General features: G+C 73.5%; 57 protein-coding genes, 1 tRNA gene and 3 pseudogenes (1 of these 61 running past the window's edge). 31 read left to right on the top strand and 30 right to left on the bottom strand.

Going from position 1 to position 55,202, the window contains the following annotated elements; all coding sequences use genetic code 11:
• The first annotated feature begins 280 nt into the window (after positions 1-280).
• From K7G61_RS27725 to K7G61_RS27735, 3 genes are all read left to right on the top strand, one after another.
• Positions 281-763, top strand: a complete 483-nt coding sequence (locus tag K7G61_RS27725) for a phage holin family protein (RefSeq protein WP_225849742.1) — start codon at positions 281-283, stop codon at positions 761-763.
• A 170-nt stretch (positions 764-933) separates the two neighbouring features.
• A complete protein-coding gene (locus tag K7G61_RS27730; protein ID WP_225849743.1) occupies positions 934-1,887 on the top strand; it encodes an alpha/beta fold hydrolase in 954 nt (317 codons plus the stop codon).
• Between the two features lie 120 nt (positions 1,888-2,007).
• Complete coding sequence (locus K7G61_RS27735; protein ID WP_225849744.1) at positions 2,008-2,190, top strand: hypothetical protein; 183 nt, start codon at positions 2,008-2,010, stop codon at positions 2,188-2,190.
• A 37-nt stretch (positions 2,191-2,227) separates the two neighbouring features.
• Here K7G61_RS27735 and K7G61_RS27740 read toward each other — a convergent pair whose 3' ends face one another.
• The 3 genes from K7G61_RS27740 to nth form a co-directional block, all read right to left on the bottom strand.
• Entirely contained in the window at positions 2,228-3,427 is a 1,200-nt protein-coding gene (locus K7G61_RS27740; RefSeq protein ID WP_225849745.1) for a MarP family serine protease, read from the bottom strand.
• Positions 3,428-3,601: 174 nt separating this feature from the next.
• Positions 3,602-4,348 carry a CoA pyrophosphatase gene (locus K7G61_RS27745; protein WP_225849746.1) on the bottom strand — a complete coding sequence of 249 codons (747 nt, stop codon included), beginning with the start codon at positions 4,346-4,348 and terminating at the stop codon, positions 3,602-3,604.
• 172 nt (positions 4,349-4,520) lie between these two features.
• On the bottom strand, positions 4,521-5,372 hold the full coding sequence (gene nth / locus K7G61_RS27750; RefSeq protein WP_374204260.1) for an endonuclease III: 852 nt from the start codon (positions 5,370-5,372) through the stop codon (positions 4,521-4,523).
• A gap of 176 nt (positions 5,373-5,548) precedes the next feature.
• Between nth and K7G61_RS27755 the strand changes: the two genes are divergently transcribed.
• The gene (locus K7G61_RS27755) at positions 5,549-6,223 is read left to right on the top strand and encodes a Crp/Fnr family transcriptional regulator (RefSeq protein WP_225849747.1); all 675 of its coding nucleotides are present in this window, start codon (positions 5,549-5,551) and stop codon (positions 6,221-6,223) included.
• A gap of 100 nt (positions 6,224-6,323) precedes the next feature.
• Here the strand turns inward: K7G61_RS27755 and K7G61_RS27760 are convergent, their stop codons facing one another.
• The 11 genes from K7G61_RS27760 to K7G61_RS27810 all read right to left on the bottom strand — a co-directional run bounded on the left by K7G61_RS27760 (position 6,324) and on the right by K7G61_RS27810 (position 16,984).
• Complete coding sequence (locus K7G61_RS27760) at positions 6,324-7,376, bottom strand: S9 family peptidase (RefSeq protein ID WP_225849748.1); 1,053 nt, start codon at positions 7,374-7,376, stop codon at positions 6,324-6,326.
• Between the two features lie 3 nt (positions 7,377-7,379).
• Positions 7,380-8,690, bottom strand: coding sequence for a kynureninase (gene kynU / locus K7G61_RS27765; RefSeq protein WP_225849749.1), 1,311 nt, complete (start codon positions 8,688-8,690; stop codon positions 7,380-7,382).
• Complete coding sequence (locus K7G61_RS27770; RefSeq protein WP_225849750.1) at positions 8,683-9,519, bottom strand: tryptophan 2,3-dioxygenase family protein; 837 nt, start codon at positions 9,517-9,519, stop codon at positions 8,683-8,685. The genes kynU and K7G61_RS27770 overlap by 8 nt, the downstream gene beginning before the upstream one ends.
• Positions 9,520-9,677: 158 nt before the next feature.
• The gene (locus tag K7G61_RS27775; RefSeq protein ID WP_225849751.1) at positions 9,678-10,469 is read right to left on the bottom strand and encodes a DUF3152 domain-containing protein; all 792 of its coding nucleotides are present in this window, start codon (positions 10,467-10,469) and stop codon (positions 9,678-9,680) included.
• 489 nt (positions 10,470-10,958) lie between these two features.
• Positions 10,959-11,372, bottom strand: coding sequence for a DUF3151 domain-containing protein (locus tag K7G61_RS27780; protein WP_225849752.1), 414 nt, complete (start codon positions 11,370-11,372; stop codon positions 10,959-10,961).
• Positions 11,373-11,632: 260 nt separating this feature from the next.
• Positions 11,633-12,655 (bottom strand): class II fructose-bisphosphate aldolase, encoded by a 1,023-nt coding sequence (fbaA, locus tag K7G61_RS27785; protein WP_225849753.1) that lies wholly within the window; start codon positions 12,653-12,655, stop codon positions 11,633-11,635.
• Between the two features lie 193 nt (positions 12,656-12,848).
• Positions 12,849-13,391 (bottom strand): orotate phosphoribosyltransferase, encoded by a 543-nt coding sequence (gene pyrE / locus K7G61_RS27790; protein WP_225849754.1) that lies wholly within the window; start codon positions 13,389-13,391, stop codon positions 12,849-12,851.
• Positions 13,392-13,593: 202 nt separating this feature from the next.
• A complete protein-coding gene (locus tag K7G61_RS27795; protein WP_225849755.1) occupies positions 13,594-14,391 on the bottom strand; it encodes an aldose 1-epimerase in 798 nt (265 codons plus the stop codon).
• 19 nt (positions 14,392-14,410) lie between these two features.
• On the bottom strand, positions 14,411-15,418 hold the full coding sequence (locus K7G61_RS27800) for a CoxG family protein (RefSeq protein WP_225849756.1): 1,008 nt from the start codon (positions 15,416-15,418) through the stop codon (positions 14,411-14,413).
• Between the two features lie 139 nt (positions 15,419-15,557).
• Entirely contained in the window at positions 15,558-16,535 is a 978-nt protein-coding gene (locus tag K7G61_RS27805) for an aldo/keto reductase (protein WP_225849757.1), read from the bottom strand.
• A 224-nt stretch (positions 16,536-16,759) separates the two neighbouring features.
• Positions 16,760-16,984, bottom strand: a complete 225-nt coding sequence (locus K7G61_RS27810; protein ID WP_225849758.1) for a hypothetical protein — start codon at positions 16,982-16,984, stop codon at positions 16,760-16,762.
• A gap of 38 nt (positions 16,985-17,022) precedes the next feature.
• Between K7G61_RS27810 and K7G61_RS27815 the strand changes: the two genes are divergently transcribed.
• Both K7G61_RS27815 and K7G61_RS27820 read left to right on the top strand, forming a co-directional pair.
• The gene (locus tag K7G61_RS27815) at positions 17,023-17,445 is read left to right on the top strand and encodes a molybdopterin-binding protein (RefSeq protein ID WP_225849759.1); all 423 of its coding nucleotides are present in this window, start codon (positions 17,023-17,025) and stop codon (positions 17,443-17,445) included.
• A gap of 118 nt (positions 17,446-17,563) precedes the next feature.
• Positions 17,564-18,085, top strand: a complete 522-nt coding sequence (locus K7G61_RS27820) for a MarR family winged helix-turn-helix transcriptional regulator (protein WP_225849760.1) — start codon at positions 17,564-17,566, stop codon at positions 18,083-18,085.
• Between the two features lie 77 nt (positions 18,086-18,162).
• Here K7G61_RS27820 and K7G61_RS27825 read toward each other — a convergent pair whose 3' ends face one another.
• The 5 genes from K7G61_RS27825 to K7G61_RS27845 all read right to left on the bottom strand — a co-directional run bounded on the left by K7G61_RS27825 (position 18,163) and on the right by K7G61_RS27845 (position 21,316).
• A complete protein-coding gene (locus K7G61_RS27825; protein ID WP_225849761.1) occupies positions 18,163-18,570 on the bottom strand; it encodes a rodlin in 408 nt (135 codons plus the stop codon).
• A gap of 141 nt (positions 18,571-18,711) precedes the next feature.
• A complete protein-coding gene (locus tag K7G61_RS27830) occupies positions 18,712-19,056 on the bottom strand; it encodes a hypothetical protein (protein WP_225849762.1) in 345 nt (114 codons plus the stop codon).
• A 121-nt stretch (positions 19,057-19,177) separates the two neighbouring features.
• Positions 19,178-20,227: a chaplin gene (locus K7G61_RS37075; protein ID WP_225849763.1), complete on the bottom strand. Its 1,050-nt coding sequence runs from the start codon at positions 20,225-20,227 to the stop codon at positions 19,178-19,180.
• Positions 20,228-20,359: 132 nt separating this feature from the next.
• The gene (locus tag K7G61_RS27840) at positions 20,360-20,605 is read right to left on the bottom strand and encodes a chaplin (RefSeq protein ID WP_225849764.1); all 246 of its coding nucleotides are present in this window, start codon (positions 20,603-20,605) and stop codon (positions 20,360-20,362) included.
• 300 nt (positions 20,606-20,905) lie between these two features.
• Positions 20,906-21,316 carry a rodlin gene (locus K7G61_RS27845; RefSeq protein ID WP_225849826.1) on the bottom strand — a complete coding sequence of 137 codons (411 nt, stop codon included), beginning with the start codon at positions 21,314-21,316 and terminating at the stop codon, positions 20,906-20,908.
• Positions 21,317-21,535: 219 nt separating this feature from the next.
• Here K7G61_RS27845 and K7G61_RS27850 point away from each other — a divergent pair, with 219 nt between their 5' ends.
• The 8 genes and pseudogenes from K7G61_RS27850 (at position 21,536) to K7G61_RS37385 (ending at position 32,265) form a co-directional block, all read left to right on the top strand.
• Positions 21,536-23,164 (top strand): glycosyltransferase, encoded by a 1,629-nt coding sequence (locus tag K7G61_RS27850; protein WP_374204262.1) that lies wholly within the window; start codon positions 21,536-21,538, stop codon positions 23,162-23,164.
• Positions 23,161-24,894 carry an exopolysaccharide biosynthesis polyprenyl glycosylphosphotransferase gene (locus K7G61_RS27855; protein WP_225849765.1) on the top strand — a complete coding sequence of 578 codons (1,734 nt, stop codon included), beginning with the start codon at positions 23,161-23,163 and terminating at the stop codon, positions 24,892-24,894. The genes K7G61_RS27850 and K7G61_RS27855 overlap by 4 nt, the downstream gene beginning before the upstream one ends.
• Positions 24,894-26,285 (top strand): O-antigen ligase, encoded by a 1,392-nt coding sequence (locus tag K7G61_RS27860; RefSeq protein WP_225849766.1) that lies wholly within the window; start codon positions 24,894-24,896, stop codon positions 26,283-26,285. Before K7G61_RS27855 ends, K7G61_RS27860 begins: the two co-directional genes overlap by 1 nt.
• 5 nt (positions 26,286-26,290) lie before the next feature.
• Positions 26,291-28,093, top strand: coding sequence for a lipid II flippase MurJ (locus K7G61_RS27865; protein WP_374204263.1), 1,803 nt, complete (start codon positions 26,291-26,293; stop codon positions 28,091-28,093).
• Positions 28,090-28,884, top strand: coding sequence for a polysaccharide deacetylase family protein (locus K7G61_RS27870; protein WP_225849767.1), 795 nt, complete (start codon positions 28,090-28,092; stop codon positions 28,882-28,884). Before K7G61_RS27865 ends, K7G61_RS27870 begins: the two co-directional genes overlap by 4 nt.
• Positions 28,881-29,816: pseudogene (locus K7G61_RS27875) on the top strand (glycosyltransferase); the annotation flags it as partial. The gene K7G61_RS27870 and the pseudogene K7G61_RS27875, both read left to right, overlap by 4 nt.
• 443 nt (positions 29,817-30,259) lie before the next feature.
• On the top strand, positions 30,260-30,937 hold the full coding sequence (locus K7G61_RS27880; protein WP_225849769.1) for a lipopolysaccharide biosynthesis protein: 678 nt from the start codon (positions 30,260-30,262) through the stop codon (positions 30,935-30,937).
• Positions 30,938-30,942: 5 nt separating this feature from the next.
• On the top strand, positions 30,943-32,265 hold the full coding sequence (locus K7G61_RS37385) for a GNAT family N-acetyltransferase (RefSeq protein ID WP_374204267.1): 1,323 nt from the start codon (positions 30,943-30,945) through the stop codon (positions 32,263-32,265).
• On the opposite strand, the pseudogene K7G61_RS27890 reads toward K7G61_RS37385, so the two are convergent.
• Positions 32,180-33,160 (bottom strand): annotated as a pseudogene (locus K7G61_RS27890) (glycoside hydrolase family 26 protein); the annotation flags it as partial. The gene K7G61_RS37385 and the pseudogene K7G61_RS27890 sit on opposite strands and share 86 nt — an antisense overlap.
• Before the next feature lie 381 nt (positions 33,161-33,541).
• Between K7G61_RS27890 and K7G61_RS27895 the strand changes: the two are divergent.
• The gene (locus tag K7G61_RS27895; RefSeq protein ID WP_225849771.1) at positions 33,542-33,952 is read left to right on the top strand and encodes a tyrosinase cofactor; all 411 of its coding nucleotides are present in this window, start codon (positions 33,542-33,544) and stop codon (positions 33,950-33,952) included.
• Positions 33,953-34,055: 103 nt separating this feature from the next.
• The gene (locus K7G61_RS27900; RefSeq protein WP_225849772.1) at positions 34,056-34,925 is read left to right on the top strand and encodes a tyrosinase family protein; all 870 of its coding nucleotides are present in this window, start codon (positions 34,056-34,058) and stop codon (positions 34,923-34,925) included.
• A 146-nt stretch (positions 34,926-35,071) separates the two neighbouring features.
• Here the strand turns inward: K7G61_RS27900 and K7G61_RS27905 are convergent, their stop codons facing one another.
• Together K7G61_RS27905 and K7G61_RS27910 are read right to left on the bottom strand one after the other, a co-directional pair.
• Entirely contained in the window at positions 35,072-35,332 is a 261-nt protein-coding gene (locus K7G61_RS27905) for a chaplin (RefSeq protein WP_225849773.1), read from the bottom strand.
• A 196-nt stretch (positions 35,333-35,528) separates the two neighbouring features.
• Entirely contained in the window at positions 35,529-36,593 is a 1,065-nt protein-coding gene (locus tag K7G61_RS27910; RefSeq protein ID WP_225849774.1) for a hypothetical protein, read from the bottom strand.
• A 295-nt stretch (positions 36,594-36,888) separates the two neighbouring features.
• Here K7G61_RS27910 and K7G61_RS27915 point away from each other — a divergent pair, with 295 nt between their 5' ends.
• Positions 36,889-37,392: a DUF5949 family protein gene (locus K7G61_RS27915; protein WP_225849775.1), complete on the top strand. Its 504-nt coding sequence runs from the start codon at positions 36,889-36,891 to the stop codon at positions 37,390-37,392.
• Positions 37,393-37,603: 211 nt separating this feature from the next.
• Here K7G61_RS27915 and K7G61_RS27920 read toward each other — a convergent pair whose 3' ends face one another.
• Positions 37,604-37,870, bottom strand: a complete 267-nt coding sequence (locus K7G61_RS27920; protein WP_225849776.1) for a hypothetical protein — start codon at positions 37,868-37,870, stop codon at positions 37,604-37,606.
• Positions 37,871-38,311: 441 nt separating this feature from the next.
• On the opposite strand from K7G61_RS27920, the gene K7G61_RS27925 reads away from it, so the two are divergent.
• Positions 38,312-39,403, top strand: coding sequence for a hypothetical protein (locus tag K7G61_RS27925; protein ID WP_225849777.1), 1,092 nt, complete (start codon positions 38,312-38,314; stop codon positions 39,401-39,403).
• Here the strand turns inward: K7G61_RS27925 and K7G61_RS27930 are convergent.
• The 3 genes from K7G61_RS27930 to K7G61_RS27940 are packed head-to-tail and all read right to left on the bottom strand — an operon-like array spanning position 39,391 to position 42,276.
• Complete coding sequence (locus K7G61_RS27930; RefSeq protein ID WP_225849778.1) at positions 39,391-40,026, bottom strand: hypothetical protein; 636 nt, start codon at positions 40,024-40,026, stop codon at positions 39,391-39,393. The genes K7G61_RS27925 and K7G61_RS27930 overlap by 13 nt on opposite strands.
• The gene (locus K7G61_RS27935) at positions 40,016-40,489 is read right to left on the bottom strand and encodes a DUF1992 domain-containing protein (RefSeq protein WP_225849779.1); all 474 of its coding nucleotides are present in this window, start codon (positions 40,487-40,489) and stop codon (positions 40,016-40,018) included. The genes K7G61_RS27930 and K7G61_RS27935 overlap by 11 nt, the downstream gene beginning before the upstream one ends.
• 53 nt (positions 40,490-40,542) lie before the next feature.
• Complete coding sequence (locus K7G61_RS27940; RefSeq protein WP_225849780.1) at positions 40,543-42,276, bottom strand: SpoIIE family protein phosphatase; 1,734 nt, start codon at positions 42,274-42,276, stop codon at positions 40,543-40,545.
• Positions 42,277-42,681: 405 nt separating this feature from the next.
• Here K7G61_RS27940 and K7G61_RS27945 point away from each other — a divergent pair, with 405 nt between their 5' ends.
• Together K7G61_RS27945 and K7G61_RS27950 are read left to right on the top strand one after the other, a co-directional pair.
• Positions 42,682-42,978 carry a type II toxin-antitoxin system VapB family antitoxin gene (locus K7G61_RS27945; RefSeq protein WP_093712089.1) on the top strand — a complete coding sequence of 99 codons (297 nt, stop codon included), beginning with the start codon at positions 42,682-42,684 and terminating at the stop codon, positions 42,976-42,978.
• Between the two features lie 21 nt (positions 42,979-42,999).
• Entirely contained in the window at positions 43,000-43,668 is a 669-nt protein-coding gene (locus K7G61_RS27950; protein WP_225849781.1) for a LytR C-terminal domain-containing protein, read from the top strand.
• A 117-nt stretch (positions 43,669-43,785) separates the two neighbouring features.
• On the opposite strand, the gene upp is transcribed toward K7G61_RS27950, so the two are convergent.
• A complete protein-coding gene (gene upp, locus K7G61_RS27955; protein ID WP_225849782.1) occupies positions 43,786-44,421 on the bottom strand; it encodes a uracil phosphoribosyltransferase in 636 nt (211 codons plus the stop codon).
• Between the two features lie 515 nt (positions 44,422-44,936).
• Between upp and K7G61_RS27960 the strand changes: the two genes are divergently transcribed.
• From K7G61_RS27960 to K7G61_RS27985, 6 genes are all read left to right on the top strand, one after another.
• Positions 44,937-45,473 carry a hypothetical protein gene (locus K7G61_RS27960; protein WP_225849783.1) on the top strand — a complete coding sequence of 179 codons (537 nt, stop codon included), beginning with the start codon at positions 44,937-44,939 and terminating at the stop codon, positions 45,471-45,473.
• Positions 45,474-45,553: 80 nt separating this feature from the next.
• A complete protein-coding gene (locus K7G61_RS27965; RefSeq protein ID WP_225849784.1) occupies positions 45,554-46,153 on the top strand; it encodes a nucleoside deaminase in 600 nt (199 codons plus the stop codon).
• Positions 46,154-46,163: 10 nt separating this feature from the next.
• Positions 46,164-46,250 (top strand) — tRNA-Ser (locus K7G61_RS27970).
• Positions 46,251-46,581: 331 nt separating this feature from the next.
• On the top strand, positions 46,582-46,746 hold the full coding sequence (locus tag K7G61_RS27975; RefSeq protein ID WP_225849785.1) for a hypothetical protein: 165 nt from the start codon (positions 46,582-46,584) through the stop codon (positions 46,744-46,746).
• Between the two features lie 156 nt (positions 46,747-46,902).
• Positions 46,903-47,754 carry an RNA polymerase sigma factor SigF gene (locus K7G61_RS27980; RefSeq protein ID WP_225849786.1) on the top strand — a complete coding sequence of 284 codons (852 nt, stop codon included), beginning with the start codon at positions 46,903-46,905 and terminating at the stop codon, positions 47,752-47,754.
• Positions 47,755-47,919: 165 nt separating this feature from the next.
• Positions 47,920-48,765 (top strand): RNA polymerase sigma factor SigF, encoded by an 846-nt coding sequence (locus K7G61_RS27985; RefSeq protein ID WP_225849787.1) that lies wholly within the window; start codon positions 47,920-47,922, stop codon positions 48,763-48,765.
• A 64-nt stretch (positions 48,766-48,829) separates the two neighbouring features.
• Here the strand turns inward: K7G61_RS27985 and K7G61_RS27990 are convergent, their stop codons facing one another.
• Positions 48,830-49,039, bottom strand: a complete 210-nt coding sequence (locus tag K7G61_RS27990) for a hypothetical protein (protein WP_225849788.1) — start codon at positions 49,037-49,039, stop codon at positions 48,830-48,832.
• Between the two features lie 710 nt (positions 49,040-49,749).
• Here K7G61_RS27990 and K7G61_RS27995 point away from each other — a divergent pair.
• Positions 49,750-50,145 (top strand): annotated as a pseudogene (locus K7G61_RS27995) (chloride channel protein); the annotation flags it as partial.
• A gap of 216 nt (positions 50,146-50,361) precedes the next feature.
• On the top strand, positions 50,362-51,660 hold the full coding sequence (locus K7G61_RS28000; RefSeq protein ID WP_225849789.1) for an extracellular solute-binding protein: 1,299 nt from the start codon (positions 50,362-50,364) through the stop codon (positions 51,658-51,660).
• 115 nt (positions 51,661-51,775) lie between these two features.
• Here the strand turns inward: K7G61_RS28000 and K7G61_RS28005 are convergent, their stop codons facing one another.
• On the bottom strand, positions 51,776-53,185 hold the full coding sequence (locus tag K7G61_RS28005; RefSeq protein ID WP_225849790.1) for a DUF2252 domain-containing protein: 1,410 nt from the start codon (positions 53,183-53,185) through the stop codon (positions 51,776-51,778).
• The gene (locus K7G61_RS28010; RefSeq protein ID WP_225849829.1) at positions 53,175-53,555 is read right to left on the bottom strand and encodes a hypothetical protein; all 381 of its coding nucleotides are present in this window, start codon (positions 53,553-53,555) and stop codon (positions 53,175-53,177) included. Before K7G61_RS28010 ends, K7G61_RS28005 begins: the two co-directional genes overlap by 11 nt.
• Before the next feature lie 333 nt (positions 53,556-53,888).
• Between K7G61_RS28010 and K7G61_RS28015 the strand changes: the two genes are divergently transcribed.
• The 3 genes from K7G61_RS28015 to K7G61_RS28025 form a co-directional block, all read left to right on the top strand.
• Complete coding sequence (locus tag K7G61_RS28015; RefSeq protein ID WP_225849791.1) at positions 53,889-54,317, top strand: SHOCT domain-containing protein; 429 nt, start codon at positions 53,889-53,891, stop codon at positions 54,315-54,317.
• A 136-nt stretch (positions 54,318-54,453) separates the two neighbouring features.
• Positions 54,454-55,143 carry a GntR family transcriptional regulator gene (locus tag K7G61_RS28020; protein WP_225849792.1) on the top strand — a complete coding sequence of 230 codons (690 nt, stop codon included), beginning with the start codon at positions 54,454-54,456 and terminating at the stop codon, positions 55,141-55,143.
• Positions 55,140-55,202, top strand: the 5' end (the start) of a protein-coding gene (locus K7G61_RS28025; RefSeq protein ID WP_225849793.1) for a nitrate/nitrite transporter. Its footprint extends 1,299 nt past the window's final position; the window shows 63 of its 1,362 coding nt (coding positions 1-63); the start codon lies at positions 55,140-55,142; its stop codon lies beyond the right edge, outside the window. Before K7G61_RS28020 ends, K7G61_RS28025 begins: the two co-directional genes overlap by 4 nt.

A 55,202-nucleotide genomic window follows, 5' to 3' on the forward strand; every position in this document is an offset into this window, starting at 1 on the left:
GGTAAGGAGTGAGAGGTGAGGGGCGCCGGCCGGTGGCGGTTTCCACGGGGCGCCCCTTCCCCGAACGGGTGAGCATGACAGCGCGTCAGCACCTCGCGGCCGTGTTCACCGGGTCCGCCGAACGCCGCGGGCTTGCCCGAGTCGCCCGAGCCGCCCGGGGCGGCGGCGAGGGTACCGCCCGGTAAGGCATGATCGGGGTGACCGATTCGACCACCCTGACCCATTCATTCGACGTGACCCGACTTCACTCGACGTCACACGACGCGACGACGGAGGACCGATGAGCCCAGACCACAACGGTGACGGACGCAGCCTGGGCCAGCTGTTCGCCTCCGCCACGGCGGATCTGTCCGCCCTGGTGCACGACGAGATCGCCCTTGCGAAAGCGGAGCTGCGGCAGGACGCCAAGCGTGCGGCGGTCGGCAGCGGCGCCTTCGTGGCCGCACTCGCGCTGGCCGTCTTCGCCGTACCCATGTTCAGTTTCGCCTGTGCGTACGGCATTCACGCGCTCGGCGTGACCCTGGGCTGGTCGTTCGCCATCGTGTGCGGCGCCTACGTGTTCCTCGCGGTCGTCGTCGGCATGGTCGGGTACACGCGCTTCAAGAAGGTGAAGAAGCCGGAACGCTCCATCGCCTCGGCCAGGCAGACCGCCGCCGTACTGCAGAAGGCCAAGCCGCACCCGCGTGAGCTCGAACCCAAGGACTCGCGGCCGGCGGTAACGGCCTCGTCGTCCACCGCCTCGGGAACGGGTTCGGGGTCCTGACCGGGTTCGGGTCGTGACGAGGCTCGGGTCGTGACGGGGTTCGAGTAGGAGTCGGGGCCGGGGCCGTAGCCCGGCCCTGGGGGTGACCGTTCCCGAGCCGAACGCGACCGAAAAGTGGCTGATCCGGCCCGGGTCCGGCGACCGGCGCGAAGATGTGACACGCTCGGGGCATGAACCTCCCCGCCGGGTCGCACAGCCCTGCCCCTGCCGGCAAGGGCACATCCGTCGCACGGCTCGAAGGCCCGTGGACGCACCGGGACGTGGCCGCGAACGGCGCCCGTTTCCACATCGCGGAGATGGGCGACGGCCCCCTGGTTCTCCTGCTGCACGGCTTCCCGCAGTTCTGGTGGACCTGGCGCCACCAGCTGACGGCGCTCGCCGACGCGGGGTTCCGCGCGGTGGCCATGGACCTGCGCGGGGTCGGCGGCAGCGACCGTACGCCCCGGGGCTACGACCCCGGCAACCTCGCCCTCGACGTCACCGGCGTCATCCGTTCCCTGGGCGAGCCGGACGCCGCGCTGGTCGGGCACGACCTGGGCGGCTACCTGGCCTGGACGGCTGCGGCGATGCGGCCGAAGCTCGTACGGCGACTGGCGGTGTGTTCGATGCCGCACCCGCGCCGCTGGCGCAGCACGATGCTCACCGATCTGCGGCAGAGCAAATCGGGCGGCTACATCTGGGGCTTCCAGCGGCCCTGGCTGCCCGAGCGGCAACTCGTCGCGGACGACGCGGCGCTGGTCGGCAAGCTCATCCACGAGTGGTCCGGGCCGCGACTGCCCGACGAGGAGGACGTGGCCGTCTACCGGCGGGCGATGCAGATCCCGTCCACGGCCCACTGCTCCCTCGAACCGTTCCGGTGGATGGTGCGCTCGATGGCCCGGCCGGACGGTCTGCAGTTCAACCGCCGGATGAAGCGGCCGGTGCGCGTGCCCACCCTGCAGATGCACGGTTCGCTCGACCCGGCCGTACGCACCCGCAGCGTGGCGGGCAGCGGCGAGTTCGTCGAGGCCCCGTACCGCTGGCGGCTTTTCGACGGTCTGGGCCACTTCCCGCACGAGGAGGATCCGGTGGCGTTCTCGACCGAGCTGATCAACTGGCTCAAGGACCCCGAACCCGACCGCTGAGCCCGGCCCGCGCAGGCGCTCGTACGACGATCGCATGAAGCGTCAAATTGCCGGACGCATAGGCCAATCGGACGACACGAAGGCGATTACCGACCACGCGGTCAGGGCACGTTGGTCGGTATGGGTTGGACGCACGACTACCGTGACGTATCGCGCAATCGACGCGCTGCCTCCACCCGCGAGGGTCAGGTGGCGCAGACGGCACTGCCCGCGCAAGTGCTGGACAGCCGGTTGGGAATTCCGCGCATCCTGAGCCGCCGGGCTCGATGGATGGGTGCCCGATTGCGCCATGTGAGGGACTGAGTAACCGACTGACCGGGGCGTCCGGGGCGCCGCCGCGTCAGAGCGCGCATCCCTGGCTGTCCACCCTCTGGTCCGCTCCGGCCCCGGCCGACACGTCCGGGCGCACCTCGGCGGCGGTCAGCGCGTATCCGGTGTTCGCGTCGTCCAGCGACTTGGCGAAGACGACGCCCGCCACCCGCCCGTCGCGGGTGAGCAGCGGGCCGCCGGAGTTGCCCTGGCGGACGGTCGCGTACAGGGAGTACACGTCGCGGTGGACCGTGCCGCGGTGGTAGATGTCGGGCCCGTTGGCCTCGATCTCGCCGCGGATGCGGGCCGCGCGGACGTCGAAGGAGCCGTTCTCGGGGAAGCCCGCCACGATGGCGTCGTCCCGGGAGCGCGCGTTGCCGGTGATGAAGTGCAGCGGGGGCGCGTCGAGGCCGGGCACGTCCAGGATCGCGATGTCGCGCTGCCAGTCGTAGACGACGACGCGGGCGTCGTGGAGCCTGCCCTTGCCGCCGACCTGCACGGTCGGCTCGGAGACTCCGCCGACGACGTGGGCGTTCGTCATCACCTTGTCCTTGGCGAACACGAAGCCCGAGCCCTCCAGGACCTTTCCGCAGCTCGGCGCGGTGCCGACGACCTTGACGATGCTGCGCCGGGCGTTGCTGACCACGGCGCTGCGGACGAGCGCGGGGTCGGGCGGCGGCACCGAGGTGATGGGCTCCGAGCCGAAGGGGCCGAAGACCTGGGGCAGTCCGTTCTGGGCGAGAGCGTTGCTGAAGTCGTTGAACCAGGTGTCGGCCTGCGCGGGCACCACCCGGGACACCCCGAGCAGCACCTTGGACGAGCGCACCTCGCGCCCTATGGTCGGCAGGGTGGTGGTGGCCAGGGCGCTGCCGATCAGCCAGGCCACGAGCAGCATCGCCATGACATTGACGAGCGCGCCGCCGCTCGCGTCCAGGGCCCGGGCGGGCGACCAGGTGATGTGGGTACGCAGCTTGTTGCCGAGGTGCGTGGTGAACGCCTGGCCGAACGACGCGCACACGATGACGATCGCCACCGCCGACATCACGGCCACCGAACCGGGAGTCGCCGAGTTCGTCGCCTTGTCCCAGAGCGGCGGCAGGAGGTAGATCGCGGCGAGGCCGCCGCCGATGAAGCCGATCACGGACATGACGCCGACGACGAAACCCTGCCGGTAGCCGACCACGGCGAACCAGACAGCGGCGAGGATGAGCAGGAAGTCCAGCGCGTTCACGGAGAACACGGTCTCATGGCCGCTTGTGTGCACCGCACCGTCCAGGCCCGCCCAACGGCGCGCGCACGGCGGAACGGGGGCGCACGGCGGAACGCTGCGCGCCGCGCACGGCACCCGCCCGCCGCTCACGACCCGCCCGCGGCCCACGGCACCCGCCGCCGCAGGCCCCGCCCCTTACGCCAGCGGCACCGTGCGGTCCTGGTCCCAGGGTCGCTCCCAGCCCGCGTAGTGCACGATCTTGTCGATCAGGCCGGCCGTGAAGCCCCAGACCAGGGCGCCCTCGACCAGGAAGGCGGGGCCGCGGAAGCCGCTGGGATGGATCAGGGTGGCGCGGTTGGCGGGGTCGGTCAGGTCGCTCAGCGGCACCCGGAAGACCCGGGCGGTCTCGGCCGGGTCCACCACGCCGACCGGACTCGGCTCGCGCCACCACCCGAGCACGGGCGTGACGACGAAACCGCTCACCGGGATGTAGAGCCGCGGCAGCACACCGAAGATCTGCACCCCGGCCGGATCCAGACCGGTCTCCTCCCGCGCCTCGCGCAAGGCGGCCCGCAGCGGCCCGTCGCCGTCCGGGTCACCGTCCTCGGGGTCCAGGGCGCCGCCCGGGAAGGACGGCTGCCCGGCGTGCGAACGCAAAGCCGCCGAGCGCTCGATCAGCAGCAGCTCAGGGCCTCGTTCGCCCTCCCCGAACAGGATGAGCACCGCCGACGGGCGGCCCTCCCCGTCGGGCGGCAGAAACCGGCTGAGCTGCTCCGGCCGCACGCTGTCGGCCAGAACGGCCACCGGCTCCAGCCACGCGGGCACCCCGTCCGCGCGCACCGGGACCGTGTCCGCTCCCGTACCGCCAAGGGCCGGACCGCCGCCTCCCCGCACCTGGCCGGCCGCCTCCGCCCCTGCGCCCGGCCCGCTCCCGCGCGTCATGAAGCCGCCAGCCCGGTCACATCCGCCGCCACGCCGTCCGTCCCCATGCCGTTCAGCTTAGATCCAGCCCCCCGTCCCGCACGGGCGATCTTCTGCGGCTGTGGAAAACTCCCGCCGGCATCCGAGGAGGCGTCCCGGAGGGAGAGGGAAGGGTACGAGCCCCCGTGGCCGTTCAGGAGGCGCTGAGCGGCGGCGCGGGCTGCCCGGGGTAGTCCGGCGGCGGCTTGAGGCGCTGGCCTGGGAAACCGCCCTTCTCGTACTTCAGCAGCTTCTGCGCCTTGTCCGGGTCCATCTCGCCCACGCCGACCGAGGGGCACAGGTGGGCGATGGGGCAGACACCGCAGGCCGGCTTGCGGGCATGGCACATGCGGCGGCCGTGGAAGACCAGGTGGTGCGAGAGCATCGTCCAGTCGGACTTGGGGAACAGCCGGGCGACGTCCTGCTCGACCTTCTCCGGGTCCTCCGAGGTGGTCCACTGGAAACGGCGGGCGAGCCGTCCGAAGTGGGTGTCGACGGTGATGCCGGGCACCCCGAAGGCGTTGCCGAGCACGACGTTGGCCGTCTTGCGGCCGACGCCCGGCAGCTTGACCAGGTCCTCCAGGCGCCCCGGCACCTCACCGCCGAAGTCGTCGCGCAGCGCGGCGGACAGGCCGAGCACCGACCTGGCCTTGGCGCGGAAGAAACCGGTCGGCCGCAGGATCTGCTCCAGCTCGGACGGATCCGCGGCGGCCATGTCCTCGGGCGTCGGGTACTTCGCGAACAGCGCCGGTGTCGTCTGGTTGACGCGCAGGTCGGTGGTCTGGGCGGACAGCACCGTGGCGATCAGGAGTTGGAAGGGGTTCTCGTAGTCCAGCTCCGGGTGCGCGTACGGATACACCTCGGCGAGCGCGCGGTTGATCCTGCGGGCGCGCCGTACCAGGCTCACCGGAGGAGCTTGTTCGCTCACAGCGGAATCGGGAGTGGCGGCCACTCGTTTGGGCGCCTTGGCCGCCCGTTTCTTCTGCACGCTCGGCGTCTCTGACACCCGCCCAGCCTATGCCCGGACCGCGACGTCCGCCCTCGCGCACGTGAAGCGGACGGCCCAATCGGACCCCCGGAGCACGATCGCGGGCAACATAAGACATCCTTGTGATTGATCGCACTGTTTGAGACGTCATGCATCATGGGGAAAACCCGGCGATGTCGACAAGGAGAGAGCTCGTGGACGACGTTCTGCGCCGTGCCCCGCTTTTCGCGGCGCTCGACGACGAGCAGGCCGCTGAACTGCGCGCCTCCATGACGGAGGTCACGCTCGCGCGTGGCGACTCGCTGTTCCACGAGGGCGACCCCGGGGACCGGCTCTACGTCGTCACGGAGGGCAAGGTCAAACTGCACCGCACCTCACCGGACGGCCGCGAGAACATGCTGGCCGTGGTCGGACCCGGCGAGCTGATCGGGGAGCTGTCGCTCTTCGACCCGGGCCCGCGCACCGCGACGGCCACCGCCCTGACCGAGGTCAAGCTGCTGGGCCTGGGCCACGGCGACCTCCAGCCCTGGCTCAACGTGCGTCCGGAGGTCTCCGGCGCCCTGCTGCGCGCCGTCGCGCGCCGCCTGCGCCGTACCAACGACGTGATGTCCGACCTGGTCTTCTCGGACGTGCCCGGCCGGGTCGCCAAGGCCCTGCTGGACCTGTCCCGCCGCTTCGGCGTGCAGTCCGAGGAGGGCATCCACGTGGTGCACGACCTCACCCAGGAGGAGCTGGCCCAGCTGGTCGGCGCGTCCCGGGAGACCGTCAACAAGGCGCTCGCGGACTTCGCCGGCCGCGGCTGGCTGCGGCTGGAGGCCCGTGCGGTGATCCTCCTGGACGTCGAGCGGCTGGCCAAGCGGAGCCGCTGACTCCGCCGGTCCGGCCCCCGCGGGTCACACCCGCCGGGCTCTTGCCCGCGCCCCCGCGCGTGCCCACAGGCCCCCCGCCGCCGGCGGGGGGCCTTCGACGTCACCAGGCCAGTTGGGCGATCTCGTCCACCACGGCCGTGACCGCCGCGGCCGCCGGGTCGATCAGCGGGAAGTGGCCCGTGGCGGACAGCCAAGCCACCGTCGGCTCCTCGCCGGCCGCGGCTGCCGCGCGTGCGAAAGCCTCGCTGACCTGCGGCGGGACCTCATTGTCAGTGGTGCCGTGCACGATTGTCGTGGCGATTCCGGTGGGGAGCAGCGCGGCCGGGTCGGCGTGGGGCAGGCGTGCTTCGAGGTGATCGGGGCCGCCGAGCAGGTCGAGCACCGCGCCGGAGCAGACGCGCAGCCGGACGGACAAGGCGAGGTCGGCTATCGGGGCGAGGGCCACGACGCCGCGGAACGGAGGGGGTGAAGGGCGGTGCCAGGGGGATTCGGGGAGCAGCACATGGCGCGCGGCCGCCCACAGGGCGAGGTGGCCGCCCGCGCTGTGGCCGGTGACGACGGTCCGGCCGGGGTCCGCCACATCCCGGCCGAGCGCCCGTACGGCCAGGTCGGGCAGCGCGTCGAGGGCGGAGGCCACGTCGTCGAAGGTGTCGGGCCAGCGCCCGGCGGGCGGAAGGGCCGGCGAAGAGGCCTCAGCGGTTTCAGGGGCTTCTGCGGCTTCAGCGGCGTCAGCGGCCTCCTGCCGGGCGGAAGGCCCCCTTCCGGTGACTCTCGGCGCCGCGGCGGACCGGGGTGGTTCCTGGGCGTCCTGGAGCGCGCCGCGGCGGTATTCCACGGACGCCACCGCGAAGCCCTGCGCCGCCAGGTGGGCGGCGAGCGGGGAGACGTGAGCGCGGTCGTGCACGGACCGCCAGGCACCACCGTGCAGGAGGGCCACCAGGGGAGCCGGACGGCCGGACACGGCCTGGCGGCGCGGCCGGTAGAAGTCCACGACCTGGTCGGGGTGGCTGCCGTACGCCTCGGTGGCGTCCGGCGGCACCGGGGCGTGGCCGAACGCCGAGGCCTCCTCGGCCGCCGCCCGCCCGCCGGGCGCCTCGGTGCCGGGGGCGGCCTCGGGTCCCGCGGTGGACGTGCGGGCGTCGGCAGCGGTCATCGGTTACGGGGTCCCTTCCGTCGGGTGGGTCTCGCCGGTCGCCTCGCCGAGTACGTCCGCCAGGACGCGCGCGGCGCGCAGCGCGTCGGCGAACCGTGTGTAGAGCGGGGTGAAGCCGAACCGCAGCACATCCGGCCTGCGGAAGTCGCCCACCACGCCGCGGGCGGTCAGTTCGCGCATCACGCCGGCGGCGCCGGCGCAGCGCAGCGACACCTGGCTGCCGCGAGCGGCGTGGGCGGCCGGGGTGACGGACTGCAGGCGTCCCGCCGGGACGAGCGCGGCCACGCACTCCAGGAAGAAGTCGGTGAGTGCCAGGCTCTTGGCACGCACGTCGGCGATCGACACGCCGTCCCATACGTCGAGGGCCGCGTCGAGGGCGAGCAGCGAGAGCATCTCGGGAGTGCCGACCCGCCCGCGGACCGCGCCCTCCCCGGGCGCGTAGCCGGGAGCCATGCCGAAGGGATCGGCGTGGGAGTTCCATCCGGGCAGGGGCGAGTCGAACCGGGCCTGCAGCCCGCGGCGCACGTAGAGGTACGCGGGCGCGCCGGGCCCGCCGTTGAGGTACTTGTACGTGCAGCCGACCGCGAGGTCCACGCCGTCCGCGTCGAGGCTGACGGGCAGGGCGCCGGCGCTGTGGCACAGGTCCCACACGGCGAGCGCGCCGGCCGCGTGCAGCGCCGAGGTGATCCCGGGCAGGTCGTGCAGCCTCCCCGTGCGGTAGTCCACGTGGTTGACCAGGGCGGCAGCGGTCCGGGGCCCGGCCGCGGCGGCCGTCTCCCCGGCGGCCACGGGCCGTACGGTGCGGCCGGTGAGCCGGGCCGCGGACTCGGCGATGTAACCGTCGGTGGGGAAGGTGGCCGCGTCGACCAGGATCTCGGTGCGATCCTCCGGGGCCATGCGCACGGCCGCGACGAGGGCCTTGAAGACGTTCACGCTGGTCGAGTCGCCCACCACGACCTGGCCCGGTCCGGCGCCCACCAGCGGGGCGATCCGGTCGCCGATCCGCTCCGGCGCCGTCCACCAGCCACTCTCCTCCCAGGAGCGGATGCGCAGGTGGCCCCACTCCCGGGTGATCACGTCGGTGAGCCGCGGCAGCACCCCGGTGGACAAGGCGCCCAGCGAGTTGCCGTCGAGGTAGACGGTGTCGTCGTCCAGCACGAACCTGTCGCGCACCGGAGCCAGCGGGTCCCCGGCGTCCAGCGTGGCGGCCCGGCGGGCCAGTCGTTCCCCGGCCGGGGCGGGAGTGGCGCCGACGGGGGTGGCCTGGGCAGGGGTGGCGCGGGCAGGGGTGGCGCGGGATATCGGCTCAGACATGGCTGCGGGCCGTCCACAGCTCGGGGAAGACGCTCTTGGAGGCGCGTTTCTCCAGCCAGGCCACCCCCGCGGAGCCGCCGGTGCCGGGCTTGGCGCCCATCGCGCGCCGGGTCGCCACCAGGTGGTCGTTGCGCCAGCGCCAGACGAGTTCGGCGACGTCGGTGAGCATCTCACCGAGGCGGATCAGGTCCGAGTCCTGGTCCGGGTCGGCGTAGACCTGCTGCCAGACGGCCTCGACACCGGGGTGCGGCTCGTACTTCAGGGCGGGGTCGCGGTCGAGCACCTCGGCGGGGATCGCGAGGCCCCGGCGGGCCAGCAGCCGCAGCACCTCGTCGTACAGGCTGGGTTCGGTGAGCGCCTTCTCCAGTTCGGCGTGGGCGCCGGGGGTGCCCCTGTGCGGCACGAGCATGGAGGCGGACTTCTCGCCGAGCAGGAACTCCAGCCGCCGGTACATGGCGGACTGGAAGCCCGAGCCCTCGCCGAGGGCCGAGCGGTAGGCGTTGAACTGAGCGGGGGTGAGGTGCGCGATCGGTTTCCAGGAGGCGTTGAGCGACTCCAGTTCAGGCAGGCTGCGGCGCAGCGCGGCCATGGCCGTGGGCAGGTCGTCCTGCCGCAGCGCCCGTGCGGCGGTGGTCCACTCGTGGACGATCAGCGTGAACCACAGCTCCATGACCTGGGTGGTGACCAGGAAGGCCATCTCGCCGGGATCGTCGGACAGCGGGTGCTGCAAGTGGGTGAGGACGGACGCCTGCACGTAGTCCTCGTAAGGGGTCGTGCCCTCGAACGCGAGGTTCGGGGTCGCCGCCTCGCCGGTCGGGTGGTGGGACATGCATTACCTCCTGGTGCGCGCCCGGGGTCACCGGGCTGTGCCGCGATCATCTGCCGGGGCGGGGGGATCCGGCAAGGGCAGCAGGAGGCGACGCCGGGCGCGGGCGGTCACGGGGAGCGGCCGAGTCCGTGCGCGCGGCGGGTGGCCCCGGAGAGGGCTCAGGAGACGGGCGGGCCCTGGATGTAGCGGCCACGGCGGTCATACGGCCAGGCGTTGGCGACGCAACCGTGCAGCCCCTTGATCTGCTGCATCATCACCGGGGCGAGCTTGCCCCGACCGGGGCAGCCCTCGTGGCCGTGCCCGATGCGGTGGCCAACCTCGTGGTTGATGATCAGGGCGCGGTAGTCCTGGATGGGGCCGCGGAACTCCGGCGAGCCGAGCATCCAGCGCTTGAGGTTGACCACCACGGTGGCGCCCACGTCGCAGTTGACCTCGCCGCCCGTGTCCAGCCCCGCGGCGCCGCAGATCGCGTCCACCGTGTCCGGCGTGGCGATCTTGATCACGAAGTCGGCGGGCCCCGAGGACACCGGCTGGAAGGCGTCGTGCCCGTCGGCGGTCCAGCCGCGCGGGTCGGCGAGGATCGCGGCGATCTCGCGCGCGGCGGACCCAGCTGACAGGTCTATACCGCCTTCCACCTGGACCTTGTAGCGGCGGACCCTGCCGTGTCCGACCGCCCGCCCGGCCGCGGGCGCGGTGGTGAAGCGGCCGGTGCCGGAGGCCGGGACCCCGCCGGGCGGAGAAGCAGTGGAAGAGCCGATGTCGCCCGAGGACCCCTTGCCGTCCGCCGGGACGCCCGACGCGCCGCGGTGGTCGCTGCCCCCGGGCCCGTCGGTGTGCTTGGTGGCGTGCCAGGCGTATCCGGCGCCGCCGGCCAGCACCACCATCGCGACGAGTGCGAGCGGTACGGCCGCGGCGCGGCGGCCCCCCGTCGAGCGGTTCTGTGCTGCCAAGGCTCCCCCTGGGCAATGGCAGCCGGAACCGCCGCCCCCGTGTCCCCGTGGCGTTCCCGTGCTGCGCGCGGATGTGCGAGCGGTACCGGCGCTCCGACGCGGCTTCCCGCGCAGGAGCACCAGGAGTCACCCTCGCACACAAGTGCGTGGTAAGGCCAAATGCCCGCCGACCGCGCCGGGAACGCACGATGTGCCAGGTCCAGGGCCGAGTCCAGGGCCAGGTCCAGGTCCAGGGCCGGGCGCAGGGCCAGGTCCAGGGATGCGTCGGGGCAAGTGGACGTGTCGGAACGCGGAAGTGCCGGATCGCCGGATCGCGGCTTTGCGGGAGGCGGCCCAGGCATGCCGATGTGAAGGACGGCGACCCGGCGGACCGCGGACGGCGGACGAGACGAGGCACCGGCGCCCGGCCGTCGCGGTGGACGGTCGGGCGCCGGTACGGCGGTGCGGCGATGCGGCGGACGGTCGGAGCTCCAGCCCCCGCCCCCGTCGTCAGCCGAAGGTGTCGGCCGCGGTCGGCGAGCTGTCCCGCAGGAAGACGGTGCAGCGCTCGTACTCGTCCTGCTCGCCGATGGCCTGGGCCGCGCGGCCCAGGGCGTACAGGGCGCGCAGGAAACCGCGGTTGGGCTCGTGCTCGAAGGGGATGGGGCCCTGACCGCGCCAGCCGGCCCGGCGCAGCGCGTCCAGCCCGCGGTGGTAGCCGGTGCGGGCGTACGCGTAGGACTCCACGGTCCGGCCCGCCTCGAACGCGTCGTCGGAGAGCTGGGCCCAGGCCAGCGAGGAGGCCGGGTACTTCGCGGCGACCTCGGCGGGAGCCGCGCCGGAGGCGAGCAGCTCACGCGGTTCCGGGTCGTCGGGCAGGTGGGTCGGGGCGGGTCCCCCGAGCAGGTTCTCGTGATTGGCCATGGGTTCCAGTCTGCCCGAGGCGCACGCGCGAGGCCCCCGGCAGCTTGGGTTCCAGCGGTCCTCGCAGCACCCGCGATCTGTGGGAGTTGCGAGGACCTCTCGAACCCAAGAGGTTGCCGGGGGCCTCGTTACGTGCCGGAACGTGACGCGAACCCGCCTTCCGGGCGGCCGGGAGGTGGTGTGCGTGCCACCGCCCGCGCGCGATCACCCGCCTGCGTTCACCCGCCTGCGTTCAGCCGCGCGCGGTCACCCGCGTGCGTTCACTTGCGCTTGTTGCCCGCCGACCGCAGGTTCTCCGCGGCGACCACCACGCGCGCGGCCATGCCCGCCTCGGCGGCCTTGCCCCACACCCGCGGGTCGTAGGTCTTCTTGTTGCCGACCTCGCCGTCGACCTTCAGCACGCCGTCGTAGTTGCGGAACATGTGGTCCGCGACCGGCCGGGTGAAGGCGTACTGGAGGTCGGTGTCGATGTTCATCTTGACGACGCCGTTCTCCAGCGCCTCGTTGATCTCGTCCAGGGTCGAGCCGGAGCCGCCGTGGAAGACGAAGTCGAACGGGCTGGCCTTGCCGTACTTCTGGGCGACGGCGTCCTGCAGCTCCTTCAGGATGCCCGGCCGCAGCACCACGTTGCCCGGCTTGTAGACACCGTGCACGTTGCCGAAGGAGGCGGCCAGCAGGTAGCGGCCCTGCTCGCCCAGGCCCACCGCCTCGACGGTACGGAAGGCGTCGTCGACGGTGGTGTAGAGGGAGTCGTTGATCTCGTGCGAGATGCCGTCCTCCTCACCTCCGGTCGGGGTGATCTCCATCTCCAGGATGATCTTGGCCTTGGCGGCCTCGGCCAGCAGTTCCTTGGCGATAGCGAGGTTGTCGTCCAGGTTCTCCGCCGAGCCGTCCCACATGTGCGACTGGAACAGCGGGTTGCGACCGGCCTCGACGCGCTCCTGGGAGATCTTCAGCAGCGGCCGGACGTAGCCGTCCAGCTTGTCCTTCGGGCAGTGGTCGGTGTGCAGCGCGACGGTGACCGGGTACTTCTCGGCGACGATGTGCGCGAACTCGGCGAGGGCGACCGCGCCCGTCACCATGTCCTTGTTGTACTGACCGCCCAGGAACTCCGCGCCGCCCGTGGAGATCTGGATGATGCCGTCGCTCTCCGCCTCGGCGAGGCCGCGCAGCGCGGCATGCAGTGTCTGCGACGAGGTGACATTGATGGCCGGGTAGGCAAACTTGCCTGCCTTCGCCCGGTCGAGCATCTCGCCGTAGACCTCGGGGGTTGCGATGGGCATCGTGTCCGCTCCTCATGAGTGTGCGGGTGGTGGTGCTGGCGTGGGCGACGTCATCGTCGCCCTCATCTTCCCATCCTCGAACGGATACACCACCTCGGCGTACGTCGGACATACCGCGGCCCCCGGAGTGTTTCACGTGAAACATCCCGAGGGCCGCGTCACCGCAGGTCAGGCCGCATCGGTCGGAGCCGGATCAAGCCAGGCCGAGGTCCGCGAGGGAGTAGACGGACAGGTACGGCAGGCCCTCCTCGGCGATCCTCGGGCCCGCGCCGCGGTCCACGATCACCGCGACCGCGACGACCTCGCCGCCCGCCTCGCGTACCGCCTCCACCGCGGTCAGCGGCGAACCGCCGGTGGTCGAGGTGTCCTCGACCACGAGCACCCGGCGCCCCTTGACGTCGGTGCCCTCGATACGGCGCTGCAGCCCATGTGTCTTGGTGGCCTTGCGGACCACGAAGGCGTCCAGTCGCCGACCGCGCGCGGCGGCCGCGTGCAGCATCGAAGTGGCCACCGGATCGGCGCCGAGCGTCAGCCCGCCCACCGCGTCGAAGTCCAGGTCGGCGGTGAGGTCGAGCATCGCCTGTCCGGCGAGCGGCGCGGCCTCCCCGTCCAGGGTGATCCGGCGCAGGTCGATGTAGAAGTCGGCCTCCAGCCCGGACGAGAGGGTCACCTTGCCGTGCACGACGGCCTTGTCCTGGATGTGCCGCAGCAGGGCAGCGCGTACGTCGTCGCTCATACGCACGAGACTATCCGAGGGCCAGGCCTGGCCGGACGTGCTGGTCAGGGGCCGCTTGCCGCTTCCCGGCTCCCTGACCAGCACCTCCGGCTCCCGGCCCTGGGTTCTTGGCTCCGTGCCGCCCGGCCGCGCAGCCCTTCAGCCGCGCAGCCACGCAGCCGCGCAGCCACGCAGCCGTTCAGCCGCGCAGCCACTCCACGGTTCAGCCGATGCGCTGCCAGGACCAGGTGGTGGTCATCTCCAGCGGGTCGATGGGGGTGACCAGACGCGGCAGGGTGTTGAGGCCGTTGGGCGGCCCGGACTGAGGTTCCACGCACACCGCCTCGGCGGGCTCGGTGTAGACCACCATCCACTCGGACGGGCTCTCCACTCGTACCCGCATCTCACCCGGCCAGGTGAGCGTGACGTCCACGCCGTCGGGCATGCCGAAGCAGTCGTCCCACGGACCGGGTTCGGGATCGATGCGGTTGCCGGTCGGCAGGTGGTCGCTACCGCGCTCCTCCTGCCAGCCCGCCCGGAAGGTGAGCTCGACGTCCTGGCCGCCATGGCCGAGGTTGCGCAGCCACCACGGGTGCCAGCCCGCCTGCGCGGGGAAGGAGTCGCCGGTCGCCTCCACGCTGAGCGTCAGTTTCAGCGAGTGGGGCGCAAGTTCCACCGTATGAGTGACACGGCCCGGGTACGGCCACGGGTCCGCGAGGTCGTAGTAGTAGGCCGCTGTGGTCTCGGTGGCGGGAGCCGCCTCCTGCCAGACCGCGTGCCGACCGGTGCCGTGGATGGCGTGCGGCGGTGCGTCGACGGGCAGTTGATGCGTGACGCCACCGTTGCGGAACACACCGTTCTCGGTGCGGCCGCACCACGGCACCATGATGAAGGCCCCGAATTTGTCGCCCTGGCGCAGGAGTTCGGTCCCGCCGACTTTCAGCGAGGCGATCCTGCAGCCCTGGTCCGGCCGCAAGGTCAGTTCGGCGTCGCCCGCCGTCAGCTTCTTCTCGTTCGCCACGGCACGAGCGTACCGGCCGTCACCTGCGACGCCGCAGCACGCGCCCGACGACCACCGCGGATGCCAGCAAGGCGGCGGCAGCCGGACCGGCCCAGCGCAGGGCGGCGCCCGTCCCGGCCTGTGGCGCCGGCACCGGCGCGTACCGCCCGCGCGGCGGGGCGTGGTCCACCTCCTCCGCGCTGCGCCCGATCATCGTGCGCCTGGCGTGCGCGGCCTCGGCCGGGGGTACGAGGTCGTCCAGCGCCGCCGCGCTCTCGGGGACCTCCACCTCGACCTCCACGAGCTCGAACTCCTCCAAGTCCTCCGAGGGCTCGCCGAGGTCGTCCACGACGTCGGACTCCTCGGAGGAAGCGGCCTCCTTTGAGGGGGGCTCCTTCTCCGGCGCCTCTCCCGTAGCGGGCTCGTCCTCGCGGGCCTCGGGATTCCCGGGGGCCTCGCCGGCCTCGGCGGCCTCCCGCTCCGGCCCCTCGTTCTCTTCCTTGCCCTCGTTCTCCTCCGGTCGCGGCTCCCCTGCCGACGCGGCATTCTCGGCGTCGGGTACGGGTACGGGGCCCGGCGCGGCGGCCGGCGGCCGGTCCTCGGCGGGCGGTTCCTCGGGAGCGTTCTCGCCGAGCTGGGCGGCGAACCGGTCCAGGAGGCGGCGGACCGCCGCGGCGACGACGGCGTCCTCGTAGGACGTCAGACGTCCTACGGCTTCGGCGCGCCCACGCCACCTAACCGTCGTGCCGGGCTCGGGAGTCCGGGTGGCGACCACCTCGACCTCGCCGCTCGCCGTGACCGCCCCGCTTCCGCGCACCTCCGTGCCCTCGGCCTGGACGGTGAAGACCGGGCCCTCACCGGAGACGACCACTGTGGCACGGTACGTGATCGTCGAACCGCCGACCCGCAGCCGCAGCCGGCCCCGGGGCTCGTCGCCCGCGTCCGCGTCGGGCTGCCAGCCGGGCAGACTCGCGGTGACCGCGCCCGGGGTCCGCAGGGCGGCCAGCACGCGCGGGGTGGGGACCGGGACGAATGAGTCGTGCTCCATGCGGCGGAGCCTACCCATGCTCGGCGCTTCCTTGACGTGTCCGGACCCATGGTTTTTCACCCGCCGCGTGTACGCCGCGACGCGTGGCCGCCGACCGGGCACACATGCGGCGGCTGCCGCAGACGCGGACGCGGGCGCGTCAGGCCCAGGGCAGGGCGGCGCGGTGGGACCAGTACGTCTGCGGCGGCTCGGCAAGGGCGCCCAGGAGGCCGGTGACATCGTCGGCGGTGAGGGAGACCTCGCCGGCGCGGAGATTGGAGGCCAGTTGGGCGGTGGTCGCGGCGCCGGAAAGGACGACGCGCGACCAAGGCTGCTGGAGGGCGGCGGCAAGGGCGAGCGCGTCATAGGAAGCGCCGGTGCGTTCGGCGACGGGAGCGAGGTAGGCCGCCGTGGCGGCGTCGGGACGGGCCAGGCGGCCGTTGGCGAGGGCTTCCTTGACGATGACGACCCGCCCGGCCGCGTGTGCCTCGGCCAGAGCGGGGCCCGCGGAGGGTTCGAGGAGGTTCCAGGTGGCCTGGACGCTGCGGAAGAGCGGTTCGCCGTCGACCTCGACGTCCAGGGCCGCACGGATCGCCTCGTGCTGCCGCGGCCCGCTCGTGGACAGCCCCACGACAACGCCTTCGGCGGCGGCCCCGGCAAGGCGGCGCTGCAGCGCGGTGTCGGTGAGCACGGGGCTGCCCGGGGTGACGGAGTGCACCTGGTACAGGTTCAGCCGGCCGTCGAGCAGCGCGCGGGTCTCGGCGAGCTGGCGGTCGTACGTGGCCGCGCTGTGCTCCTTGACCTCGTGCGTCTCGGCGTCGACCCGCCAGTTCGCGGTGTACGTGTAGCCCCACTTGCTGCCGACGACCGCGTCCGCCCGGCCACCACCGGTCGCGAGCCATTGCGCGAGGAACTCCTCGGCCCTGCCGTACGAGCGGGCGGCGTCGAAGTACCGCACCCCGTGCGCGTACGCGTGATCCAGCAGCTCGTGCGCCCGATCCCGCATCGCGTCCACCCCGCGCGCGGCCGGCAGGTCCTGGTCCCGGCCCAGGTTGATGTACCCCGGGCGGCCCACCGCTGCCAGCCCGAACCCGATCCCCTCGGGCACCCCGCCCGGTACCACCGGTTCAGCAACCATGAACGACGGCTTCCTCTCGGTCTGCTCGCGTGTCCCGCAGAGACGAACCGTCTCCTGACGTCGAGGATCCCCCACAACGGCGACGCGCGCCGAGTTGTCCACAGGTCGCCGCGGTTGTCCACAGGGCATTCCGGCGCCGGGTGGCTCCCGGTGGGAGACTGCTGTCCGGGCGGTGGTACGGGGAGGCGGACCGTGCCCGGCCCCGGGGAAACTCGGCGCCGACGTCAGAACACGCCGCCGTTGGCGTAGATCACCTGGCCGTCGATCCAGCGCGCGGGGCCGGCGATGAACGGCCTGCGGCCGCGATAGGCCGAGCGGCGCAGCCGCAGCCCCGCCCGTGCCCTGCGCGAGGGGCGCGCCGTCGCGGGTTCGCGCCCCGGCCCGGCCGGTTGGCTAGGCTGCCGCTGACAGACGCCGCCATACGCGGACAAAGCGGTCGCATCGACCACGCGAGGTCCGCCGTACGCCGACCTTTGGGTGGCCCGCCATGAACAACCTGAGCATCCGCAACCGGCTGTCCGGCACCGTCGAGAGCGTCACCAGGGGCGCGGTCATGGCCGCGGTGAAGACCCGCCTGGGCGGCGGTCAGGAACTGGTCGCGGCGATCACCCTGGAGGCCGCCCAGGAGCTCGGTCTCACCGCCGGCACCCCGGTGACCGCTTTGGTGAAGTCGACGGAGGTCGCCCTGGCCACCGCGCCCGTCAGCGGTGTCACCATCCGCAACCAGCTCGCCGGCACCGTCGAGGCCATCGCACTCGGCGCGGTGATGGCCTCCGTGAAGGTGAGTGTCGCGGGAGCCGAGTTGACCTCGGTCGTCACCAAGGAGGCGGTCGAGGACCTGATGCTGACCGAGGGCTCGCCGGTGGTGGCCCTGGTCAAGTCGACCGAGGTCTCCCTCGAGGCGATCTGAACCAGGGCGCCCCACCCACCCGCACGCCGGCACCCGGCTACCCAACGCATCGAATGATTACCCACAGTCATCAATGGGTATCCGGAGAGCAGGGGCGGCATGAAGGGCGGGGTGAGCGATGCCAGAGGGGCAACCGCTGGTGGCGGGGTCGGCGGCGGATCATACGGTTTGCCTGCTGCTGCGGCTGGGGCAGGCGGCGTTCCGGCTGTGCGAGGACGGGCTGGGCGTACTGGGCCTGCGGGTGCGCCACTACAGCGTGCTGCAGGCCCTCGCGGACAACGGCCCGACCGCGCAACTGGCGCTCGGCACATATCTGCGGATCGACCCGGCCACGATGGTCAGCAGCCTGGACGACCTGGAGCAGCGGGGCTACGCGGCCAGGGCGCGCGATCCGCTGGACAGGCGCCGGTGCGTCGTGGCCGCCACGGACTCGGGGCTCAGGGCACTCACCGCCGTCAACGGCCGGCTCCAGCGGCTCGGTGATCACGCGCTCGCCGACCTGAGTGCCGCCGACCGGCGGATGCTTCACCGGCTTCTGACCCGGCTGGCGGCCGGCCCGGCCCTGCCCGCCGCTTTCGACGCCGTACGGGGCAGGTCGGCGGCGCGGCCCGGACAGGCCACGGCCGCACCGGGCCCGTGAGCGCCGGACGGGCCCCGGGCACGCGAAAGCGGGCCGCCGGCAGGGGGGAGGCCGACGGCCCGCGAGAGGGCGGGGTATCACCTGTTGGCGACGCCGTTGCCGGACAGGACCGGGATGCTGTCCAGGATGTGCGACAGCGGCTCGTCGCGCTTGATCTGGCTGCTGTTCTCGGTGCACTGCTGGTTCTGCGGCGAGGACAGGACGTTGATGTCCTGGACGGTGACCGGGATGAGGCCGATCAGCGAGCCCACGTTGGCCTTGACCGGCAGGCCGATGCACGGCTTGTTCAGCGTGCCCTGGACCAGACCGATCTGCGGGCTCTGGGTGCCGCCGGTCGCGGTGTTGCCGTAGGCGGCCACCGCACCGTTGCCGTTCACCGTGGTGTTGCCGTCGTCGTTGCCGATCGCCATGGCCGGGGAGGCGGTGGCGCCGACGGCGACGACCGAGGCGGCGAGTGCGGCGCCGGCGAGCATCTTCTTGATCATTGTTGTCCCTTTTTTGGTGCCTGAATGCACGGTTCTGGAAGGTCAGGAGCGATCTGATCAACCGCTCACAAGGGGTTTAGTTCCGGCGTTTCACTCCGACGGGTGACCGGACGGATCCGGCGGAGCGGTGCGCGGAGGTGGTCAGCCGGCGAGCGGGAGACCGCCGCCGAGCAGCGACGTCACCGGGAGACCGCCGAGCAGGGAGGGCAGTACGCCCTTGGCGGCGCCCGCGGCCTGGCCCAGCAGGGCGCCGGCGCCGGAATTGCCTTGGAGGTTCTGGGCGGCCTTGCTGACGGTTCCGAGCGCGCCGTCGACATGGGTCCCGTCGACGGCCTTCTCCAGCGGCTGCTGAGCGAGCAGTTCGTCGACGCCGCCGTTGATGCTGGTCGCCACCGGGCTCCTGCCGCTGTCGGCGAAGGCGGGCGCGCCCACGCCGACCGCCATGACGGAGCCGGCCACGACCACTGCGACCTTCGAGTACTTCACTTGCCACCCTTTCGTAGCTGACGCCCAGATCTTCCGAGCCTTCCGACAAGGACAACGACCGCGAGTGGCAAGGGAAACGACGAGTTAACAGCCGTCCGGACAATCACCCGAACGACTCCATTCAGCGAATGCGCCTCATGGCCCGACCGGCCCGCCGGTAAAGGAGGGCGCCGCCGATCAGCAGCCCCACACCGGCGGCCCCGGCCGCGCCCACCTCACGTCCGTCCATACCGGTGTAGGCGAGCTGGGACTCGCCGCCGTACGGCTCGTGGGCCACAGGCGTGCTGTCCGGGACCACCCGCGGGGGTGCCTCCTGGTCCGCCACCGGCACGCTGACCGGCATGTTCGGCCCACCCGGGTTGGCGGCGGGCGGCTGGGCCGGCGGTTGTGCGGGCGGGGCGGCCGGGCCCTGCGGCGGACGGCCGGGCGTCGGCCGGGGAGCGCTCACCGAGGAATCCGCCGAGCCGTTGGCGCAGGAATTGCCCATCGCCGGATTGAGCAGGGCGATGACGTCCACGGTGTTTCCGCAGGCATTGACGGGAGCGTGCACGGGCACGTCCAGGGAATTGCCCGAACCGACTCCCGGCGAGCCTTCGGCGCCGCCTTCACCACGGGCGCCGCTCACCCCCGTGCCCCGCGCGGCAGGAGCGCCGCGCCCGGCAGGGCCGCTCGCACTCGTGCCGGCCGCGGCATGGGCGTGGGTGCTGTGGGCGTGGGTGCTGTGGGCGTGCGTGGCGTGGGCGTGCGTGGACTGCGCGTGCGTGTCCGCCCCGTACCCCGCCGGGATGCGCGTCCCTGAGCCTTGTGCCCCCGACGTGTGCGTGTCCGGCCGGTGCCCGGACGACGTGTGCAGCGGTGAGCCCTCGGAACCGGACGCCTGGGGGGCGGCCGTTCCGTAGCCCGCCTGCGCACCGGAGTGCCGGGAGTGCGAGACGTTGGCGCAGTTGTTGCCGAACGCAGGGTTGGCCGCGGCGATGACGTCGACCGTGTTGCCGCAGGCGTTCACGGGCACCTCGATGGGGGCCGAGATGCTGTTGCCGGACAGTACGCCAGGGGAGTCGGCGGCACCGCCCTGGGCGTCGGAATCGGCGGTCGCGTACCCGCCCGTCACGGCGAGGATGCTGCTCGCGGCAGCGACGGTGAGCATGCTCCGGCTCAGGATCTGTCGCATCGACTCTTTCTCCGATGGGGATTGCCGCACAGGTTGCTGCCCGGCTGGACTCGACGACGCACCGCCCCGGCGCGCGTCCCGGCGCCCCGGGGCGGTCGGTCCCGGTCGGACCCGGACCGCTCGGGGCCGACGTCAGTGGCTGGTGCTCGCGTTGACGCAGGTCTGACCGAACGCCGGGTTGAGCAGTGCGATGACGTCGACGGTGTTTCCGCACAGGTTGACCGGGAGGTGGATCGGAATCTGGACGAGGTTGCCGGACAGCACACCCGGGGAGTGCACGGCGGCACCCGCCGCACCCGCGTCGGCGAACGCCGGGGCGGCGGCCCCCATCGCGATCATGGTTCCGGCGGCGACGGCGGCGACCTTCGAGTACTTCACGTTAGAACTCCCTTTTCCTAGCGGCGCCTGACACCGCCACGACTCTCGCGCCGGCCGGCCACGTACCTCCGTGTCCGTGAACACCGCTACCGCCGGGCTAACGACGGCCGCGATCAGAGGCAACTCCCCAGCGAGGGAAGCCGGTCACTATCCACCCGAATGGACGGTGGACAACCGCCGGGCGGGCAGCCGCCCGGGGCACGAGAGAAACGGAAGGGTGACGGGGGAAAACGGCCGCGGCCCCGGCCGCCCGAAAAGCTTCGGAGGACCGGGGCCGCGCCCAGGGAGCGGAACCGTGGCTCAGTGGTTGTGCGCGCCGTTGCCGGACAGGATCGGGATGTTGTCCAGCAGGTGCGAGAGCGGCTCGTCGCCCTTGGACTGGGTGGAGTTCTCCGTGCACTGCTGGTTCTGCGGCGAGGACAGGATGTTGAGGTCCTGGATGCTGATCGGGACGACCCCGAGGAGCGACCCGATGTTGGCCTTGGCCGGCAGGGCGATGCACGGCTTGTTGAGCGAGCCGGCGATGAGCGCGAACTGCGGGCTCATGTAGCCGCTGGTGTACGTGTTGCCGTAGTACTGCGCGGAACCGTTGCCATTCGCGGTGGTGGTCCCGCCGTCGTTGCCGATGGCCATGGCTGACGGGGCGACCGAGGCCGACACGCCTGCGATGGAGGCGGCGACTGCCGCCGTGGCGAAGATCTTCTTGATCACGGTGGGGTCCTTCTGAAGAGACATTGCCCCGGTACCAGGGTTGAACTGACCAACCGCGCGACAGGCCATCGGTAATGGAACTTCACTCGAATGGAGACCGATTGACGCTTCGTCAGCTTCGCTATTCGGATAGTCATACAAGATCCCGATAGGCGTAGCCTGCGCGCGTCTTACGTGATTTACAGCCCGGAGCGTGCCAGCGTGCATTCCTGTTTCGCGGTGATCCAGGAAAGCGAGAACGGCGCGATGCCGCACAACCACTCCGCCCTCGCCGGGCTGACGGTGCTCCACATGACGCAGCCCGTCGAGGGCGGCGTGGCCCGTGTCGTCACCGATCTCGTACGCGCCCAGGTACGCGCCGGCGCGCGCGTCGTGGTCGCCTGTCCGATCCGCGAGCCCGCGCACGCCGAGCCCGACCGATCCCGGGACGCGCCCCGGGAAGCGCCCTGGGACGCGCCCACGGACGCGCTCCGGGACCGTCCGGGGATCCAGCCGCTCCACCGTCCGGAGACCCTCCCCCGGGCCGCCGCCCGCGCCGGCGCCGAAGTCGTACGGTGGGACGCCCGCCGCTCGCCGGGCCCCGGCCTGGTCCGCGAGGTGCGCACCGCCCGCCGCCTGATCAGGGCCGTCCGCCCCGACCTGCTCCACCTGCACAGCGCCAAGGCCGGCCTTGCCGGACGCCTGGCGGCCAGGGGATCGCTGACCACCGTCTTCCAGCCGCACGCCTGGTCGTACGAGGCCGTCGGCGGCCTCACCGCCCGCGCCGCGCTCCGCTGGGAGCGGCGCGCGGCCCACTGGTCCGACTGCCTCCTGTGCGTCAGCCGCGCCGAGCGCGCGGCAGGGGAGTCCAGCGGCATCCACGGCGCCTGGACCGTCGTCCCCAATGGCGTCGACACCGCGCGATTCGCCCCGGCGGGGACGCCCGCGGAGCCGGTCGGCGCCCCGGGCCGGGACCCCGGCCTGGCTCCGGGGTCGGCCCCCGGGCCAGGCTTCGGGCCGGTCTTCGGCCACCAGGGATGCGAAGACCGCGAAAGCCACCAAGGCGGCGAGGAGTACGGGCACCGCCAAGGCGGCGAGGACAGCGGAGGCGCCAGGGCGCGAGAAGTCCGGGACGACCGGGACGACCGGCCCGGCTGGCACGACCGGGATGGCCAGGATGACCGGGACGACCGGGACGACCACCCCGACCGGGACGAACGGGACGAACGGGACGAACGCGAGGCCAGGCAGGGGCGCGCGGCCCTGCGCGCCGCTCTGCCCGCCCTCCGCGATGTCGGCCCCGACACCCCACTGGTGGTGTGCGTCGGCCGGCTGTGCCGCCAGAAGGGCCAGGACGTCCTGCTGCGCGCCTGGCCCGAGGTCACCGCGCGGTTGCCGCGGGCCCGGCTGGCCCTCGTCGGCGACGGCCCCGACCGCCGACGGCTGACGCGCGAGGCGCCCGGGAGCGTGATCACGGCAGGCGCCGCGCACGACACCGCGCCCTGGTACCGGGCGGCCGACGTCGTCGTCCTGCCGTCCCGCTGGGAGGGCATGGCGCTGGCACCGCTGGAGGCGATGTCCTGCGGGCGGCCGGTGGTGGTGACGGACGTGGGGGGCGCGCGCGAGTGCCTCCCACCGGCAGACGCGCCCGCGTGCGTCGTACCCATCGGCGACGCGCACGCCCTCGCGGCTGCCCTGCTGCGGCTGTTGACGGACCCGGCGTTGCGCACCGCCGCGGGGGCGCGCGCGCTGGCGCACGTACGCGAACGGCACGACCTGCGACGATCGACCGCCGCCGTGACCGCGCTCTACGCGGGCCTGCTCGGCCTCCCCGCGCCCGGCCGCCCGGAGAGGGCCGCCCTCCGATGACCAGGGACACCACCCGCGTCCCGCCTCCGGCCGCGCCCCTTCCGCCCACGACGGCGGCGAGCCCGGACCAGCCCTCTGCCGCGACGCCGGCCTTCGCCGCCCAGGCGGCGCCCGCCGTCCCCTCGGACGCGACCTCGCCGCCTTCTTCCCGCCGCTCCCTTGCCGCCACACCCCGGCCGCTCCAGCCGCCCCAACCGCCCCAGGAGCTCCGGCCCCTCGCCCTGTCCCCCGCCGCCTCCACGCCCCGCGGACTCGGCAGGCGCCCGGCGGCCCGCGGGCCGCGGCTCGCCCCGCGCGTCGGGTTGCCACTGGTCGCCATGGACGGCGCGGCGGCCCTGTGCGGGGCTTACGCCGTCGGGCCCGACGCGGGGCCGTACCTCGCGGGCCCGGTGGTGGCCGTCCTGCTGCTCGCGCACCGGCGGGCGGGCCTGTACGGCACCAGGTTCGCGCCGGGCGCGCTGGAGGAGGTGCCCGCGGTCGTGACACGGGTTGCGCTCGCGTGGGCGCCGGCCGCTGCCGGCCTCGCCGCCGTCGCACCGGGACTCGCCCTGGCCTGGCCCACCCTGCTCGCCGCGGTAGCCGTGACGTCCCTGACCGCCTGCCTGCTGCGTGCCCTGGTGTACGGCATCCGCCGCTCGTACGGCCGCCGCCACCCGGCCGCGGCACTGGTCGTCGGCCCCGCCTCCTCCGCGGGGCAGGTCGCGGCCGCCCTCGTCGCCCGGCCCGAGTACGGCATGCGGCCGGTCGGCCTGATCCCCACCGGAAGCGCCGGAGCCCCCGCGGGCCCCGCCACGGGCGCTCCTACGGGCGTCCCGACCGGCGCCGCTCCGGGCGTCGCCACAGGCCTCCTGGCGGGCGCGGCCACGGACACGGGCCAGGACCAGTACGGCCTGCCCGTCCTCACCACGCCCGGCGGCCTCGCCCGGGCCGTCCACCGCCACACCGTGCGCCACGTCCTCGTCGTCGGCCCGGAAGGGCTGGACCACCGCGCCGGCGCCGCCCTGCGGCTACTCGCCGCACATGAGTGCCGCCTGTGGCACCTGACCACCGCGCCACCGGCCGCGAACCCTCGGTGGCCGCGCGCCGCGCACCTCTGGGGCTTCGCCTGCCACCCGCTGGACCCGGCACCGGCTCCCGGCGGTTCACGCGGCGGCGCCCGGATCGCCAAGCGCACACTGGACGCCTTGGCGGCGGCCGCGGCGCTGCTCGTCCTCGCGCCCGTCCTCCTGGGATGCGCCCTGGCGGTGCGGATCGGCGACGGCAGGGGGGTGCTGTTCCGGCAGGAGCGCGTCGGCGCTGGAGGGCGGCCCTTCACCCTGCTGAAGTTCCGTACGCTGCGGCCGCGCGACGAGCACGAGGCCGCCACCCGCTGGTCCATCGCCGACGACCGCCGGATGAGCGCGGTGGGCCGGTTCCTGCGGCGGACCTCGCTGGACGAGTTGCCGCAACTGTGGAACGTGCTGCGCGGCGACATGAGCCTGGTCGGTCCGCGCCCCGAGCGCCCGTACTTCGTGCGGCGGTTCAGCCAGGCACACCCCGGCTACCAGGACCGCCACCGGGTGCCCGTCGGCATCACCGGCCTCGCCCAGGTGCACGGGCTGCGCGGCGACACCTCCATCGCGGACCGCGCACGCTTCGACAACCACTACATCGACACGTGGTCGTTCTGGCAGGACGTCGTCATCCTGCTGCGGACGGCCCGGTCGGTCTTCCGGCTCGGCGGAAGCTGATGGTCCTCACGGTCGCCGCGCGAACCGCTCCGCCCGCCGCCGGGTGGCGGCGCGGGTCGGCCGCAAGGCGGCTGGCGCCGCTGCTGCCCGCGCTGGCCACCGTTCTCCTGCTGGCCGCGCCTATTGCGCCGGGCGACGTCAATGCGGCGGGCAAGGTCGCCCCCGCCGACGCCGCCTCCGCCGTCCTCGTCCTGACCTGCGCGGTACGCCTGGTCCGCGCGCGTCGGCAGCCCGTGCTCACCGCCCGGGCGGCGGCGCTCCTCGGCGCGCCCCTCATCGGTTTCGCCGCCTCCGCGGTCACGTCGCCGGCCCCCGGCCTCGGGGCCGCGGGTTTCGTGCGGTACGCCCAGGTGTTCGTGCTCGTGCCGGTGGCCGTAGTGCTCTCGCTGCGCGATCGGCGCGACGCCGGGGTGCTCGCGGGCACGGTGGTCGTCCTCGCCCTCCTCCAGGGCGCGGTCGGCACCTGGCAGTACGCCACCGGCACCGGTGCCTCGTACATGGGCCGCGACGTCAGGGCGGTCGGCACCTTCGGGCCCTCGGACATCATGGGCATGGCGACCGTGGTGGCCTACGGGCTGGTGATCGCCGCCGGTTACGCGCTGGCGCCCGAGGGGCGTGCGCGGGCGCGCTGGGTCGGGCCGGCGGCAGCGGTGTGCGCCGGCGCGCTCCTCGTACCCCTGGCCGTCTCCTTCAGCCGCGGCACATGGATCGCCACGGCCGTCGCCTGCGCCGCCGTGATCCCCCTGGCGGGGCGGCGCCGGGCGGGACGCGTCCTCGCCGTCCTCGGCATGTGCGCCGTGCTGCTGGTCGGCGGCTTCGGCGCCGGCTCCCGGCTCATCGGCGACCGGGTGGCGAGCATCGCCGCGGTCACCGACGCGCCCGACCATTCCGTCACCGACCGCTACGCCCTGTGGAGCGCCGCCCTGTCGATGTGGCGCGAGCACCCCGCCCTGGGCGTCGGCCTCAAGCGCTTCCCCGCGGAGCGCGACGCGCACGCCCCTTTGGCGCTGTCCTCCGCGAGCGACACGGAGGGCGCGGGCCAGTCCTTCGTCCGCGAGCCGCTGCTGTCGCCGCACAACATGTACCTGCTCGCCCTGGCGGAACAGGGCCTGGTGGGCTGCGCCCTGCTCACCGGGTCGTGGGCGGGGCTGCTGGCGCTTGCCGCCACCCGCCTGGCGCCCACCCGGCGCCGCTCCCCCATGAGCTCGCGCCCCGGCGTCGGCCTGGCCGCCGTCGGGCTGCTGGTGTGGACCTGCGTCGACTTCCTCTACGCGGACATCGGCGGTCCCGCCACCGTCCTGACCGCCGTGGTCCTCGGGCTCGCCGCCTGGTGGGCGCTTCACCCGGAAGAGGGCCGGGAACAGGGCCCCGCCGACGGGCGTGGGCGGTGACGGACGTGACGGACGTGACCACCGCGACCGCCACCAGGCAGCGAGGACTGGCGTCGGCCGTCCGCCGCGCCACCGCGCCCCATGGAGCCGCCCGCGCCGCGGGCGTCACGGCCGCGCTCACGGCGGCCGGCTCGTTGCTGGGGCTCGCGCGCGACCAGAGCGTCGCCCACCTCTTCGGCGCGGGGGCCGAGAGCGACGCCTTCCTGGTGGCCTGGACTGTGCCCGAGGTGGCGGCGACGGTCCTGATCGAGGACGCGATGGCGCTGGTGATGGTGCCCGCCTTCAGCGTGGTGGCGTCCCGGGGCGGGGAGGTGCGGGATCTGGTGCGCGCCACCTTGCCGCGTCTGCTCGTGCTGCTCGGGATCGCAACGGGGGCGCTCGCCGCGGGTGCGCCCTGTTTCGTACGCCTCCTGGCGCCCGGTATCGCCGACCCGGCGGCAGCGGTGGCCTGCACCCGGCTCACGGCCGCCGCCGTCCTCACCTTCGGCGTGGCCGGCTACCTCAGCGCCGCCCTGCGCGCCCATCGCCGCTTCGTCCCGCCCGCCGCCGTCTACGTCGCCTACAACGCGGGCATCGTCGCCACCATGCTGGCCTTCCACGGCCGGTTCGGGGTGCGGGCGGCCGCCGCGGGAGTGGCGGCGGGCGGCCTGCTGATGGTCGCCGTCCAACTCCCCTCGGCGGTAGCGGTCCTGCGCGATTCGTCGCCCATGTGCCTGCCCCGGCCCGGCCGCGACCCAGGCGACCGGGCCGCGTGGGCCCCCGGCACCCCGTACGACCCGGGTCACCGGAACGACCCGGGTCACCGGAACGACTCGGGCGGTCCGCGCGACCCGAACGATCCCCGCAACGCAAAGGACGCGCACGGTCCGCGTGCCGCCGGCGCCCTCGCGCTCCTTGCCGCGCCCGTCCTCCTCTTCACCCTCGCCCGCCAGTCCCAGGTCCTGCTGGAACGCTTCTTCGCCGCCCCCCTGCCGCCCGGCGCCATCTCCCACCTCAACTACGCCCAGAAGGTCGCCCAACTGCCCATGGCGGCCTCCCTCATGATGTGCACGGTCACCTTTCCCTCCGTGTCCCGTGCCCTTGCCGCGGGTGACCGCGCGAAGGCGCGGCAGCGCGTGGAACGCGACCTGACGCTCGCCTGTGTCGTCGTCCTGCTCGGCGCCGCCTTCGTCATCGCCTGCGCCCCGAGGATCGTGCAGCTCCTCTTCCAGCGCGGCCGGTTCGACGCGGGCGACACCGCCGCGACCGCGGCCGTGATGCGGGTGTACGCGCTCGGCCTGCTCGGCCAGACCCTGGTGGGCGCGCTGGTCCGGCCGTACTTCTCCGTCCGGAGGCCGACCTGGTATCCGGCCGCGGCCATGGCCGCGGGTCTGGCCGTCACCGCTGCCGTGGACGCGATCGGGGTTCGCCCGTGGGGCGTCTACGGGATCGCGGCGGGCAACGCGGCGGGAATCACCATGACCGCCGCCTTGTTGCTGCGCGCCCTGGGCGCCCACGCGGTCGCCGTACGGCTGCGGGTGATGGCTCCGCGTCTGTGCCGCGTCCTGCTCGCCGCCGCGGCGGCCACTGCCACGGGATGGGCCCTCGCGGACGCGCTCGGGGATCCTCTGGCCGCGACGGGCGCCTGCGCCCTTGCGGTGCCGGCCGCATTCGCCGCGACCGCCGCGGCGGCCCGTCACGGCGTACGCGGCCCCCTCCGGCCCCTCCGTCCCCTCCGGCCGCGCCGCATCCGTACCGAGACCGAACCGGCCGCCTCCCCGCCCGGCGGCCCCATCCGCTTCCGCAGCCGCCCGGAGGGCCGCCCATGACAGAGGTGCGCCGCGCGCCCTGGACGCTGATGTACCACTCCGTCGACGACAGCCGGGAGGACCCCTATCTGCTCACGGTCACCCCGCGCCGGTTGGCCCGCCACCTGGCGTGGCTGACGGACCGGGGGCTGAGGGGCGTGGGAGTGGGCGAGTTGCTGCGCGCCATGGCCGACGGCACGGCACGGCGGCTGGTCGGTCTCACCTTCGACGACGGTTACGACGACTTCCGCCGCGCCGCCCTGCCCCTGCTGCTGCGGCACGGCCACAGCGCGACCGTGTTCGTCCTCCCCGGCCGCCTGGGCGGCGAGAACGCCTGGGACGCGCGCGGCCCGCGCAAGCGCCTCGTGGACGCCGCCGGACTGCGGGAGATCACCGCGGCGGGCATGGAGATCGGCTCGCACGGGCTGCTCCACCGCGACCTGACCGCCGTTCACGCGGTCACCCTTCTCGCGGAGGTGCGCGGCAGTCGCCGCCGCCTGGAAGACCTCACCGGCGCCGCCCCGGCGGGCTTCTGCTACCCGTACGGCGCGGTCGACACAAGGGCGCTGCTGGCCGTACGGGACGCCGGCTACGAGTACGCCTGCGCGGTCGATCCCGGGCCGCTGGCGTGCCGCTACGCGCTGCCCCGCACGTACGCGGGGCAGGCCGACACCGGGCTGCGGCTGCGTGCCAAGCGGCTGCGCCACCGCGCCCGCCGCTCCCTGCTGCCCGACCACCCGTGGGCGGCGCCTATGCCGCGACCCCCCGAGGAAGCACCGGACCTGCCCGTTCTCCCAGGAGGCGACACATGAAAGTCCTGCACATCATCACCGGGTTGGGGATCGGCGGCGCCGAGCAGCAATTGCGGCTGCTGCTGCGGCACCTGCCGGCGGACTGCGAGGTGGTGACGCTGACCAATCCAGGGCCGCTGGCCGACGCCATCCGGGCCGACGGCGTCCCCGTCACCCATCTGGGCATGTCCGGCAACCGCGACCTGACCGCGCTGCCCCGGCTGGCCGCGCACATCAGGGCGGGCCGCTACGACGTCGTGCACACGCACCTGTACCGCGCCTGCGTGTACGGGCGCCTGGCCGCCCGCCTGGCCGGAGTCAGGGCGGTCGTCGCCACCGAGCACTCCCTGGGCGCGACCCAGATGGAGGGACGCCCGCTCGGCCGCGGCACCCGCGCCCTGTACCGGGCGACGGAAAGGCTCGGCAAGGGGACCCTCGCGGTGTCCGACACGGTCGCTCACCGGCTGGACGCCTGGGGCATCCCCGGCGGGCGCATCCACGTCGCGCCCAATGGCATCGAACTGGACCGGTTCCGCTTCTCCGAGACCGCCCGCGCCGCCACCAGGCTGCGGCTGGACCTTCCCGCGCACGCCTTCGTCGTCGGCGGAGTCGGCCGGTTCGTCAAGGCCAAACGGTACGACGTCCTCGTCCGGGCGGTCGCCGCGATTCCCGGGGCCCATCTGCTGCTGGCCGGCGACGGGCCCGAGGAGGTCATGCTGCTGCGGCAGATGCACGAACTCGGCATCGCCGGCCGGGCCAGGGTCGCCGACCCCGGCGGCCACGAGGTGCCCGACCTCCTGGCCGCCATGGACCTGTTCGTCTCCCCGTCCCAGGAGGAGTCGTTCGGGCTGGCGGTGGTCGAAGCCCTGGCCGCCGGACTGCCCGCGCTCTATGTGTCGTGCCCGGCTGTGGAGGACCTGTCCCCGGCGGCCGTGCCCGGGGCCGTGCGGGTCCCGGCGGACCCCCGGCCGGACGAGCCCGGGGGCCTGGAACAGGGCCACGACCAGGGCCAGGAGGGGCGGCGGGACGGGGACGAGCAGCCGCGACGGCGGGGGGCGGGGGAAGGCCGGGCGGACCGGCCGGCAAGCGGAGCCGCCCCGCACCTCGAAGCCGCGATCCGCGCCCGGGTGGCGGCCGGTCCGAACCGGCTGCCGGTGCCGGCGGCTCTGCACCGCTACGACATCGCACGCACCGCGCGCGGCGTGATGGCCGTCTACACCGAGGCGCTGGCGGCGGGCGGACGGTTCCGGCACCGCCCCGCCATCGTGCCCCCGCCGCCCATCGTGCCCGCGCCTGCCTCCGAGCGGGTCGGGCCGGCCGCCGCGGCGAGCGCCGTGTCCGTTCCCGGCCCCACCCCCGCGTCCCCGGCCCGGCCGGTCGAGAAATGAGCAGCGGCATGAACACCGTCACCTCGGTCGAGTCCATCACTCCTGCCGCCGGGTCCGGCGGCGGGCGCGTCCCGGGGCGCGGCCCGCACAGGCGGCTGCCGCGCCGGCTGCCGGTCCCCGCGGGCATCTGCATCGGCCTGGCGGCGGGTCTCGGCTACGGCCTGGCGGCCACCCCGCAGTACACGGCCACCAGTTACGTCGTCGTCGTACCGCAGCACAGCGCGGACTCCGCCACCGCGCTGGGCTTCGCCCAGGCGTACGGACGGATCGTCACCGGGTCGGCGGTGCTGGCCGGTGCGCAGGCGACCTCGCGCATGGCCGTGTCCGACCTGAAGCCAAAGGTTGCCGCGCAGACATCACCGGACGCGCCGATGATCGCGGTCACTGGTACCGACGCGCGCGCCAAGGCCGCCGCCCGGATCGCCAACGCCGTCGCCCGGTCCCTGGCGGCCACCGGCAACCAGGACGCGGCCTCCACGGGGGTGCGACTGCTCGTGTTCTCCCCGGCCGCGACCCCCGCCGCCCCGTCCTCGCCCTCGGCCGCCCTGTCCGGCGCGGTCGGCGCGAGTGCGGGCGGCCTGCTGGGGGCGCTCGTCCTCCTCGTACGCCCCAAGGAGCGCGAGGAGCGGGCGGCCGCGGCCGGGGTGCCCGGCCAGGCGCAGGAAGCCGCGAGGGCGGCGGTGTGACCCTCGTGCCCAAGGCCGCCGCCCCCGGCCGGCCACCGGCGCCCGCTCCCGCCGGACTGACCGTCACCCTTTGCCGCGAGCCGGCGGAGTTCAGGGCGCTGGCGCCTCAATGGCGGCGGCTGCACGCGCGCTGCCCGTCGGCGACGCCCTTCCAGAGTCACGCCTGGCTGTACTCGTGGTGGCTCTCGTACGGCGTACGGGGGCGGCTGCGGGTGGTTCTGGTGCGCCGGGGGAGCGACCTCGTGGGAGCCGCGCCCATGATGCGCACGTACCGCCCGCTGCCGGCCCTGGTGCCGCTCGGCGGACGGATCACCGACTTCATGGACGTCCTCGCCGACGCTTCGTGTGCCGAGGAGGTGGCCGGGGCCCTCGCCGCCGGGCTGCGGCGGGCGGCGCGCGGGACCGTGATCGACCTGCGGGAGGTACGGGCGGGCGGCGCGGCGGAACTCGTCCACAGGCACTGGAGCGGGCCCAAGCGGCGGCTGGCCGACTCGATGTGCCTCGAACTGCCGGGACTGCCCATGGACGCGCTGATCGCCCGCCTCGGCAGCTCGCGCGGCCAGCGTGTCAGGTCGCTGCTGCGCAAGCTGGACGCGGCGGGCGTGGAGGAGCGCGAGGTCCCCGCGGCGGACGTGCCCGAGGCGGTGGCGACCATGCTGCGGCTGCACGCCCTGCAATGGCGGGGCCGCGGCCTGAACCCCGAACACCTGCGGCCTCGGTTCGCCACCCATCTGTCCCGCGCCGCGGCGGCGATGACGGCCGGCGGGGAAGCCGTCGTCACCGAGTTCAGCGTCGGCGGCGAGGTGGTCGCCGCCAACCTCACCGTCCTGTCACCCACCCTGACCGGCGGCTACCTCTACGGCGCCCACCCGGACCTGCGCGCCACCCGCGTCCACGTCGGCACCCTCCTGATGCGCCACGGCGTCCGCCACACAGCCGCGGCCGCCCGCGCCACCCTCAGCCTCCTGCGCGGCACCGAACCGTACAAGGCGCACTGGCGCCCCGCGGCGAGCACCAATCAGCGCCTTCTCCTCGCCACCCGGGCTGCGGCCCTCCCCCTGCTCCTCCACGCCGCCTTGGCCTCCCTGCGCGCCAAGGCGGCGGGCTCCCCCCGGCTGCGTAGGCTGCGCCACCGCGTGCGCGGGGCCCGCGGCGGCTCCCTCACCGCCGATGCCGCGCCGCCACCCCAGCCCGCGAACCGGCCCGCGAACCGGCCCGCGAACCGGCCCGCGTCCCCGCCCGCCTCCCGGACAGCGCCGCCCGGTACACCGCCGACGACTCGGGATTGGCCCGGCACTGCCACACCCCGTGCGGGCAGTAGTCCGTGATGCTCTGGTACAGCGGCTTGTGCGCGGCGATCCACGCCAGCATCAGCCGCATGTACCGCGGATCGTCACCGTTCCTGAACAGCCCCCATTCGGGGTACGAGGTCGCCTTGCGGTGCCGGGCGGCGAAGTCCACCTGCGCCTGGAGTCCGTACGGCTCGGTCACCTCGTCGTGGAACGACTCCCCGGGCGGCTGGTCGTAGGAGTCCATGCCGACGATGTCGACCGTGGCGTCGCCCGGGTAGCAGGCGGTCCAGGCGATCGCGTCCCGGCCGCGGTCGGGCGCGAAGTCGAACCGGAACCGCTGGCCGGGCACCGCCCGCATGGCGGCGACGATTCGCCTCCAGTACGTCCTCCAGCCGACCGGGTCGGGGGCGCAGCGGCTGGTGTAGGTGGTGCCGTTCATCTCCCAGCCGAGCACGATCACCGCGTCGGGCACGCCGAGCCGGACCAGCCGCCGGGCGAGACGGGTGAAGTGCGCGTCGTTCGCGCCGCGCGCGCCGGCCCGGAGCAGGTCCCGCACCCGGGCGTCGGTGAGGCCGCCCTCGTTGTTCGCCTGCATCGGCACGTTGAGCACGAGCAGCCGGTCCGTCCTTGCGCGCCTCCACGCCGCCCAGGGCACCAGCTGTCCCCCGGCGCCCTCGACGCCGGACCAGCTGTCACCGGGCAGGTACGTGCGGCCCACGCGCATCTCCGCGCCGCCGAGCCACTTCTCCAGGGCGGCAATGCCGCGGACTCCGGCGGCGCCGGAGTCGGTGAACGCGCCCATCAGGGGCGCGCGGGCGTCCGCCGGGGGCGTGCCGCTGCCGAGCGCGGTACGGCCGGGCCCGGAGAGGGTGAGGGCGACAGCCGCCATGGCGGCGCCCGTACGTGCCCACCACAGGCGCCGGTCGGCCATGGTTTCTCCCTCTGTCGGATGTTCGCGGCATCGGATCTGTCGGAAGGTCCGATGTACCGGACGCACCGGACGGACGCACCGGACAGTCGTCAAGCACGCCTCCTGCCGTCCCGTGCCCGACCGGTCCGGACGCGAATCGGTACGTGTTTTCGTCCCATCCCTTCCCGTCGGGCGCCGCTTTCTGGCGTGCCGTCAGCAATTGGTGCCCCGGCCCGCGACAAACACCTGACGGTGTCACTCGGCTGGAGGAATTTGCGCGCAGCGCGGCCCGATTATCCGCTTCTGCTCACCCCTCCGGGCGCATGATGAGCGCGCCCCGGTGGAACCGGCCGCCCGTCGCGGGCGCCGCCGCGCGTGGGACGCGGCCGAAAGGAGTCCGGCATGGTGACGCGCAGGAGAGTGCTCGGAAGCGGGGCCACGGCTTTCGCGGCGGTGGCCGGCACGGGGGCCGCGCTGGGGCCGATGCTGGCGGCCGGCCGGCGGGACGCGGTCCGGGCCGACCCGGGTTCGCCCGGGAGCGCGGAGGTGTCCGGCGGCCCGGCGCCGCTGTTCGACGAGGTGTACCGCGGCCGCCGCCTCCAGGGGTTCGCCGCAGGTGACGGCGCCGAGCCGCTGATCCTCGTCGACGGCCGGCCGTTGCGGGTGATGCGGAGGGTGGACGGCACCTGGATCAGCCTGGCCAATCACTACCAGCCGTACCCGTCCCCGCTCGCGACCGCCCGGGGCGCGGTCGACACGATCGGCCCGGCGCAACTGGCCGGGGCACCCGCCCACGCCCACGGGGGCCACTGACCGGCGCCCGCCGATCGCCCACCGCCGGCCGTACCCGCCGCTCGCCCACTGCCCGACCCCCACTGCCCACCGCCCACCGCCGCGACGACCGAGGGGCCCGTCCGTGTACACGCGCAAGAATCAGCGGAACCTGACCAGCAGTCAGCGCCAGCGGTTCGTGGAGGCCGTCCTGGAGCTCAAGCGTCTCGGCGCCTACGAGAAGTACGTGACCACGCACGCCAAGTACTTCGCCGCCGACGGCGAGAGCGGCCTGCGAGTGGCCCACATGGCGCCGACGTTCTTCCCCTGGCACCGCTATTTCGTGCTCGCCTTCGAGCGCGATCTGCAACTGCTCGACGCGGGGCTCAGCGTTCCGTACTGGGACTGGACGACCGACCGCGAACGGAACGCGGCGCTGTGGGGCCCCGACTTCATGGGCGGTGACGGCCGCGACAGCGACGGGCAGGTGATGACCGGCCCGTTCGCGTACCGCAACGGCAAATGGACGATCACCAACGGCGTGACCACCGAGCCGTACCTCACCCGGAACCTCGGCCGCCCGGACCGGCCCGTCGCGCTGCCCACGAAGGCCGAACTGGACGGCGCCCTGGCGATGCCCGTGTACGACACGGCGCCATGGAACTCGGCTCCGGAGACGAAGGGTTTCCGCAACAAGATCGAGGGCTGGACGGTCAGCGAGACCAAGGGCGGCTACCTCCACAACCGGGTCCACCAGTGGGTGGGCGGCCACATGGTCGGCGGCGCCTCGCCCAACGATCCGGTGTTCTGGCTGCACCACGCCTTCATCGACCTGGTCTGGGTCCGCTGGCAGCGGCTCCATCCCAGGTCGGGCTACCTGCCCGCCCGGCCGCCGGGCGCACGGGACCCGCAGCACGGCCGGGTCATCAGCCTCGACGAGCCCATGCCGCCGTGGGGGGTGCGGCCGTCCGAGATGCTGGACCACCGGCCCTACTACACGTACGAGGAAGGCTGACCGGTACGCCCATGGCCGCGGGCGACGACATGACGCACGGCGATCCGGCGCAACGCCGGTGCCGGCACCGACGCACGACGACCCGGCCCACCGCGCCGGGACGGCGTGGCGGGCCGGGTCGGGGCGAGCCCGGTCGGGGACCGGGACTACCAGCCGCCCTCGTGGGCCGAAATGTTGGTGCAGGCGTTGCCGAAGGCCGGGTTGAGAATGCCGACCACGTCGATCGTGTTGCCGCACAGATTGACCGGTACGTGGACCGGCACCTGCACCACGTTGCCCGACAGCACACCCGGCGAACCGACTGCGGCTCCCTCGGCACCCGCGTCGGCCGCGGCAATCCCGGCACCGGCGGTCAGAACCGCACCCGCGGCAGCGGTGACAGCCGCAGCCTTTGCGATACGCGACATCAAGATCTCCCTGAGACGAAAGCCAGCCGCAATGGGTGCGGCTTTTGACGCTCTGCGCAACGGACCGAGATCACGAATAGTCACGCAAGTTGAGCTGAACCGGTGACGAGGGAGCCCAATAACCCGTACGGGTGAAAAGCCGCGCAGACGGGCACAGGTGTGCGCCGTGCCGCGTTCTACGGGGCAGGGCGGTGGATCACAGCGCCGGCGCGGCGGCCGGGGCGGAGGGGCTCGCCGGGACGCTCGGGGCGGCGGGCGCCGCGGGAGTGGCTGGCGCGGCGGGCTGGGCCGTGGTCGGCAGGCCCGTGTCGAGCACGATCGCGACGACCGAGTTCGCCAGGTCGGTGAGCAGGGTGGTCGCGGCGCCGAGCACGCCGGTGCTGGAGTCGTCGCCGGCGACGGACGCCACGAGCGCGTCGATGGCGTTGTCCAGCTCGTTCAGCGCGTCATCCGTGGACTCCTGCGCGGAGCGGTTCGCGGCCGGCTTGCCGGGGAGCTTCGGCAGGGCGACACCGCCGGGGCCACCCGGGAACATCGGCGTGCCGGCCCCCTGGGAAGCGCCGCTGGGCGCCTGGGAGCCGACGGGGGACTGGGGGTGAGCAGGGGACTGGGGGTGGGCCGGACTGCTCGGGCTGCTCGGGCGGGCCGGGGCCTGGGGGTCGGCCGGCATGCTGGGCGACTGCGGGCTCGCCGGCATGCTGGGCGACTGCGGGGCGTTCGGGGCGCTCGGCCGAGCCGGGGACTGCGGGCTCGCCGGGGACTGGGGCGACGCCGGGCTGCTCGGCTTGGCCGGCGCCTGCGGGTTGGCAGGGCTGCTCGGCTTGGCCGGCGCCTGCGGGTTGGCAGGGCTGCTCGGCTTGGCCGGCGCCTGGGGGTTGGCCGGGCTGCTCGGGCGGGCCGGGGACTGCGGGGCGTTCGGGTTCGCGGGAGTGTTCGGCGACGTCGACTGCGGGACGCGGCTCCTGGCCGTGCTGACGGCTGCCTTGGCGGCCTGCGCGTCCCTGGCGAGGATGGCGGCCGAGGCGTGCGGAGCGAGCGCGTCCTGGATCAGTTTGCTGGACGGCTTGACCAGGTCGGCCGTGCCCGCCAGCGCCTTGGCCCGCGTGATCAGGGTGACGGCGTCGGCCGGCGCCTTGGCGGTGGTGAAGACGGAGTGGTGGGGCGTGTCGGCGGAAGCGGCGGTGGCCGCCAGGGCGCCGCCCGTGATGGTGGCGACGAGCGCGGAGGCGACGGCAACGCCGGTGATCCGGGGGTAACGCATGGGGAGGTTTTCCCTTCGTCGTGGGGGACAACTACCGGGACCACCGTGAAAAGCGAACAGGACCGCCGCAACCGAAAGACCGGCCGGTGAATTGCCCGGCCCCTGGCGGGCCGACGGCGGCACCCGGGGAATTCCGGGCGTTCCGGCGGCCGCGGATTCGGCATACGCGAATGAGCCGTTAGGGTCGGCCGGAGCGGCGGAAAACTGCTCGAACGGGCGAATCCTCGGCCTTCCGCTGGCCCGCAGAGGTGATTTCCGGCGCGTCGCGGCCGCAGTGCGGGCTAGGGTCCGGGTTATGAGCCAGACCAATACCGCCTCCGCGGCGTCGATCCAGAGCCGGTTGGGCACCCTCGCGGTGATCCCGTGGGCCGGTGAGCACCCCGAGGACGGCGCGGACATCGCCTTTCTGATGGCCTATTCGCTCGGCGACGGGATCGAGGGGCCTTCGGGCACGGAGACGGCGGTGCTTGCAGCGGCCGAGGAGAGCGGGCTGCCCGTGGGCGGCATGATCCTGGACGTGGCGCAGACCTCGCGGACCGACATCAAGGTGCTGGTCGAGGGCGGCAAGGCGGTCCTGACCATGCCGTACCTCCAGGTGACGTGCCCGGTCCCGGAGGAGTGGACCACCGCGGCCCGGCTGCGCGACGCGGTGTACGTGATCTTCGCCAGCCGGCCCTGGCCCGAGGCCGCGCCCGGTTCCGCGGTCGGCGAGGAGGCGCTGCGTGCCTTCGCCGGCGACCAGGACGTCCTCACCAGCGCCGCCCACTTCCTGGTCCCGGTGGGCGCGATCCGCTCCTGACGGGCGGCGGACCCGCGGGAACCACCGGGGCCGACACGCCGACGGCCGCCCCAGCCGCCCGGGTGCACGCGCCCGGACCGCTGCCGCCCGCGCGGCCGGGGCACGGGAGCGCATGGGCGGGCCCGTACACACGTCCCGTACACACGTCCCGTGACGTCGCCGACAAAAAAGGGGCGCCCTCGCTGGGCGCCCCTTTTCCGATGGTCGGGGATCAGCCGTTGACCAGGGAGTTGCCCGCGTCCACGGCGTCGGTGCCGGCCTGGACGGCCTTCTTGACCGCGCCGACCTTCTTGCCCACGCCGGTCTCGTCGAGCACTCCGGAGGTGGCCGTGCCGGCCTGCTGCCCCGCGGCCTGGGCGGACAGTGCCGCACTGGTCAGCGTCGACCCCAGGTCGGCGGCGTGAGCGGCGACGGGCGCGGCGGCGGCCAGGAGGAAGGACCCCGCCGCGGCGGTGGTGAGGATGCGGAATGCGTTCATGATCGATACAACGTCCGAGGCCCCTGCGAGGGCACGGCCGGACCACGGGCTTCACCCGTTGGTCGAGCGCGCCCGCGCACGTTTTCGCCCACGGCCGCCCGGCCGCGGACGGCTTCGCAGGCCGCCGACGCGAAGTCCCGAGCACCGGCCGCCGCCCACCACCCACCGGCCACCACCCACCGGCCACCAGCCATCGGTCACTGGCCATCGGTCACCACCGTCCACCCTCCACCGGTCACCGCCGCCCACCGCCCCCCGGCCCGCCGCCCCATCGGTCCCGGCCACGCCCCCCTGACGTACTCCGCCGGTCCCCTGTTGCCCGACGGTGACAACGGCCGCACAGAGCGGCGAAGTTGCGCTGTCAGGATCCCCATCAGGCGCGCAGTCGCCGACGAAGCGCCAGTGACCGGCACCATCACGTCATTCATGGGGGAACACATCATGACCGCTCGTACCGAGGGCCGCACCCGCCGCCGGCGCGGCACCGCCGCCGCCATCGCACTCACCGCGGGCATAACCGCGGGCGCCGCCATGCTGCTGTCGGCCTGTGGGCCCAACGACCCCGTCTCCAAGGGCACGTCGCCCTCCGCGTCGTCCACGGGCGGTGCGAACGGCACGGGCGGCACCACCTCGGCCGGAGGCAACGGGAAGAACGGCAACCCCGCCGTCCCCGCCGCGAGCAGCAAGCCGGTCGCGCCCTCCGGCCCCCTCCTCAACGGCACCGCCCGCAACGGTCTGACCGTCAGCGACGGCACCCGGTACGTCGTCATGAACGGCACCCGCGTCGACTTCGGCACCATCGTGCGCGACCTGGCCTGGTCGCCGGACGGCAGCAAGGCGGTGTTCGTCGACGGCTCGGGCAACCTGGACATCAGCAACCCCGACGGCAGCGGCCGGGTGACCGTGGCCCGCAACCCCGGCGGCCAGACCTGGTCGCACCCCACCTGGCGGGTCCGCAGGGCGGACGCCCAGAGCGGTGTCCCGGCGCTCAACGACATCTTCTTCGCGGTGCGGGCGAGGGGTGTCTCGAAGCTGTACGGTGTCGCGGCCACGGCCCATGACGGAACCCCGAAGGTGCTCAGCCTGTACTCGGAGTTCGACCCGGACACCGAGCGACTGCCGCAGACCGGCAACGTGTGGCCCAGCGCGGCCGGCCCGTCCGGTTCCGCGGTGTACGCGAACACCGGCACCGGCGAGGTCTACATCCGCGACGACTACACGCGCCAGCAGGGATCATCCCTGGCCAAGGGCTCGGAGCCGGCGATGGCGCCCGGCAACGACGGGGACGTCGTGTTCGTCCGCTCGGTGGGCGGCCACGACCACCTGTTCCTGGAGGAGTCCACGCCCAGCGGGCCGGTGTTCAAGGACCTCACTCCGAACGCCGCCACCGACTACACCGAGCCCGCCTTCTCCGCGGACGGGAAGACCATCGCCGCCCGTACGCCCTCCGGCATCGTCACCCTCCCGGCGAACGGCTCGCACGCCCCGGTCAAGGTGTCCGACTACGTCGGCCTGCCCGCCTACCGCGGCTGATCCGGCGGCGGGCCCGGTACACGGTCCCGCGTCCGGTCCTCCGCCCGAGCGGCCAGTTCCCTGCGCAGCTCGTCCAAGTGGGCGTCCGCCGTGTCGTGCGGCAGGAACTCCACCACGTCGACGAAACGGAACAGCACCTGCGAGGCGGTGATCGCGAACTCGTAGTCCGCGAATCCCACCACCGCGCCCATCTCGCCGCGTATCGCGCCCCGGACCACATGCGCCGTCATGTCGTCCGGGGCCTTCGCGTCCAGTCCGCGCCGCGCGTTGGGCCGGGCCAGGTAGGGGCAGACCATCGAGGCGTAGAGCATGCAGGCCCGGTGGCCGGGGCCCTCAAGCGTCGGTGCGAGGTTCCGGTACGGCCGCCCCGAGGCGCGTGCCTCGCCGATCGCCGCGCTCTCGGCCGCGCCCACCACCCGCCACACCGGCCCGCGCGGCATCAAGGTGCCGCACACCGAACACAGCCGCCCGCGCGCGCAGTCGGCGCTGCGCTCGTAGTCGGTGAGCGCGAACTGCGGCCCCCGCTCCCCGTCCCACGGCGTGATCGCCGGTACGGGATAGCCGCGTACGTCCCGCGGCCGCGCCTCGACCGCGGCCGGCTTGGGCACGGCGTCAAACCGCACGCCGGCCACCCCCTCCGCCCGGACGCCCCTCGTCCGGCGTCCTGTCGCCCTCCCCCGTCGGCCGCTCGCCGCGCCTGCTCCGCCAATCGGCCACGGCACGCTCCACGTCGAAGGGCACCAGGTTCAGCGGCGGCCCCTCCGGCGGGCGGCGAACGGCGGCGGCGATCTTCTCGTTGACGGCGGTGACGATGCGCCGCACCTCCTCCTCGCTGCCGGCCGAGGCGGCCTCGGCCAGGGCGTCCTCCGCCTCCTTGCGCAGCACCAGCGAAGGCGGCAGGAAGGACAGGCCCTCGCGCCGCATCTTGTCCTTGACCCACCACATCTCGTCGTACGGCGCGTCCAGCGAGGGCAGGGGCTTGCCCGCGCCGGGCAGGCCGGCGAAGTCACCGCGCGCCTCGGCCTCGCGGATCTGCCGGTCCGCCCAGGTCTCGAAGGGAAGCCCGGGCGGCTTGCGTTCGGTCATGGCTCACTCCTCGACTGCCCGCCACCGGACGGGAAGGGGACACGCTTTCGAGGCTACAAGCTCGGCCGCCGGGCCTGTCGGGAGTTGTCCACAGGCCGGGTCCGCGTGCGCTGCCGCGCCGCCAGCAGCGCCACGTCGTCCTCGGGCGACGCCGGGGCCAGCCGCTGCACGATCCGCGCCAGGAGTACGTCCAGCGGGCCGGACGCCTGCGGCAGCCGGAGCGCCGCCAGCCGGGCCAGCGAGGCGTCGATGTCCTCGAAGCGGCGCTCGACCAGGCCGTCGGTGTACAGCAGCAGGGTCTCGCCCCGCCCCCAGGCCAGCGGCACCGTCTCGTACCCGCCGCCCAGGTCCGCGCCGAGCGGCGGGCCGGGCGGCACGTCGAGCAGCGCGACCGCGCCGGAGGTGGTGACGAGCGCGGGCGGCAGGTGGCCGGCGTTGGCGCTCCAGCAGCGGCCCCGTACCGGATCGGCGAAGACCAGCAGGCAGGTCGCCGGGCGCTCCGAGCCGACCGCGCACAGCAGGGCGTCCATCCGCCGCAGCAGTTCGTGCGGCGAACCGGGCTCGCCGCAGGCGATCCGCAGCATCGAGCGGTAATGGCTCATCTCGACCGCCGCCTCGACCCCGTGCCCCATCACGTCGCCCATGGCCAGCAGGGCCGTACCGTCCGGCAGGGCGACCGTGTCGAACCAGTCGCCGCCGACCAGGTCGCTGGTGCCGGCCGGCAGGTAGTGGGTGGCCACGTCGATCCCGGCGTGCGGGGACTCCGTGGCGGGGGCGGCCAGCAGCGCCCGCTGAAGTTCGACCGCGATGGCGTGCTCGCGGGTATAGCGGCGGGCGTTGTCCAGGCTGAGCGCGGCCCGGTCGGCCAGGGCGCGGGCGACGGCGATGTCCTCCTCGTCGAAGGCGGCCGACATCCCGGCCCGTACCAGGGTGACCGTGCCGATCTGGTCGCCGCGCGCGGCCAGCGGAACCGTCATCGCCGAGTGGATGCCGGCCGCGCGGTAGCGGGCGACCCGCTCCACATTGGGTGCGGCCCGCGCCAGCTCCGCGTCCGTGGCCAGGTTGGAGACCACCGGCCGGCCCGTCTCAAGGCAGCGGGGGATGGCCGCGCCGGGCTGGTAGTCGACGTGCTCCCCGGGCACGCCGAACTGCCGCATCTTGTCGCGCATGGCGGGTCTGGCCGCCATCGCCGCCCGGCGCAGCCGCAGCGTGCCGTGCGGGGGAGGGCGGCGGCCCTCGCCGCCGCTCATGGACAGGACCTCCACGGTGGCGGCGTCCGCGATCACCTCGACCAGCAGGTCCACCAGCTCCTGGCAGGTCTGGTCCATCTCCAGGGTGGTGCCGATACGGACGGCGGCGGCGTCCAGGAGCAGCAGGCGCTCCCGGGCCCGTTCCAGCTCCCGCTGGCTCTCGCGGTCCGCGCTGACCTCCATGACGATCGCCCCGAGGCCGCGCGGCTTCCCGGTCTCGTCCTCCAGCCGGAAGTAGCTGCCCTGCCAGTAGCGGCGCTCGTGCGGGGAGTCGGCCCGGGTCTGGCCGCTGGAGACCATCACCCGCGGCGTGCCGTCGGCGAGGACCTCCCGCAGCACGTGCTCGCCGGCGTCCACCTTGGGTACGACGTCGGCGATGGCGCGGCCGACGTGCGCGGGCGCGGGCAGGCCGTTCATCCGCGCGAGGGCATCGTTGACGTACACGTAGCGCAGGTCCACGTCGAGGAAGGCGATGCCGGCGTCCGTGCGGTCCAGCAGCGCACGGCACAGCCACTCCGGCGGGTAGGTGGCATCCATGGGCGTCCCTCCTCCCGCGCCTGGTGCCCCCGTACGTTCCACAGTGCGCGCCACGCCGCGAATCTGCGATTCCGCGCCATGCGTGCAAGACCCCGGCGACAGGCCTCACCCGCAGCACCACGCGTCCCCTCGTACTGGCGATCGGCTGCGGGAACGCCGTCGAGGCGCCGTCGGAATCGGGTCGTACGGGTTGCGTACGGGCAGGGGGCGCACCCGGACGCCCGCCGGTCCCGGCCAACCGGCCGCCGGTCCCGGGCTCCCACCCGCCTCAGTGGTGCGCGGACGGCACACGGAGGCGCCCGGAGCCATGCGTATGCACCTTTGCCGCCGTTCCATCCCTTTTGCTACCCTCGCATCCCTGCGCCACTGCTGCGCCCGGACAAGCCGGGCCGGTAGGCTTTCCGTGTGATCTTCAAGCGCATCGGAAACGGGCGGCCGTACCCGGACCACGGCCGGGTCAGCACGCGCGAGTGGGCGGACGTCGCGCCCCGTCCCGTGCGGCTGGACCAGTTGGTGACGACCAAGGGGCAGCTCGACCTGGAGACACTTTTGGCCGAGGACTCCACTTTCTACGGGGACTTGTTCGCTCACGTCGTGAAATGGCAGGGCGACCTGTATTTGGAGGACGGCCTGCACCGGGCGGTGCGCGCGGCGCTCCAGCAGCGCCAGGTGCTGCACGCCCGGGTCCTGGAGATGGACTGACAATCCGCTTACGCTGCGCTCATGAGCATGCTGACTCCCTCCGGAATGGGTGGGAAGTACCGGATCACCGGGGAGGCGTATCCGCGGATGCGCAGGCCCCGAAGGCGGGGCCGCGTCCTGGCGGCCATGGTCGCCACGGTGGTGGTGCTCGGCCTCTTCGGCTGGGGAGCGCTGCAGCTCTACCACGTCTTCAAGGGCGACAACGGCGGCGGCGCCAAGGCCGGCGCGGGGCCGCGGAACCACGTGTCCTGCAAGCCGGCGGCGGCGCCCACCTCCACCGGCAAGCCGGTCCCGCTGCCGCAGCCGTCCGGAGTGACGCTGAACGTGTTCAACGCGACCACGCACGGCGGCCTCGCCAAGAACACCGCCGACCAACTGGCCCAGCGCGGATTCAAGGTGGCCTCGTTCGGCAACGCGCCCACGGCCTACGACAAGAAGGTCACCGCATCGGCCCTGCTGGTGGCCGGACCGGCCGGCGAGGCGGCGGCGCGTGAGGCCGGGACGCAGGTGGCCGGCTCCTCCGTCAAGATCGACCCGACCCGCAAGGGCACGGCGGTCGACCTGCTCATCGGCGACGGCTTCAAGGCGCTGGCCTCCCCGGCGGACGCGGCCAAGGCCCGCGTGACGGCCGCCAACCCCCCGCCGCCGAAGCCGGTGTGCACCACCCCGAGCGCGTCGCCGAAACACTGACGGCACGCCCCGGGACCACGCCTCAACGCCACGACCACACCCGCGGGTGCGCGCCCGCGGCAGGCGGGACGGGAACCCGGCCGGCCCGGACGGGGGCGGCCGGGCCGCGGAAGCGGCTCAGCTCACCGTGCCGTAGAGGCGGTCGCCCGCGTCGCCCAGGCCCGGGACGATGAAGCCGTGCTCGTTGAGCCGCTCGTCGACCGCGCCGGTGACGACGGTGACGGGCTGGCCGGCGAGTTCGCGCTCCATGGTCTGGACGCCCTCGGGGGCGGCGAGCAGGCACAGGGCGGTCACGTCGTCGGCGCCGCGTTGTATGAGCAGGCGGATGGCCGCGACCAGGGTGCCGCCGGTGGCCAGCATCGGGTCGACCACGTAGACCTGGCGGCCGGAGAGGTCCTCGGGCATCCGGGTGGCGTAGGTGGTCGCCTCCAGCGTCGCCTCGTCGCGGACCATGCCGAGGAAGCCGACCTCGGCGGTGGGCAGCAGCCTGACCATGCCGTCGAGCATGCCCAGGCCCGCCCGCAGGATCGGCACCACCAGCGGGCGCGGGTAGGACAGCCGCACCCCCGTCGTCGGCGCCACCGGGGTGCGGATGCCGACCTGCTCGGTCCGCACGTCCCGGGTCGCCTCGTACGCGAGCAGGGTGACCAGCTCGTCGGCGAGCCGCCGGAAGGTGGGCGAGTCGGTGCGCTCGTCGCGCAGGGTGGTGAGCTTGTGCGCGACCAGCGGGTGGTCGACAACGTGGAGACGCATGGGGACGACTGTATCCGGCCGCTCCGGGGACGTGCCCGGCCGCGACGGCCCGACGCGTTCTGTGCCCGGGCCTGGCCAAACCGCCCGTTCGGGGGAAACCTCGGGGAAACGGCGCCTCGCCCGGCGCCACGCCCGCCGGATGAACGGCGAGGGCGGCCGCCGGGACGCGCCGGCGGCCGCCAACCGTCGCGTTCCGCCGCCCGGGCGGTGTGATTCGCATCGCATCCGCCGCCCGCCCGGAGGTCGACGCAGCGTGACGAGCGCGGCACGCACGAGAGGGCGTCCGCGGCCCGGCCCGGTCGCGACACGCCCCGGACCAGGCCGCACAAGATCGCGCCGGGCGGGCGGTTTTCCGCGTCAGTGACGAAGACCTGGCACGTCGCGGTGGAGAAGACCCTTCGCAACGCCCCGGTTTCTGCCACGATGCCGAGTGGGTGGGACCATCATGAAGCCATCATGAATGTGAAAGCGGCCCTACCCGGTCCGGACGGCCTGAACCCAGTGGGAGAGTCACGGTGTACTTCGCCGCACTGCTCGCGCGCACCGAGGACGGTTGGCAAGCGAGCGAACCCGATCTCGACGATGTGGAAACCCTCGCCGATCTGAGCGACCTGGCCCGCGAAGCCGGCGACGAGGAGGAAACGGTTCTGGTCTTCATCGAGCAGGAGGACGCCTGGTTCGGCGTCATCCGGGTCGACGGTGAAGAGGACCCCAGGATCTATGTGTCCGACGCGGCCGCGGCCGCCCGCAGCTCGTACGGGGAGATCCTGCTCACCGACGAGGTGCTGGGCCGCGACCCGCAGGACTTGGACGAGCTGGTCGACCTCGACGGCACGGAGGACGGCGAAAGCGACGACGAGGACGCCGTGGCCGGCCCCTCGGAGGACCATGTGCCGGCCGGCCCGCTGGGGGACACCGACCTGCTGGCGGACCTCGGCATGAGCGCCAAGGAGCTGCTGGCGCTCAGCGGGGACGGCGCGCTGACCGGCGAGGCGCTCGGCGAGATCGCCGACGCCCTCGGCTGCGCGGATGTGCTGGAGGCGGTCCGCTGACCGCACTCCCCTCCCCTGCGGGGGACCCTGCCCCGGGTGTCCCCGCGGGGGACCCCGTCCGTGACCCCTGGGTCGCCGCCATGCGGCTGGCGCTGGCGGAGGCCGAACTCGCCCCGCTCACCGGCGACGTGCCGGTGGGCGCGGTCGTGCTGTCCGCGGACGGCACGGTCGTGGCCCGGGCACGCAACGAGCGCGAGGCCACCGGCGACCCGACCGCGCACGCCGAGATCCTGGCCATCCGCCGCGCGGCCGCCGCACTGGCCGGGGGCCCCGGCACCGCCGCGGGGCTTGACCCCCGGGACGGCCGGGACGCGGGCCCGGACGGACTCGGCGGTCCCGACGGGCGGGGCGGCCGGACCGGCCGGAGCACCGGGGACACCCGCCCGCCGGACAGCGCCCGCGGCGCCGAATGGCAGCTCACCGGGTGCACCCTGGTGGTCACCCTGGAGCCGTGCACCATGTGCGCGGGCGCGATCGTCCTGTCCCGTCTGGACCGCGTCGTCTACGGCGCCCGCGACGCCAAGGCGGGCGCCGCCGGGTCCCAGTGGGACCTGATCCGCGACCGCCGCCTCAACCACCGTCCCGAGGTCGTCCCCGGTGTCCTCGGCGCACCGGCTGCCGCCCTCCTCTCCGGCTTCTTCCGGACAACCGATTTCGGACCACGGCCCCCGATGGGCTAGCATCTCCCTCGGTAGCGTGTCCGAGCGGCCTAAGGAGCACGCCTCGAAAGCGTGTGAGGGTTCACGCCCTCCGTGGGTTCAAATCCCACCGCTACCGCTCCGAGCAGCACCGACCGAGGCAGTGGAGATCTTTCTCCGCTGCCTCGTCCCGTTCCGGTCTCCTTTCCGGTCTCGTTTCCCGGCGTGCCGCCCGCGGCCCCCGCCCCGCCGCCGGGTGCCCGCCCCGGCTGCTCGCCCCCCGGCGCTCATCGCCGTTCACGCGAGGGCGCCGCATACAGGGCCGCTGAGGGGCCGGGGTTTTACCCGGAGGATGACGTTCCGGGGCCGCGGATGTCGGCGGATTGCGCTGTCTGACGGATACACTTCACCGATTGCACGGTTGTGACCGCCGGCGAGCGGAGTCGTGGCTGGGGAGGGGCGAGGGCGGCATGGCGCAGGCGAGGAAGATAGCCACGTATGTGCTGGTGATCTTCGTGCTCTACACGATCATCGACCAGCCCGCCCGGGCAGCGGACCTCGTGCAGGTCGGATTCGTGGGGATATCGAACGCCGCCAAGAGCATCGGCCAGTTCATGCACGACCTGGCCAACTGACGCGGCGCCACCGAGCCCCCTGCCGCACGGCGGCGGGGGGCTCTGCCGTGTCCCCGCTCGTACAACACGGCAATATGCGGTGCTTGCGCGAAGGACGCATGAATTGTGATGCTATGACCGCTTTTGCCGGACGAGTGGACCGATGAGGGGTGTGGTGTGCCGGTGTCGGCCCGTACGGCGTCAACGTCGACCACGGCGGCGGCGTCGACAACGTATCCGCGCGGCAGGACGCGGCCGCCCAGCACGAACGCGGCCGACGCACGGGCGCTCACCCAGGTGCTCTTCGAGCAGATCAGCCGGCTGGAGCCGGGCACCCCCGAGCACGCCCGGGTGCGGGCCGCGCTGATCGAGGTGAACCTGCCGCTGGTGCGGTACGCCGCCGCCCGCTTCCGCAGCCGCAACGAGCCGATGGAGGACGTGGTCCAGGTCGGCACGATCGGCCTGATCAACGCGATCGACCGGTTCGACCCGGACCGCGGGGTGCAGTTCCCCACCTTCGCGATGCCCACCGTGGTGGGCGAGATCAAACGTTACTTCAGGGACAACGTCAGGACCGTGCACGTCCCGCGCCGGCTGCACGAGCTGTGGGTGCAGGTCAGCGGCGCCATCGAGGACCTGACGGTGCTGCACGGCCGCTCGCCCACCACCGCCGAGATCGCCGAGCGGCTCGGGCTGTCCGAGGACGAGGTGCTGGCCTGTCTGGAGGCCGGCCGCGCGTACCACGCCACCTCGTTGGAGGCCGCGCAGGAGGGGGACGGGGCGCCCGGTCTGCTGGACCGCCTCGGCTACGAGGACCCGGCGCTGTCCGGCGTCGAGCACCGGGACCTGGTCCGGCACCTTCTGGTCCAGCTTCCGGAACGAGAGCGGCGGATCCTGCTGCTGCGCTACTTCGGCAACCTGACGCAGTCCCAGATCAGCGCCGAGCTGGGCGTTTCCCAGATGCACGTGTCACGCCTGCTGTCCCGCAGCTTCGCCAGGCTGCGGTCCGCAAACCAGATCGAACCGTAGCTCAGCGGGATTAAGCCACCTGCGAAGATATGTCGACATGACGCTACAGCGCGTTGCCGACATGTGACATTCTGCGGATACCGCGTTTGTCGTGGGCGTGCGTCCGGTATTCCAGAGGTGGAACACGTCGCTCGCGACACCCGTCCGCGACCTCAAGGGGGTGGCATGTCCGTACAGGTGGGCAGTCCCAAGGTGCTGCGTCAGCAGGACGACGCCGAAGCACCGCACGATGCTCTTCACGGCGAGGCCATCGACACCCGTACGCTGTCCCGTTCGCTGTTCCTGCGTCTGGCGGAACTCCCTGTGGACAGCCCGGAACGCACCTACGTCCGCGACACGCTCATCGAACTGAACCTGCCCCTCGTGCGGTACGCCGCCGCCCGCTTCCGCAGCCGCAACGAGCCGATGGAGGACATCGTCCAAGTCGGCACGATCGGCCTGATCAAGGCGATCGACCGGTTCGACTGCGAGCGCGGGGTGGAGTTCCCCACCTTCGCCATGCCCACCATCGTCGGTGAGGTGAAGCGCTTCTTCCGCGACACGAGCTGGTCGGTGCGGGTGCCGCGCCGGCTGCAGGAGCTGCGGCTGGCGCTGACCAAGGCGAGCGACGAACTCTCCCAGCAGCTCGACCGCTCCCCCACCGTGGCCGAACTCGCCGCGTGCCTGGGCGTCTCCGAGGAGGACGTGGTCGACGGCCTGGCGGTGGGCAACGCCTACACGGCCAGCTCGCTGGATTCCCCGCCGCCGGAGGACGACGGCGGCGAGGGCACGCTGGCCGACCGCCTCGGCTACGAGGACTCGGCGCTGGAAGGCGTCGAGTACCGCGAGTCGCTCAAGCCGCTGCTGGCCCAACTGCCGCCGCGCGAGCGTCAGATCATCATGCTGCGCTTCTTCGCGAACATGACGCAGTCGCAGATCGGCGAGGAGGTCGGCATCTCGCAGATGCACGTCTCCCGGCTGCTGACCCGCACCCTGGCGCAGTTGCGGGAAGGGCTGACCGCGGAGGTCTGAGGACGCGACGGAGTGGCCGCGCGCCCGGGTACGCGCCCGTACCCGTGCCACCGCGGCGGGCGAGTCAGCGCATCGCCAGCGCGACCACTCCGACGACGACCAGCAGCGCGACGACCACGCCGACGATCAGTCCGATGCGCGGGCGCGCCTGCGCGCGCTGGACCTGGACGGCGGGCGGCTGCTCCTCGACGAAGGCGCGGAACATCTGGGTGCTGCCGGCCGGGTCGTAATTGTTGTCCGGGCCGTTGGGGACCTGCGGCGAAGGGTTCGACATGCCGCCTGACCTTAGCGTGTCGGCGGAACGGCGTGCACCCCCGGATCCAACCCCGGGCAGCTGCCCATACCCATGACACACGTCGGCCATGCGGACCTCGACGTGCGCTCTGTGCGCCCAGGCGCCGGCGCACGCGGCCGTACCGCCCACGAGCGGCGGCAGCCCCTCGACATGCTGGACGCGTATACGACGACCGGCGCCCGCCCGCGCTTCGGCGCCGTCCGCGCGGCACCCGGAGCGGTTTGCCGCAGGCCACGGCGGGTAGACCGGCTTCACCGGAAACGGAATGCTCCTTCCGCAAGGAGGGCGACGACCCGGTGACGGCCCCCGGCCGGCCTGCCTGACCCGCAGCGGAGAGGTCCAGGCGAGCCGGATGGGGTACGAGGTCCTGGCGGCGGCCGAAGCAGGGGACGGCCGACGCCGTCCGCCGGGGCCCACATCTCGCGCGCGTTGGTCCATCGGGTTCGGGCCGCTCGCCCGGACGGCGGGCTCCAGGGGTGTCGTGGGCCGAGCGCCGGCAGGCGGGATGGTTCAGTCGGCGGTGGTCCAGTCGGCGGTGGTCGAGCCGCCGAGCGGGCCTACACGCTGATGGGCGCGGCGGGCTCCTTCGCGGCCGTCAGCTCGCTGCTCGGCTCGCCGCTGGGGTCGTGGACGGGCCTGGGCACGTTCTCGCTCGAACTGCCGAGCGTCCCGAGGACGAGCAGTCCCAGGCCTACGGCGGCTGCCTGAGCGCTTTCCGCGGCGGTCCGATCTTCCCGTCCCTGTTCGTCGGCGCCGCGGGCGGCATCCTGCTGTCCCGCCTGCCCGGCCTCTCCCTCGACGCGGGCTTCGCGACCGGGGTCGGCGCGATGGCCGCGGCCATGCTCCGGCTGCCGCTGACCTCCGTGCTGCTGGCCACCTTGCTGATGGGCAAGGAGGGGCTCACGGTGATGCCGCTGGTGATCGTCGCGGTAGTGGTGGCGTACGTCGCCTCGTACGCGCTGAGGCCGGCGGCGGTCCGGCAAGGCGGTGCGGAAGCCGGAGCGGAGGCCGGAGCGGGGACTGGTGCCGGTACGGGGACCGGTACCGGGACCGGTACTGGCGCGGGGGCCGGGCCGGGGGAGTGACCCGGGCGCCGCGACCGGCAACTCGCCCGCGGGAAAAGGGCCGGGGCCGCCCGATTCGGTCGCTCGGCGCAGTCACTTGGCCCCCTCCTTTCCCAAATGCCCGCCGGGACACCGCCGATCGGCAATTGGCCGGCTGCCGTTGACCCTGCGTGAAGCCCTGAGTGAGGCTGGTCGTCTCGATGACCCGGGGGGCAGCGGACACCGGAGGCGGCACTCATGGCCCGGCGGACACGGATGGCGCGACTGGCGGCGGTCGCCGCGCTCACCCCGGCGCTGGCGTTGGTCGCCGGCTGCGGCGGCCTCGGCCTCGGCTCGTCCAAGAGCAAGGACGTCACCTTACGGGTCGTCACCACGGACTACAGCGGGCTGAAGACCGGCACCGACGTGAATCCGTACTGGCGCGGCCTGGCCCGCTCCTTCGAGCGGGCGAACCCGCACATCAAGGTCGAGATCGAGCCCGTGCCCGTCGCCGACGCCGACGACCGCGTGGCCGCGATGGTCCGGCAGGGCGAGGCCCCCGACATCGCCCAGCTCGACACGTACAGCGCCTTCGCCGCCAAGGGCGAGCTGTACCCGGCCGACTCGCTCTTCCCGATCAGCATGCAGTCCGAGTTCATCCCCTCGCTCGCGGACGCCGGGTCGGTGGACCACGTGGAGTACGGGATCCCGTGGGTGGCCGGCACCCGCATGTTCGTCTACAACAAGAAGCTGTTCGCGCGGGCCGGCCTCAAACGGGCGCCGCAGACCTGGGACGAGCTGAAGGCCGACGCGCGCAGGCTCAAGGACGCGGGCGTGCCGGTGCCGGTCGGGCTGCCGCTCGGACCGCAGGAGGCCGAGGCCGAGACGATGATGTGGATGCTCGGCGGCAACGGCGGCTACACCGACGCCAGCGGCGGCTACACCATCGACTCGGCGGCCAACGTCGAGACCTTCTCGTGGCTGCGGAACAACCTGGTCGACGCGGGGCTCGTCGGGCCGCGCGACCCGGCGAGGACGAACGTCAGCGACGCCTTCGAGGACTTCCTGGCCGGGCGCACCGGGATGCTCGACGGGCACATCACCCTGCTGGAGCGCGGGAAGGCCGCCGGGATCGACGTCGGGGTGGCGCCGCTGCCCGGCCGTACCGGACCCAGTCCGCAGACCCTCGGCAACACCGACTGGGTCATGGCCTTCAAGCCGCCCGGACACCTCGACGCGGACGCGAAGTTCCTGCGCTTCCTCTACAGCGAGTCCAGCATGCTGGACTTCCAGCGCCACCACGGCCTGCTGCCGGTCACCGCGGACACCGCCGCGGCGGTGCGGTCCGACCCCCGGTACCGCCCGCTGCTGCCGTTCATGCGGCTGCTGCCCGACGCGGCGTTCTACCCGGTCGCCAAGCCGTCCTGGGTGCCGGTCGGCCAGAGGCTCAAGCAGGTCATCGGCCAGGCTGTGGACGGCGACCCGAAGACGGTCCTCACCCAGCTGCAGGACTACGCGGACGCCGCCGACAGGGGCCAGGGGCAGGGCCGGGGCTGAGGACGCGCCTCGCGACCGGACACCCGCGCACTCGGTACCGGACACCCGCGCGCCCCGCTCACCGGACACCCGCGCGCCCCGGTCCGACGACGCCCCGGTCCGACGACGCCGCGGGTCAGGCGGCCCGGGCGGCGACCCGGCCGGCGCGCACCGCCGCGACCAGCGCGGCGTGGTCCTTCTCGTTCCGGTCGGCGTAGACTTCCGCGAACTCGGCCAGCGCCCGGTCGAACACCTCCCCGCCGCCGAGGTAGGCGGCGATGGCGATACGGTCGCCGGAGCGCGCGTGGGCGCGGGCCAGGGTCGCGCCGCACATCTCCGCGAAGGCGCGCAGCCCGGCGGGCCGCATGATCTCGGGCTGGGCGATGCCCTTCCAGTCGCGCAACTGGCGTACGTAGAAGTCGCGCTGCCTGCCGTCGATGCCCTCCACCCGCTCCCAGCCCAGGAAGATGTCGCTGGTGGCCTGCATCAGCCGCTGGCCGCCGACCACCCGCTCGCCCTCGGTGCGGTGGCCGCCGGCGCCCGCGTACGGGGCGAGGACCGAGGGGCCGGCCTCCTTGGCCTGCAGCAGCAGCGGGTCGGTGTCGTCCTTGCCGAGCAGGAGGATCACCCAGCAGCGGGTGCCGACGCTGCCGACGCCGACCACCTTGCGGGCCATGTCGACCACCCGGTAATGCTCCAGCAGGAAGCGCCGGTCGGACTGCAGGGTGCGGCCGTAGCGTTCGACGAGCAGCCGGATCTCCCGCTCCAGCGCGGTCCGCTCGACGTCGGGCAGGAGGTCGCCGAGCGGTGTGATCAGCGGCGGGTCGGGGGTGATCCGGCGCTGCCCGTGCTCGACGCGAGTGAGTTTGCGGTACGCCTGCATGGTGTCGCGGGCGCGCGCCCCCGCGACCGCCCGCGCCCAGCGCCCGCGGCCCCTGGCGCTCACTCCCTGGCGCGGCAGCCGCTCGGTGATCCACTGCTCGTCGAAGTGGACGTACCAGACGGCGAGGTCGCCCATCCCGGCGAAGGCGCGCATCGCCTCCCGGTAGGAGCGCACACCGGCCCGTACGATCCCGGCGCGCTCCTTCGCGCCGAAACCGTTCGCGCGGGCGGCGATGACCAGGCTCGCGGCCAGGCGTTTGACGTCCCATTCCCAGGGGCCGGGGAGCGTTTCGTCGAAGTCGTTGATGTCGAACACCAGGCGGCGCTCGGGGGAGGCCAGCAGCCGGAAGTTCAGCAGGTGCGCGTCGCCGCACAACTGCGCGCGGAAACCGGTGGTGGGGGTGCCGGCCAGGTCCTGGGCCATGATGGCCGCGGCCCCGCGGTAGAAGCGGAACGGCGACTCGGTCATCCGTCCGTAGCGGATCGGCACCAGCTCCGGCACGCGCGTCGCCGACTGCTCCTCGATCACGTCGACGGGGTCGGGCCGCCCCGCGGCCGGCGTGAACTCGGCGTGGTGGGAGCGGGGTACGGTCCGGCGGGCCGCCCGCCCGGCCGCGGCCCGCTCGGCCGGGGAGCGCCCGGCCCAGGACAGGTCAGGCGGCATGGGTCCGCCGGAAGCCCGCCGTGCACACCGCCCAGATGACGAAGGCGTCGATGGCCACCAGCACCAGCGCCCAGAACGGGTAGTACGGAATCCACATGAAATTTGCGATCATCGAAAGACCCGCGACGAACACCGCGATGGCGCGGGCCCACGGACGGCCCCGGAAAAGGGCGAAACCCGCCAGGACGACGACAATTCCGAGAGCGAGGTGGAGCCATCCCCAACTGGTGGTGTTGAACGTGTAGGCGTAATGGTTCGTCACCACGAGAAGGTCGTCCTTGCGAATGGCGGCGATTCCCTCGAGTATCGCCATCGCGCCACCGAAGATCATCATGACGGCCGCGAACACGATCCAGCCGGACTGCCACATCCCGCCGCCACTGCCCCCTCCGCCGCCGGTGCCGTGCACGTTCTGCCGCCGCATTTCAGCCGTGGTCATGTCGGGCTCATCTCCTCACGGCGACGGTTCCGCGGCCGTCAGCCGGATGGTGTCGTCGTTCACAAGCCGTGCCTCCAGGCTGCCACGGGAAACCGGGACCGGCATGTCGGTGATTCGCGGGCGGAATTGAGGGCCCGCCGACCTGCCCACCCGTCACCGCAGGCGCGAATCCCCGAATTCACGGCCGGCGGCCGACATGCGGCGCACGCGTAATCGTGCTGAACTGACAGTGCCACGTATCGGCCGCATCGACGGGAGACGACGATGGGCGAATCCGTGTATCTGGCGTACGACTATCCGGTCCTCGGCGCGTTCTGGACCGCGATGTGGGTCTTCCTGTGGGTGCTGTGGATCTTCCTGCTCTTCCGGGTCGTGGTCGACATCTTCCGGGACGACTCGCTGAGCGGGTGGGCGAAGACCGGCTGGCTGCTCTTCTGCCTGATCCTGCCGTTCCTGGGCGTGCTGGTGTACGTGATCGCCCGCGGCACCGGGATGGGCGGCCGGGAGCAGCGGTCGGCGCAGGCGCAGCAGGAGGCGTTCGACGACTACATCCGCAGGACCGCGGGCACGGGCGGGGGCGCCGGGACCGGCGGCGACCACGTGGACCAGCTCGCCAGGCTCGGCGACATGCGGGCCAAGGGCGACATCTCGGAGGAGGAGTTCCAGCGCGCGAAGGAGAAGATCCTGCGCTGAGCGGGCGGGCGGGGCGGGCGCCCGCCGGCTGGGGGTGAGTCGGGCCACCCGCCGGCTGGGGGCGGGGCGAGGGACCCGTCCGGATCCCGGACGTGCGGGCCGTCGTCCCGTCTGTTGTATCTATGATGTGCGCATCATGGATGCCACTGTTGCCGCGCCGGGGCCGACGCCCCGGACGAACGCCGCCGTCAAGGCGCCGGCCGCCGCCGAGCGGGTCTACGCCCACGTCAAGAGCGGGGTGCTGGACCGCCGTTACGAGGGCGGCACGCTGCTGACCGAGGGCGACCTGGCCGTGGCCGTCGGGGTGTCGCGCACGCCCGTAAGGGAGGCGCTGCTGCGGCTGGAGGCCGAGGGGCTGCTCAAGCTGTACCCGAAGAAGGGCGCCTTGGTGCTGCCGGTGTCGGCTCAGGAGATCGCCGACGTGGTCGAGACGCGGCTGCTGGTCGAACAGCACGCCGTGGCCAAGGTGGTGGAGGCGGTTCCCGCCGGGCTCATCGAGCGGTTGGAGGAGTCGCTGGCCGAGCAGCGCAGGCACGCCGAGGCGGGGGACCTGGCCGCCTTCGCCGTCGCCGACCGCTGCTTCCACGCCACGATCGTGCGGGCCGCCGGCAACCGGATCCTCGCCCAGCTCTACGACCAGCTGCGCGACCGGCAGTTGCGGATGGGCGTGGCCACCATGCACGCCGAGCCCAGCCGGGTGGCCAAGAACGTCACCGAGCACACCGAGATCCTTCAGGCCCTGCGCGAGGGCGCCGCCGCTACCGCCGCGGACGTCGTGCGGCGGCACATCTCCTGGGTGAGGGTCCTCGCCAGGGGCGAGTCGTGACCGCCGGGCCGGTGCCGGGCGACCCGCCGGGCGGCCGGCGGGCGGTTCTCGTCTGGGGC

It is taken from the genome of Streptomyces sp. HPF1205, assembly GCF_020400825.1.
In the GTDB taxonomy this organism is placed as follows: domain Bacteria; phylum Actinomycetota; class Actinomycetes; order Streptomycetales; family Streptomycetaceae; genus Actinacidiphila.

Bases quoted from the DNA above. Each gene is read 5' to 3' on its own strand.
- upp (WP_225849782.1), bottom strand. From the start codon at position 44,421: ATGCGTCTCCACGTTGTCGACCACCCGCTGGTCGCGCACAAGCTCACC.
- K7G61_RS27855 (WP_225849765.1), top strand. From the start codon at position 23,161: ATGACCAGGGACACCACCCGCGTCCCGCCTCCGGCCGCGCCCCTTCCG.
- K7G61_RS27725 (WP_225849742.1), top strand. From the start codon at position 281: ATGAGCCCAGACCACAACGGTGACGGACGCAGCCTGGGCCAGCTGTTC.
- K7G61_RS28010 (WP_225849829.1), bottom strand. From the start codon at position 53,555: ATGTGGCAGTCCGGCTGGATCGTGTTCGCGGCCGTCATGATGATCTTC.
- K7G61_RS28015 (WP_225849791.1), top strand. From the start codon at position 53,889: ATGGGCGAATCCGTGTATCTGGCGTACGACTATCCGGTCCTCGGCGCG.
- K7G61_RS27880 (WP_225849769.1), top strand. From the start codon at position 30,260: ATGAACACCGTCACCTCGGTCGAGTCCATCACTCCTGCCGCCGGGTCC.
- K7G61_RS27940 (WP_225849780.1), bottom strand. From the start codon at position 42,276: ATGGATGCCACCTACCCGCCGGAGTGGCTGTGCCGTGCGCTGCTGGAC.
- K7G61_RS28005 (WP_225849790.1), bottom strand. From the start codon at position 53,185: ATGCCGCCTGACCTGTCCTGGGCCGGGCGCTCCCCGGCCGAGCGGGCC.
- K7G61_RS27735 (WP_225849744.1), top strand. From the start codon at position 2,008: ATGGGTTGGACGCACGACTACCGTGACGTATCGCGCAATCGACGCGCT.
- fbaA (WP_225849753.1), bottom strand. From the start codon at position 12,655: ATGCCCATCGCAACCCCCGAGGTCTACGGCGAGATGCTCGACCGGGCG.
- K7G61_RS28000 (WP_225849789.1), top strand. From the start codon at position 50,362: ATGGCCCGGCGGACACGGATGGCGCGACTGGCGGCGGTCGCCGCGCTC.
- K7G61_RS27905 (WP_225849773.1), bottom strand. From the start codon at position 35,332: ATGTCGCGTATCGCAAAGGCTGCGGCTGTCACCGCTGCCGCGGGTGCG.
- K7G61_RS27990 (WP_225849788.1), bottom strand. From the start codon at position 49,039: ATGTCGAACCCTTCGCCGCAGGTCCCCAACGGCCCGGACAACAATTAC.
- K7G61_RS28020 (WP_225849792.1), top strand. From the start codon at position 54,454: ATGGATGCCACTGTTGCCGCGCCGGGGCCGACGCCCCGGACGAACGCC.
- K7G61_RS27760 (WP_225849748.1), bottom strand. From the start codon at position 7,376: ATGACCGCTGCCGACGCCCGCACGTCCACCGCGGGACCCGAGGCCGCC.
- K7G61_RS27870 (WP_225849767.1), top strand. From the start codon at position 28,090: ATGACAGAGGTGCGCCGCGCGCCCTGGACGCTGATGTACCACTCCGTC.
- pyrE (WP_225849754.1), bottom strand. From the start codon at position 13,391: ATGAGCGACGACGTACGCGCTGCCCTGCTGCGGCACATCCAGGACAAG.
- K7G61_RS27920 (WP_225849776.1), bottom strand. From the start codon at position 37,870: ATGAACGCATTCCGCATCCTCACCACCGCCGCGGCGGGGTCCTTCCTC.
- K7G61_RS27950 (WP_225849781.1), top strand. From the start codon at position 43,000: ATGAGCATGCTGACTCCCTCCGGAATGGGTGGGAAGTACCGGATCACC.
- K7G61_RS27770 (WP_225849750.1), bottom strand. From the start codon at position 9,519: ATGTCCCACCACCCGACCGGCGAGGCGGCGACCCCGAACCTCGCGTTC.
- K7G61_RS27745 (WP_225849746.1), bottom strand. From the start codon at position 4,348: ATGACGCGCGGGAGCGGGCCGGGCGCAGGGGCGGAGGCGGCCGGCCAG.
- K7G61_RS27895 (WP_225849771.1), top strand. From the start codon at position 33,542: ATGGTGACGCGCAGGAGAGTGCTCGGAAGCGGGGCCACGGCTTTCGCG.
- K7G61_RS27800 (WP_225849756.1), bottom strand. From the start codon at position 15,418: ATGGAGCACGACTCATTCGTCCCGGTCCCCACCCCGCGCGTGCTGGCC.
- K7G61_RS27780 (WP_225849752.1), bottom strand. From the start codon at position 11,372: ATGGCCAATCACGAGAACCTGCTCGGGGGACCCGCCCCGACCCACCTG.
- K7G61_RS27975 (WP_225849785.1), top strand. From the start codon at position 46,582: ATGGCGCAGGCGAGGAAGATAGCCACGTATGTGCTGGTGATCTTCGTG.
- K7G61_RS27985 (WP_225849787.1), top strand. From the start codon at position 47,920: ATGTCCGTACAGGTGGGCAGTCCCAAGGTGCTGCGTCAGCAGGACGAC.
- K7G61_RS37075 (WP_225849763.1), bottom strand. From the start codon at position 20,227: ATGCGACAGATCCTGAGCCGGAGCATGCTCACCGTCGCTGCCGCGAGC.
- K7G61_RS27910 (WP_225849774.1), bottom strand. From the start codon at position 36,593: ATGCGTTACCCCCGGATCACCGGCGTTGCCGTCGCCTCCGCGCTCGTC.
- kynU (WP_225849749.1), bottom strand. From the start codon at position 8,690: ATGTCTGAGCCGATATCCCGCGCCACCCCTGCCCGCGCCACCCCTGCC.
- K7G61_RS27825 (WP_225849761.1), bottom strand. From the start codon at position 18,570: ATGATCAAGAAGATGCTCGCCGGCGCCGCACTCGCCGCCTCGGTCGTC.
- K7G61_RS27915 (WP_225849775.1), top strand. From the start codon at position 36,889: ATGAGCCAGACCAATACCGCCTCCGCGGCGTCGATCCAGAGCCGGTTG.
- K7G61_RS27965 (WP_225849784.1), top strand. From the start codon at position 45,554: ATGCGGCTGGCGCTGGCGGAGGCCGAACTCGCCCCGCTCACCGGCGAC.
- K7G61_RS27935 (WP_225849779.1), bottom strand. From the start codon at position 40,489: ATGACCGAACGCAAGCCGCCCGGGCTTCCCTTCGAGACCTGGGCGGAC.
- K7G61_RS27805 (WP_225849757.1), bottom strand. From the start codon at position 16,535: ATGGTTGCTGAACCGGTGGTACCGGGCGGGGTGCCCGAGGGGATCGGG.
- K7G61_RS27925 (WP_225849777.1), top strand. From the start codon at position 38,312: ATGACCGCTCGTACCGAGGGCCGCACCCGCCGCCGGCGCGGCACCGCC.
- K7G61_RS27730 (WP_225849743.1), top strand. From the start codon at position 934: ATGAACCTCCCCGCCGGGTCGCACAGCCCTGCCCCTGCCGGCAAGGGC.
- K7G61_RS27820 (WP_225849760.1), top strand. From the start codon at position 17,564: ATGCCAGAGGGGCAACCGCTGGTGGCGGGGTCGGCGGCGGATCATACG.
- K7G61_RS27815 (WP_225849759.1), top strand. From the start codon at position 17,023: ATGAACAACCTGAGCATCCGCAACCGGCTGTCCGGCACCGTCGAGAGC.
- K7G61_RS27860 (WP_225849766.1), top strand. From the start codon at position 24,894: ATGGTCCTCACGGTCGCCGCGCGAACCGCTCCGCCCGCCGCCGGGTGG.